Annotated in this window: 45 protein-coding genes and 2 tRNA genes (1 of these 47 only partly in view); 39 read left to right on the top strand and 8 right to left on the bottom strand. The window is 69.6% G+C overall.

The annotated features are described in order from the left end of the window. On the top strand, window positions 1-188 hold a 188-nt coding region (locus AAD496_RS11630), incomplete at its 5' end, for an AIM24 family protein (protein ID WP_349828924.1). A gap of 126 nt (window positions 189-314) precedes the next feature. Here the strand turns inward: AAD496_RS11630 and AAD496_RS11625 are convergent. Both AAD496_RS11625 and valS read right to left on the bottom strand, forming a co-directional pair. Next, window positions 315-989 carry an AIM24 family protein gene (locus tag AAD496_RS11625; RefSeq protein WP_349828923.1) on the bottom strand — a complete coding sequence of 225 codons (675 nt, stop codon included), beginning with the start codon at window positions 987-989 and terminating at the stop codon, window positions 315-317. A 91-nt stretch (window positions 990-1,080) separates the two neighbouring features. Next, window positions 1,081-3,750, bottom strand: a complete 2,670-nt coding sequence (gene valS / locus AAD496_RS11620; RefSeq protein ID WP_349828922.1) for a valine--tRNA ligase — start codon at window positions 3,748-3,750, stop codon at window positions 1,081-1,083. Window positions 3,751-3,935: 185 nt separating this feature from the next. On the opposite strand from valS, the gene AAD496_RS11615 reads away from it, so the two are divergent. The 11 genes from AAD496_RS11615 (at window position 3,936) to ndk (ending at window position 15,164) form a co-directional block, all read left to right on the top strand. Continuing rightward, a complete protein-coding gene (locus AAD496_RS11615) occupies window positions 3,936-5,105 on the top strand; it encodes an acyltransferase (protein ID WP_349828921.1) in 1,170 nt (389 codons plus the stop codon). 89 nt (window positions 5,106-5,194) lie between these two features. Beyond that, window positions 5,195-6,004: an SDR family oxidoreductase gene (locus AAD496_RS11610; protein ID WP_349828920.1), complete on the top strand. Its 810-nt coding sequence runs from the start codon at window positions 5,195-5,197 to the stop codon at window positions 6,002-6,004. Window positions 6,005-6,345: 341 nt separating this feature from the next. After that, on the top strand, window positions 6,346-6,699 hold the full coding sequence (locus AAD496_RS11605) for a hypothetical protein (protein ID WP_349828919.1): 354 nt from the start codon (window positions 6,346-6,348) through the stop codon (window positions 6,697-6,699). Between the two features lie 48 nt (window positions 6,700-6,747). Then, window positions 6,748-6,990: a FitA-like ribbon-helix-helix domain-containing protein gene (locus tag AAD496_RS11600; RefSeq protein WP_349828917.1), complete on the top strand. Its 243-nt coding sequence runs from the start codon at window positions 6,748-6,750 to the stop codon at window positions 6,988-6,990. After that, a complete protein-coding gene (locus AAD496_RS11595) occupies window positions 6,987-7,373 on the top strand; it encodes a type II toxin-antitoxin system VapC family toxin (RefSeq protein ID WP_349828916.1) in 387 nt (128 codons plus the stop codon). The genes AAD496_RS11600 and AAD496_RS11595 overlap by 4 nt, the downstream gene beginning before the upstream one ends. A gap of 43 nt (window positions 7,374-7,416) precedes the next feature. After that, window positions 7,417-8,619 (top strand): pyridoxal-phosphate dependent enzyme, encoded by a 1,203-nt coding sequence (locus AAD496_RS11590; protein ID WP_349828915.1) that lies wholly within the window; start codon window positions 7,417-7,419, stop codon window positions 8,617-8,619. Between the two features lie 156 nt (window positions 8,620-8,775). Then, a complete protein-coding gene (locus tag AAD496_RS11585) occupies window positions 8,776-9,126 on the top strand; it encodes a hypothetical protein (RefSeq protein WP_349828914.1) in 351 nt (116 codons plus the stop codon). Window positions 9,127-9,394: 268 nt separating this feature from the next. Further along, entirely contained in the window at window positions 9,395-12,703 is a 3,309-nt protein-coding gene (gene ileS / locus AAD496_RS11580) for an isoleucine--tRNA ligase (protein ID WP_349828913.1), read from the top strand. Beyond that, a complete protein-coding gene (locus tag AAD496_RS11575) occupies window positions 12,700-14,271 on the top strand; it encodes a bifunctional folylpolyglutamate synthase/dihydrofolate synthase (RefSeq protein WP_349828912.1) in 1,572 nt (523 codons plus the stop codon). The genes ileS and AAD496_RS11575 overlap by 4 nt, the downstream gene beginning before the upstream one ends. Beyond that, window positions 14,268-14,675 carry a DUF4233 domain-containing protein gene (locus AAD496_RS11570; protein ID WP_349828911.1) on the top strand — a complete coding sequence of 136 codons (408 nt, stop codon included), beginning with the start codon at window positions 14,268-14,270 and terminating at the stop codon, window positions 14,673-14,675. Before AAD496_RS11575 ends, AAD496_RS11570 begins: the two co-directional genes overlap by 4 nt. A gap of 69 nt (window positions 14,676-14,744) precedes the next feature. Further along, window positions 14,745-15,164, top strand: a complete 420-nt coding sequence (gene ndk, locus AAD496_RS11565; RefSeq protein ID WP_349828910.1) for a nucleoside-diphosphate kinase — start codon at window positions 14,745-14,747, stop codon at window positions 15,162-15,164. 116 nt (window positions 15,165-15,280) lie between these two features. Here ndk and AAD496_RS11560 read toward each other — a convergent pair whose 3' ends face one another. Further along, window positions 15,281-15,970: a vitamin K epoxide reductase family protein gene (locus AAD496_RS11560; protein WP_349828909.1), complete on the bottom strand. Its 690-nt coding sequence runs from the start codon at window positions 15,968-15,970 to the stop codon at window positions 15,281-15,283. 311 nt (window positions 15,971-16,281) lie between these two features. Here AAD496_RS11560 and AAD496_RS11555 point away from each other — a divergent pair, with 311 nt between their 5' ends. From AAD496_RS11555 to AAD496_RS11490, 14 genes are all read left to right on the top strand, one after another. After that, on the top strand, window positions 16,282-19,356 hold the full coding sequence (locus AAD496_RS11555; RefSeq protein WP_349828908.1) for an Rne/Rng family ribonuclease: 3,075 nt from the start codon (window positions 16,282-16,284) through the stop codon (window positions 19,354-19,356). 190 nt (window positions 19,357-19,546) lie between these two features. Further along, window positions 19,547-21,097, top strand: a complete 1,551-nt coding sequence (locus AAD496_RS11550; RefSeq protein ID WP_349828907.1) for an alanine/glycine:cation symporter family protein — start codon at window positions 19,547-19,549, stop codon at window positions 21,095-21,097. A 46-nt stretch (window positions 21,098-21,143) separates the two neighbouring features. Next, on the top strand, window positions 21,144-23,258 hold the full coding sequence (locus tag AAD496_RS11545; RefSeq protein WP_349828905.1) for a 4-alpha-glucanotransferase: 2,115 nt from the start codon (window positions 21,144-21,146) through the stop codon (window positions 23,256-23,258). Between the two features lie 93 nt (window positions 23,259-23,351). Beyond that, window positions 23,352-23,672: a chorismate mutase gene (locus tag AAD496_RS11540; protein ID WP_349828904.1), complete on the top strand. Its 321-nt coding sequence runs from the start codon at window positions 23,352-23,354 to the stop codon at window positions 23,670-23,672. 292 nt (window positions 23,673-23,964) lie between these two features. After that, window positions 23,965-24,273, top strand: a complete 309-nt coding sequence (gene rplU / locus AAD496_RS11535; protein ID WP_349828903.1) for a 50S ribosomal protein L21 — start codon at window positions 23,965-23,967, stop codon at window positions 24,271-24,273. A 49-nt stretch (window positions 24,274-24,322) separates the two neighbouring features. Next, entirely contained in the window at window positions 24,323-24,577 is a 255-nt protein-coding gene (gene rpmA / locus AAD496_RS11530; protein WP_349828902.1) for a 50S ribosomal protein L27, read from the top strand. Window positions 24,578-24,842: 265 nt separating this feature from the next. Beyond that, window positions 24,843-26,381 (top strand): GTPase ObgE, encoded by a 1,539-nt coding sequence (gene obgE, locus AAD496_RS11525; protein WP_349828900.1) that lies wholly within the window; start codon window positions 24,843-24,845, stop codon window positions 26,379-26,381. Then, complete coding sequence (gene proB, locus AAD496_RS11520; protein ID WP_349828899.1) at window positions 26,378-27,541, top strand: glutamate 5-kinase; 1,164 nt, start codon at window positions 26,378-26,380, stop codon at window positions 27,539-27,541. Before obgE ends, proB begins: the two co-directional genes overlap by 4 nt. An 84-nt stretch (window positions 27,542-27,625) precedes the next feature. Then, window positions 27,626-28,924 (top strand): glutamate-5-semialdehyde dehydrogenase, encoded by a 1,299-nt coding sequence (locus tag AAD496_RS11515; protein WP_349828898.1) that lies wholly within the window; start codon window positions 27,626-27,628, stop codon window positions 28,922-28,924. An 88-nt stretch (window positions 28,925-29,012) separates the two neighbouring features. After that, window positions 29,013-29,171 (top strand): hypothetical protein, encoded by a 159-nt coding sequence (locus AAD496_RS11510; RefSeq protein ID WP_349828897.1) that lies wholly within the window; start codon window positions 29,013-29,015, stop codon window positions 29,169-29,171. 62 nt (window positions 29,172-29,233) lie between these two features. Continuing rightward, window positions 29,234-29,830 (top strand): nicotinate-nucleotide adenylyltransferase, encoded by a 597-nt coding sequence (gene nadD / locus AAD496_RS11505; RefSeq protein ID WP_349828896.1) that lies wholly within the window; start codon window positions 29,234-29,236, stop codon window positions 29,828-29,830. 2 nt (window positions 29,831-29,832) lie between these two features. Continuing rightward, window positions 29,833-31,467, top strand: coding sequence for a hypothetical protein (locus tag AAD496_RS11500; RefSeq protein ID WP_349828895.1), 1,635 nt, complete (start codon window positions 29,833-29,835; stop codon window positions 31,465-31,467). A gap of 37 nt (window positions 31,468-31,504) precedes the next feature. Further along, window positions 31,505-31,903 (top strand): ribosome silencing factor, encoded by a 399-nt coding sequence (gene rsfS, locus AAD496_RS11495; protein ID WP_349828893.1) that lies wholly within the window; start codon window positions 31,505-31,507, stop codon window positions 31,901-31,903. After that, the gene (locus tag AAD496_RS11490) at window positions 31,903-32,523 is read left to right on the top strand and encodes a histidine phosphatase family protein (protein WP_349828892.1); all 621 of its coding nucleotides are present in this window, start codon (window positions 31,903-31,905) and stop codon (window positions 32,521-32,523) included. Before rsfS ends, AAD496_RS11490 begins: the two co-directional genes overlap by 1 nt. 132 nt (window positions 32,524-32,655) lie before the next feature. Here AAD496_RS11490 and AAD496_RS11485 read toward each other — a convergent pair whose 3' ends face one another. Continuing rightward, window positions 32,656-33,771 carry a glycosyltransferase family 4 protein gene (locus AAD496_RS11485; RefSeq protein ID WP_349828891.1) on the bottom strand — a complete coding sequence of 372 codons (1,116 nt, stop codon included), beginning with the start codon at window positions 33,769-33,771 and terminating at the stop codon, window positions 32,656-32,658. Window positions 33,772-34,095: 324 nt separating this feature from the next. Here AAD496_RS11485 and AAD496_RS11480 point away from each other — a divergent pair, with 324 nt between their 5' ends. The 6 genes from AAD496_RS11480 to AAD496_RS11455 are packed head-to-tail and all read left to right on the top strand — an operon-like array spanning window position 34,096 to window position 40,072. Further along, the gene (locus AAD496_RS11480; RefSeq protein WP_433913762.1) at window positions 34,096-37,170 is read left to right on the top strand and encodes a DUF4040 family protein; all 3,075 of its coding nucleotides are present in this window, start codon (window positions 34,096-34,098) and stop codon (window positions 37,168-37,170) included. Further along, on the top strand, window positions 37,167-37,499 hold the full coding sequence (locus AAD496_RS11475; RefSeq protein ID WP_349828889.1) for a sodium:proton antiporter: 333 nt from the start codon (window positions 37,167-37,169) through the stop codon (window positions 37,497-37,499). Before AAD496_RS11480 ends, AAD496_RS11475 begins: the two co-directional genes overlap by 4 nt. Further along, a complete protein-coding gene (locus AAD496_RS11470; protein WP_349828888.1) occupies window positions 37,496-39,022 on the top strand; it encodes a proton-conducting transporter transmembrane domain-containing protein in 1,527 nt (508 codons plus the stop codon). The genes AAD496_RS11475 and AAD496_RS11470 overlap by 4 nt, the downstream gene beginning before the upstream one ends. Next, window positions 39,019-39,435 carry a Na+/H+ antiporter subunit E gene (locus tag AAD496_RS11465; protein ID WP_349828886.1) on the top strand — a complete coding sequence of 139 codons (417 nt, stop codon included), beginning with the start codon at window positions 39,019-39,021 and terminating at the stop codon, window positions 39,433-39,435. Before AAD496_RS11470 ends, AAD496_RS11465 begins: the two co-directional genes overlap by 4 nt. Then, entirely contained in the window at window positions 39,432-39,692 is a 261-nt protein-coding gene (locus AAD496_RS11460) for a monovalent cation/H+ antiporter complex subunit F (protein WP_349828885.1), read from the top strand. The genes AAD496_RS11465 and AAD496_RS11460 overlap by 4 nt, the downstream gene beginning before the upstream one ends. Beyond that, entirely contained in the window at window positions 39,692-40,072 is a 381-nt protein-coding gene (locus tag AAD496_RS11455; RefSeq protein WP_349828884.1) for a cation:proton antiporter, read from the top strand. The genes AAD496_RS11460 and AAD496_RS11455 overlap by 1 nt, the downstream gene beginning before the upstream one ends. A gap of 193 nt (window positions 40,073-40,265) precedes the next feature. Here AAD496_RS11455 and AAD496_RS11450 read toward each other — a convergent pair whose 3' ends face one another. Further along, window positions 40,266-41,186 carry an alpha/beta fold hydrolase gene (locus tag AAD496_RS11450; RefSeq protein ID WP_349828883.1) on the bottom strand — a complete coding sequence of 307 codons (921 nt, stop codon included), beginning with the start codon at window positions 41,184-41,186 and terminating at the stop codon, window positions 40,266-40,268. 73 nt (window positions 41,187-41,259) lie between these two features. Here AAD496_RS11450 and cds1 point away from each other — a divergent pair, with 73 nt between their 5' ends. From cds1 to AAD496_RS11435, 3 genes are all read left to right on the top strand, one after another. Then, window positions 41,260-42,342 carry an L-cysteine desulfhydrase Cds1 gene (gene cds1 / locus AAD496_RS11445; protein ID WP_349828881.1) on the top strand — a complete coding sequence of 361 codons (1,083 nt, stop codon included), beginning with the start codon at window positions 41,260-41,262 and terminating at the stop codon, window positions 42,340-42,342. 123 nt (window positions 42,343-42,465) lie between these two features. Continuing rightward, window positions 42,466-42,538: transfer RNA gene (locus AAD496_RS11440), tRNA-Ala, on the top strand. Between the two features lie 192 nt (window positions 42,539-42,730). Further along, the gene (locus tag AAD496_RS11435) at window positions 42,731-44,095 is read left to right on the top strand and encodes an MFS transporter (protein ID WP_349828880.1); all 1,365 of its coding nucleotides are present in this window, start codon (window positions 42,731-42,733) and stop codon (window positions 44,093-44,095) included. A gap of 131 nt (window positions 44,096-44,226) precedes the next feature. Here the strand turns inward: AAD496_RS11435 and AAD496_RS11430 are convergent, their stop codons facing one another. Continuing rightward, window positions 44,227-45,468 (bottom strand): amidohydrolase, encoded by a 1,242-nt coding sequence (locus AAD496_RS11430; protein WP_349828878.1) that lies wholly within the window; start codon window positions 45,466-45,468, stop codon window positions 44,227-44,229. 132 nt (window positions 45,469-45,600) lie between these two features. Between AAD496_RS11430 and AAD496_RS11425 the strand changes: the two genes are divergently transcribed. From AAD496_RS11425 to AAD496_RS11415, 3 genes are all read left to right on the top strand, one after another. After that, window positions 45,601-47,907, top strand: a complete 2,307-nt coding sequence (locus AAD496_RS11425) for a hypothetical protein (RefSeq protein WP_349828877.1) — start codon at window positions 45,601-45,603, stop codon at window positions 47,905-47,907. A 28-nt stretch (window positions 47,908-47,935) separates the two neighbouring features. Next, complete coding sequence (locus AAD496_RS11420) at window positions 47,936-48,346, top strand: MmcQ/YjbR family DNA-binding protein (RefSeq protein WP_349828876.1); 411 nt, start codon at window positions 47,936-47,938, stop codon at window positions 48,344-48,346. 131 nt (window positions 48,347-48,477) lie between these two features. After that, a tRNA-Ala gene (locus tag AAD496_RS11415) sits at window positions 48,478-48,550 on the top strand. A gap of 81 nt (window positions 48,551-48,631) precedes the next feature. Here the strand turns inward: AAD496_RS11415 and AAD496_RS11410 are convergent. After that, window positions 48,632-49,012, bottom strand: coding sequence for a nucleoside triphosphate pyrophosphohydrolase family protein (locus AAD496_RS11410; RefSeq protein ID WP_349828875.1), 381 nt, complete (start codon window positions 49,010-49,012; stop codon window positions 48,632-48,634). A gap of 166 nt (window positions 49,013-49,178) precedes the next feature. Here AAD496_RS11410 and AAD496_RS11405 point away from each other — a divergent pair, with 166 nt between their 5' ends. Further along, on the top strand, window positions 49,179-49,772 hold the full coding sequence (locus AAD496_RS11405) for a DUF488 domain-containing protein (protein ID WP_349828874.1): 594 nt from the start codon (window positions 49,179-49,181) through the stop codon (window positions 49,770-49,772). 64 nt (window positions 49,773-49,836) lie between these two features. Here AAD496_RS11405 and AAD496_RS11400 read toward each other — a convergent pair whose 3' ends face one another. Beyond that, a protein-coding gene (locus AAD496_RS11400) for a flavin-containing monooxygenase (protein ID WP_349828873.1) crosses the window boundary here: on the bottom strand, window positions 49,837-50,207 show its end. Its footprint extends 1,231 nt past the window's final position; the window shows 371 of its 1,602 coding nt (coding positions 1,232-1,602); its start codon lies beyond the right edge, outside the window — the gene reads right to left on this strand; it ends in the stop codon at window positions 49,837-49,839.

Raw genomic sequence — 50,207 nt, 5'->3', positions numbered from 1 at the left:
ACTGCTCGCAGCAGCCGACCTTCGTCGATCCGCAGGCCGCCGTCTGTTGGTCGTCGTCCCTGGCCCCGCAGATCAAGACGGACATCAACCTCAACTCGTTCCTGGGCCGCGGCTCCGGCGAGGCGTTCCAGCTGGCCTTCCACGGCCCCGGTTTCGTCGTCGTCCAGCCGAGCGAGAACAGTTTCTGATTTCCGCCCCACCCGGGCGCACCCGGCTCCGCCCCGATATCGTTCACGACCCCCGATATGTGCCGACATTTCGGGGGTCGTGAACGATATCGGGGCGGAGCCGGGTGCGCCCGGGTGGGGCGGAAATCAGAAACTGTTCTCGCTCGGCTGGACGACGACGAAACCGGGGCCGTGGAAGGCCAGCTGGAACGCCTCGCCGGAGCCGCGGCCCAGGAACGAGTTGAGGTTGATGTCCGTCTTGATCTGCGGGGCCAGGGACGACGACCAACAGACGGCGGCCTGCGGATCGACGAAGGTCGGCTGCTGCGAGCAGTCGAGGACCATCGGCGACCCCTTGCAGTTGATGGCCGCGGTGCCCGCTCCGGCGAGCTCCATGTTGAACAGCCCGGAGCCGCTGGCGAGTGCGCCCATGCCGCCCTTGATCCGCTTGATGTCCCAGTTGAGGGTCGCGTCGAAGGCCAGCAGGTTCGAGGAGTTGACGCTCAGGGCGTCCTGCGGACCCTCCAGCTGCATCATGAAGATGTTCGAGGCGCCGCGGGCGAAGAACACCTCGCCGTGGCCCTCGGCGCGCATGAGGTTGTCGCCCTCACCGGTGGCCTGCTTCTTGAGGAACTGGCCGACCGACTTGGAACCCTGGTGGTCGAACTTCACGTCACCCTGGTAGGCGACCATGGCGCCCTTGGTGGCGAGCACCGGCGCGTTCGGGTGGACGATCGTGCGCAGCATCTTGTTCGACTGCAGGTTCCAGCGTTCCTGGGACTGCTGCTCGGCGTGGCGCTGGGCGAAGAGTTCGCTTCTCATCGTTCTCCTAGACGTGATCGAGGGGCCGCGGACGTCCGTCCTCCCCGTTCCCGGGGTGACGGAGCCCACGGCCCCTCAGTGTAGGTGCGGTTCAGGCCTCGGCCTGGACGAACTCGACGTCCGCGAGTGTCAGATCTGCACCTTCGGCCAGGGTCCAGCCCTCGACCCGGCCCGCCGCCCGGAGGTCACCCTCGGCAGCACGGACGGCGTCGAGCACGCCGGCCGGGGCGGTGAGCGTGGCCCGGGCGATCGGGGTCTTCTGGGAGACCTTCGCCTCGGTCTTGGCCCGGCGGACCTCGACGAGGACCTCCGCGACGGCAATGAGGACGTCGGCCGAGGTACCCGTGGCGTCGGCACCGGAGTCGGCGGGCGCCTCGGCGGCGGGGGCGTCTGCGCCGGGCCAGGCGGCCCGGTGGACGGAACCGGCCTGCCACCAGGACCAGACCTCCTCGGTGACGAAGGGCATGATCGGCGCGAAGAGGCGCAGCAGCACGTGGAGCGCGGTCGCGAGGGTGGCGTGCGCCGAGAGCTGACCGGCCTCACCGACCGATCCGTAGGAGCGGTCCTTGACGAGCTCGACGTAATCGTCGGTGAACGACCAGAAGAAGGTCTCGGCGGTGCGCAGGGCGTGGGCGTAGTCGTAGTCGGCCATGTACCGGTCGCACTCGGCGACGGTGGCGGCCAGCCGACCCAGCAGGGCGCGGTCGAGGTCGTGGGTGACGAGCTCGGTGCGGCCCACGAGGCCACCGTGGACACCCTGGTCGAGGGCGAACTTCGAGGCGTTGAGCAGCTTCATCGCCAGGCGGCGACCGATCTTCATCTGTGCGACGTCATAGGCGGTGTCCGCACCGAACCGGGCGGAGGCCGCCCAGTAGCGCACGGCATCAGGGCCGAAGCCGGGCTTGCCCTCGGCGAGGATGTCCGAGGGGACGACGACGTTGCCCTTCGACTTCGACATCTTCTTGCGGTCCGGGTCGAGGATCCACCCGGACAGCGCGGTGTTCGTCCACGGCACGGAGTCGTTGAGCGTGTGCGCCCGCACGACCGTCGAGAACAGCCAGGTGCGGATGATGTCGTGACCCTGCGGGCGCAGGTCGAACGGGAACACGCTGTCGAACAGTTCCGGATCGCGCTTCCAGCCGCCCACGATCTGCGGGGTGAGCGAGGAGGTCGCCCAGGTGTCGAACACGTCCGGCTCACCGGTGAAGCCACCGGGCTGATCGCGCTGGTCCTCGGTGAAGCCGGCGGGCGCCTCGGCCTGCGGGTCGACCGGCAGACTCGCGACGTCCGGCACGATCGGGTCGTCGTAGTCGGGGGTGCCGTCGGCGTCGAGCCGGTACCACAGGGGGATCGGCACGCCGAAGTAGCGCTGGCGGCTCACCAACCAGTCGCCGTTGAGGCCCTCGACCCAGTTGTCGTAGCGCGCGCGCATGAAGTCCGGGTACCAGGTGAGTTCGCCGCCGCGGGCGATGAGGGCGTCGCGCAGTTCGGCAGAACGGCCGCCGTTGCGGATGTACCACTGGCGGGAGGTGACGACCTCGAGCGGCTTGTCGCCCTTCTCGTAGAAGGGGACCGGGTGGGTGATCGGCTCCGGGTCGGCCACGAGGTCGCCGGAGGCCGCGAGGAGCTCGGCGATCTCCTTGCGGGCCGTGAAGGTCGTCTTCCCGGCGATCTTCGCGTAGTTGTCCGCGGCGTCGGCACGCGGGGAGTCGAGGATCCACTGCGGGGTCTCCCGCGACAGCCGGCCGTCGCGGGTGATGACGGCGCGGGTGGGCAGGTCGAGCTCACGCCACCAGGTGACGTCGGTGAGGTCGCCGAAGGTGCAGACCATGGCGATGCCGGTGCCCTTGTCGGACTTGGCCAGTCCGTGTGCCTTCACCTCGACGGAGACCCCGAACAGCGGCGAGACGACGGTGGTGCCGAACAGCGGCTGGTACCGCTCGTCGTCCGGGTGGGCCACGAGGGCCACGACGGCCGGGATGAGCTCGGGGCGCGAGGTGAGGATGACGACGGGCTCCGCCGAGGTGTCCGCGGTGCCGTCGGCGGCGGCCGGGTAGAAGGTCACCTTGTGGTAGGCGCCCTCCTTCTCCCGGTCCTCCAACTCGGCCTGGGCGACGGCGGTGCCGAAGGTGACGTCCCACATGGTCGGGGCGTCCTGCGAGTAGGCGTGGCCGCCGGCGAGGTCCTCGAGGAATGCCTGCTGGCTCACGGACCGCGAGGTGTCGTCGATCGTCCGGTAGGTGTACTGCCAGTCGACGGACAGTCCGACCGCGCGGAACAGGTCCTCGAAGACCTTCTCGTCGTCCACCGCCAGCTGCTCACACAGCTCGATGAAGTTCTTGCGCGAGACCTTGACGAAGTCGCGGGCGTTGCGCGGCGCCTTGGCCGGCGGCTGGAAGTCCGGGTCGTAGGGCAGCGAGGGCTCGCAGGTGACACCGAAGTAGTTCTGCACCCGGCGCTCGGTCGGCAGACCGTTGTCGTCCCACCCGAGCGGGTAGAAGACGTTCTTGCCGAGCATGCGCTGGTAGCGGGCGATGATGTCCGTCTGCGTGTAGGAGAAGACGTGACCCACGTGCAGGGAGCCCGAGGCGGTCGGCGGGGGCGTGTCGATCGAGTAGACGTCCTGGCGGGAGGTCTGCGCGTCGAAGGCGTAGACCCGGCTCTCACCCCACTTCGCGTCCCATTTGTCCTTGAGGCCCTCGAGGGCCGGCTTGTCCGGAAGGTGCACCGAGTCATGTGTGCGCGACGTGGGTTGTGTCATGAGGCCCGATTTTCCCACCTGCGGACCGGGGGACCAAACGCCGGGGTCCGCCGTCGACGGGGGAGCGGTGCGTCGTCGACAGGGCGCGTTCGGCCGTCGGCGTGGGCCTGCGCGGCAGGTGTGTAGCAGCCGGACCCGTCAACACTTCCCAGGTTTCGTTATGAGGTCGTGACATAGTGGCGTCCATGCCCCACAGGTCCCTGCGCGAACGGATCCCGTCCGACAACCCGCCACCCACCGCGACCGGCTGGATGAACCCGGCCCGGTCGGTCGCGATCATCGTCGTCGTCGCCATCCATGCGATCGCCGACACCGTCGAGACCCGCTTCACCGACTACGGGACCGTGGCGTGGTGGCTGGCCAACGGGATCGACTCGGCCAGCCGCTGGTGCGTGCCCGTGTTCCTCATGATCGCCGGCGCCCTCGCCCTCGATCCCCGGCGCGGTGTGAGTCCGGGGGAGTTCTGGGTCAAGCGCGTGTGGCGGATCGGTATCCCGCTCGTCTTCTGGACGGTCGTCTACGTCCTCTTCCGGCTCTACTACATGCACGGACGCGAGACCGACTGGAACCCGATCGCCGCGATCGCCGCCGGGTCGCCCTTCGTCCAGCTGTACTTCCTCTACGCGCTCGCCGGCCTCACGCTGCTCACCCCGTGGATGCGGCTGCTCGTCCTCCACGGCTCCCGGCGCCTGCAGTGGGGGACCGCGCTCATCCTCCTCGGGATCGGCGTCGTCGACCTCGTCCTCCAACGGGTCTTCGGCGTCGGTGAGCTCAACGCCGCCACCCGGTTCTTCCCGCTCATGGGCTACTACCTGCTCGGTTGGGTGATGCGCGACTGGGTCCTCACCCGGCGTCAGGTGGCGTGGGCGTGGTGTGTGTTCCTCGCCACCTGGCTCGTGTCGTTCCTGTGGGCCGGGGCGGGTGACCTGCTGGGGGTCGCGAAGCCCTGGAAGTACTCCTACGAGTACCTCTCCGTCTTCGTCGTGCCGCTCTCCCTGTCGGCCTACCTGCTCCTGCACTTCTACATGCGGGACCGGGCGCTCGTCGACGAGGCGCGTGCCGGCTCCGGTCGTCCACCCGTCCGGTGGTGGCCGGGCTGGCGCCTCATGCATCGCCTGTATCCCTATTCCTTCGGGGTGTTCCTGCTCCATCCGCTCCTGTTGTTCCCCGCCCGGAACCTCATCGGGGTACCCGCGGCCCCGGGCGAGGTCCTCCTCCACGGCCTCGTCCTGCCGCTCGTCTACACGGCGCTGTGCGCGCTCGTCACCTGGGGCGCGCTCCGGGTGCCGGTCGTCAAGGACGTGTTCGGGTCCGGCTCGCCGCCGGCGGAGATGATCGAACGCTCCCGCGGGTGAACGCCTCCCGCGGCGGGTGATCCACTCGTAGAGTGGGCGGCGAGACCTCGTCCATCGACGCCTCGTACACAGAACCCGGGAGGATCCCCATGAGCACCGTTCCCACGCAGCCCGTCGAAGGCTCCACGTCCGCCGCCGCCGAGGCGCCCACCACCCTCCGTGCCGTCGTCACCGGGGCGAGCTCCGGGATCGGTGCCGCCACCGTGCGGCGCCTGCGTGCCGAGGGCTGGGACGTCGTTGCCGTCGCCCGGCGGGAGGAGAAGCTCGCGGCACTCGCCGAGGAGACCGGCGCCAGCTACGTCGTCACCGACGTGACCGACGACGCCTCGGTTGCCGCGATGGTCGAGCAGGTGACCTCCGGCGGTCCCGTCCACGCGCTCGTGGCGAACGCCGGCGGTGCGATCGGCACCGATCCCGTGGCCGGGGCCGACGTCGACGGGTGGCGCGCGATGTACGAACTCAACGTGCTCGGTGCCCTGCGCTGCGTGAAGGGCCTGCTTCCCGCACTGGAGGAATCCGGCCGCGGTGACGTCCTCATCCTGTCCTCGACGGCCGGGCACGGAGTGTACGAGGGTGGAGGCGGGTACGTCGCCGCCAAGCACGGGACCCACGCGATCGCCGGGACCCTCCGCCTGGAACTCGCGGGGAAGCCGATCCGGGTCATCGAGATCGCTCCCGGCATGGTGCGGACCGACGAGTTCTCCCTCAATCGACTGGGTTCGCAGGAGAAGGCCGACAAGGTCTACGAGGGTGTGGAGAATCCCCTCACCGCGGAGGACTGCGCCGACGCGATCGTGTGGACGCTCACCCGGCCCCACCACTTCAACGTCGACCTCATGACGATCCGGCCGCTCGCCCAGGCCGCTCAGCACAAGGTGGCCCGCCACCAGGGCCTCTGAGGTCCCGGGGCGGCCGCTGAGCTATTCATGAGTAGATTATACCCGATTATAATATAGCTGGGCATAATGTTCTAGGGTCAGAACCTGTTGGTCTGCACGCTCCCGCGCTGTCGTGTGTCCGTGTGGGAGTCGGTCTCCTGTGGTGAGTCCCCTGTCCTGTTCGGGGTCGGATGAGACTGCGTTGTCCGCAGCCTTCTGGATGTCGTGTGACCAGGAAGAATGACCCTAAGTGCACGTCCCGGTAAGTATCGAACGCGAGATTTCCACAGCTGAGATCGTCCTCTTCCGTCATGTCGCCCAAAATCCACCATGGATGTATGGGAATCAGATATTACGCACGCATGTTCGAAAACTGGCACGAGAGGATCACTTTCGGTGACCCCCGTGCCTACATGGATGGAGACCTGCTCGGGGACGCCTGGGGGATCGTGTGGGAGAAGCAGGGCGTCGGGAATGCATCCTTCCGGCAACACAGTCCGGCCGCCGACTTCCTCTATCTCGAGAAGGCGTGGAGCCTGCTCCAGTCCTTGACTGCTCCGAACGCGGACGAGAGTGAGCCGCGCCCGGCGTTCCGGATGTTCGAAGGTCATGTCACCCACCTGCCCGACTGGTCGTGGGAGCCCTGGGTCAGGGCTCAGGAGTTCGTCCAGGGGCTCGTGCGAGACGGTCGGGGCATGGTCCACCTGATCGGATGACCGGTGATGGGGATACCGTCAGCGCTGAATCAGCGCTACTCTCGGGACATGGCGACTGTGCAGGTCAGGAACCTCTCTGAATCGGCCTATGCGACCTTCCGTCGCAGGGCCGAGGAATCCGGGCGCTCGTTGCAGGAATACCTCCGGGTCTTCCTGGAGGAGCAGGCGACGCAGGAGACCACCGACGAGGCGATCCGTCGTGTTCGGGACCTCCGGCGACAGGCGCCACCTCGGCGTCGCATCACGCGGGAGGAGATCGTGGCGATCCAACGTGAGGTGCGAGGCGGGTGATCGTCGTCGACACCTCCGTACTGATCGAACTCCTGGGTGATGATGAACCGTCCGGGATCGAGGGGAGGATCGTGGGTCACCGTCTCGTCGCTCCTGAGCTCGTCGATCTGGAGTTCCTCCATGTCGTCCGGCGGATGGTCCTGTCCGGCGCCTTGTCGACCGGACACGGTTCGCAATGGATCGACACGTTCTGTGGACTGCCCCTCCAGCGCTTCCCCCACGGAGTGCTCATCCCGCGCATCTGGCAGTTGAGGGACAACGTCACGCCGCACGACGCTGCATACGTCGCACTGGCGGAAGTGCTCGACGTGCCCCTCCTCACCGGTGATGCCCGCCTCGCTGCTGCGCCAGGAGTCCGGTGCAGGATCGATCTACTCGAATGAGGGCGTTCCGACATCGGGTCCCGGGGCGGGGCACAATGGTCCGGTGAGTACTCGGGACGTGAGCGCCTCGGCGGCGCAGGGTGGAACACAGGTACGGACCGGTGCGGGAGGGGACGGTGACCGTCCCTTCGTCGTGAACGACCGGGACCGCGACTGGCGGATCGACGTGCCGGTGGGCCCGGCTCGGGAGTTCCACCGCTCGATGCCCGGCTACGCCCCGACGCCTCTGCACCGGGTGCCGGCGCTCGCCGACCGGTGGGGAGTGGCACGCGTGCTCATCAAGGACGAGTCGGACCGTCTGGGCCTGCCCGCCTTCAAGATCCTGGGCGCCAGCTGGGCCACGGCCCACGTCCTCGCCGCCCACGCCGGTACGCCCGTCCCGTCGACCTTCGAAGCGCTCCGGGACCTGGCCGCGACGTTGCGGGGCGAGGGGGCGTCGACCCTCGTCACGGCGACCGACGGCAACCACGGTCGGGCTCTCGCCCGGATGGCCCACTTGCTCGGGCTGCGGTCCCGGGTGTACCTGGCCGGTGACCTCCCGGTGGGCGTCGCCGAGGCGATCGCGGGCGAGGGTGCCGAGGTGATCGACACCGGAGCCGTCTACGACGAGGCGGTCCGGGCGGCCGCGGACTCCTGCACCTCGGACACCGACCTGTTGGTCCAGGACATGTCCTGGGAGGGGTACCGCGAACCGCCGGCGCGGATCGTCGAGGGGTACTCGACGCTCTTCGCGGAGTGCGAGGACCAGATGGTCCGGGTGCCCTTCGTGGCCGACGGGGGTTCCGCTCTCGGTGGCCGTGATCTCGTCGTCGTGCCTGCCGGCGTGGGCTGTCTACTCCAGGCCGGTCTGCAGCACCTGCGGGCGGCCGAGCGGGCGGGTCTCCCGCGGGTGCTCGCGGTCGAGCCGGTCGCGGCGGCCTGCGTGACCGCCTCGGTCGCGACGGGGGAGTCGGTGACGGTCGTGACCGACGTCCCGACGGCGATGGCGGGCCTCAACTGCGGGACGGTCGCCGGGGACGCACTCCCCGTCATCCTCGCCGGTCTCGACGCCGGAGTGGGGGTCACGGACGCTGAGGCCGCCGCGGCCGCTGCGACCCTGCGGGCGGCCGGTGTGCCCGCGGGGCCCTGTGGGGCCGCGACGGCCGCCGGTGTCGAGGCGGTCCTGGCTCGCCCGGACGGGCGGGAGGTGCTCGGACTCGGGCCGGACTCGACGGTGGTCCTCGTGAGCACCGAGGCCCCGTGGTGACGCATCGCCAGGGTCGCTGACCGTCCGACACGTGGTGTCCCGGGTCGCGACGGTCGGCTTCCGTGTCATGCTCCGGTCATTTGGGCGGTCGAGGCGATCACGAATGGACAATATATACATGGTCTCGCCCCGGTCCGGGCGCCGCACAGTGCTCGGGTGGAGAACGAGAGCACCGTCGAGCGGGTCCTGGCACTCGCGATCAGTGACGTGCTCAAGGACCGTCGCGGCGACACGACCTTCACGCAGGCGGAGGTCGCCGCGGCCGCCGGGATGGCCAAGAACCCGTACCAGAACCTCGAGTCGGGGCTGAGCAATCGCTCCGCGCGCTCCCCGGCCAACCCGGGCATCCAGACCCTCTTCCGGATCAGCCAGGCTCTGCACATGCCCTTCAAGGACCTCCTCGTGCAGATCGCCGACCGGTATGACTACCACGAGGCCAGGCGCCTCGACGGGCACCGGCGTCCGGGGCCGGAGGGCCTGTCCGAACCGACCTCCCGCCCGGTGTAGAATCGCCTGTGCTGCGATCCGGCCATCACCGGGGAGCTTCCGGAAGAACGGGTGTCGTCCCCGCGCACCGCGATCGTGCGTGATCGTGGGGGAGGGTCACCTCAGTAGAACCGGACGGGTGGGCCCGTCACAGCCTCGATGAGCGGTCCGTGTCGACCGGGGCCCGTGCCCCGTCCGGCCACGGATAAGCGAGGTGGTACCGCGGCCGGTCGCACACGCGTCGGGTCGTCCTCGCAGTCCAGTTGCTTCAGGAACTCCAAGGGCGCTCATGACTGACCAGATCTATCCCAAGCAGAAGACCTCTGCCTTCGGCCTCACCGCCTCCCCCTCCTTCCCGGCCATGGAGAAGGACGTGCTCGCCTACTGGGAGGCCGACGGTACCTTCCAGGCCTCCATCGACCAGCGTGACGCGGGCGCGCACGGCGAGAACGAGTTCGTCTTCAACGACGGGCCTCCCTTCGCCAACGGCCTGCCGCACTACGGCCACCTGCTCACCGGCTACGTCAAGGACGTCGTCCCCCGCTATCAGACGATGCTCGGCAACAAGGTCGAGCGCCGTTTCGGGTGGGACACCCACGGGCTGCCCGCCGAGCTCGAGGCCGAGCGGCAGCTGGGCATCACGGACAAGTCGGAGATCTCCGACATGGGCATCGCTCAGTTCAACGCCGCCTGCCGCGCGAGCGTGCTCAAGTACACCGACGAGTGGCAGGAGTACGTGACCCGGCAGGGCCGCTGGGTCGACTTCGAGAACGACTACAAGACCCTCAACCCCTCCTTCATGGAGTCGGTCGTGTGGGCCTTCAAGCAGCTGTGGGACAAGGGTCTGGTCTACAAGGGCTACCGCGTCCTGCCCTACTGCTGGAAGGACCAGACTCCGCTGTCCAACCACGAACTGCGCATGGACGACGACGTCTACAAGATGCGCCAGGACCCGGCGGTGACGATCGGGTACAAGTTGCGGCCGAACGAGGTCACGGGGGAGAACGCCTGGGCCCTCATCTGGACGACGACGCCGTGGACCGTGCCGTCCAACCAGGCGATGGCCGTCCACCCCGAGGTCGACTACGTCCTCGTGAAGCCGCGGGCCGGCGCCGAGGAGGGCGCGAAGCCGGTCCCGGCGGAGTTCGCGGACAAGACCTTCGTCCTGGCCAGGGCCCGGGTGGCCGCGCACGCCCGAGAGCTCGGATCCGACCCCGAGGTGCTCGCCGAGTTCCGTGGAGAGCAGCTCCTGGGCCTGTCCTACGAGCCGCCCTTCGGCTACTTCGAGGGTGCCCAGGACGAGTACGGCGAGGCGATGCACACCATCCTCGCCGCCGACTTCGTCACGACCGAGGACGGTACGGGTGTCGTCCACCAGGCCCCGGCCTTCGGTGAGGAGGACAAGAACCTCACCGACACCTACGGCATCCACGCGGTGCGTCCGGTCGACGACTCCGGCTGTTTCGAGCACCCCGTGACCGACTACGCCGGGCAGCACATCTTCGACGCGAACAAGCAGATCATCAAGGACCTGCGCAACCACACCGGTCCGATGGAGGGCCGGTCGGCGCTCCTGCTGCGTCACGAGTCCTACGAGCACTCCTACCCGCACTGCTGGCGGTGCCGGAACCCGCTCATCTACCGGGCCGTCGACTCCTGGTTCGTCTCCGTCACGACGTTCAAGGACCGGATGGTCGAACTCAACGAGGACATCACCTGGATCCCGGGCAACGTCAAGTACGGCCAGTTCGGCAAGTGGGTGGAGAACGCCCGCGACTGGTCGATCTCCCGGAACCGCTTCTGGGGTACGCCGATCCCGGTCTGGGAGTCCGACGACCCGCAGTACCCGCGCACCGACGTCTACGGCTCCCTGGAGGAGATCGAACGGGACTTCGGCACGCTGCCGAAGAACGAGGACGGCGAGACGGACCTGCACCGGCCGTGGATCGATGAGCTCACCCGTCCCAATCCGGACGACCCGACGGGTCGGTCGGTCATGCGCCGGGTGTCGGAGATCCTCGACGTGTGGTTCGACTCCGGTTCCATGCCCTACGGCCAGGTCCACTACCCGTTCGAGCGTCAGGAGTGGTTCAACGACCACTTCCCGGCGGACTTCATCGTCGAGTACATCGGTCAGACCCGTGGTTGGTTCTACACCCAGCACATCCTCGCGAGTGCGATCTTCGACAAGCCGTCCTTCACGAACGTGATCTCCCATGGCATCGTGCTCGGCTCCGACGGGCAGAAGATGTCCAAGAGCCTGCGCAACTACCCGGACGTCAACGAGGTCTTCGACCGCGACGGCTCCGACGCCATGCGCTGGTTCCTCATGTCGAGCCCGATCCTGCGCGGCGGCAATCTCGTCACCACCGAGCAGGGCATCCGTGACGGCGTCCGCCAGGTGATCCTGCCCCTGTGGAACGCCTGGCACTTCTTCGCCACGTACTCGAACAACGCCGACTCCGCCACCGGTGCGGGTACCGGCTACGAGGCGGGGGAGAGGTACGAGTCGAGCCAGGTGCTCGACCGGTACCTGCTGGCCAAGACCCACGACCTCATCGTGGACTTCAAGGCCGCGATGGACGCCTACGACATCTGGGGCGCCTGCGAGGTCCTGCGGGCCCACCTCGACATGTTCACCAACTGGTACGTGCGCCGTTCGCGCCGCCGGTTCTGGGAGGGAACGGTCGAGACCCACGAGACCTTCGACGTCTTCCGCACCTGCTTCGAGGCGTTCCTCCGGGTGGCCGCCCCGCTGCTGCCCTTCACGACCGAGGAGATCTACCGCGGTCTCACCGGAGAGCGCTCGGTGCACCTGCAGGACTACCCCGAGCCCGACGTGTTCCCCTCCGACCACGACCTCGTGGCCGCGATGGACCGCACGCGTGAGGTCTGCTCGACCGGGTCCAGCCTGCGCAAGGCCAACAAGCTGCGCGTGCGCCTGCCGCTCACCGGCCTCACCGTCGCCACCGACACCGCTCTCGGTGAGGACTTCACCGCGATCATCGCCGAGGAGCTCAACGTGCGGGGCGTCGACGTCATGCCCGTCGAGGCGGCCCGGGACGCCGGGTTCGTGCTCGAGCAGAAGCTCACGGTCAACGCCCGTGCCGCCGGTCCCCGCCTGGGCAAGGACGTGCAGTTCGCCATCAAGGGCTCGAAGTCCGGCGACTGGTCCGTCACCGACGGCGTCGTCACCTCCGGTGGCATCGAACTGCAGGAGGGCGAGTACACGCTCGAGGACGTCGCCGAGGCCGGTGACTCCGGAGCCGTGCTCGCGGCCATGGACGCCGGGTTCGTCGCCCTCGACGTGACCGTCACCCCCGAGCTCGAGGCCGAGGGCTTGGCCCGCGACACCGTCCGGGCCGTCCAGAACGCACGCAAGCAGCTCGACCTCGACGTCGCCGACCGCATCACCGTGACCGTCTCCGGTCCCGCGGCGGTCCTCGCGGCGGTACGCACGCACGCCGACCTCGTGGCCGGGGAGACCCTCGCGACCGAGGTGGTGGCGAGCGAGGAGGACCTCGACTCCGCGGACGCGGACGTCTTCGACGCCACCGAGGTCGGCGCGGGCACGCTCGTGAAGGTCGTGCGGGCATGAGTGCCGGCGACCCCACCGACGGCACATGGGCCGCGGACCCGCGGGGCGCCTCGGGCGCGGACCCGCTCGACCTGTTCGGGGACCTGTCCCCGCTCGTCCCGGACGACCCGGACGCCGCGCTGGTGGCCGACGCCGAGGATTCCGACCCGCAGGAGGACGCCCCGCTGCCGGCCGACCCGCGGGGGACCGCGGACCTGGCCCGGGTGTACGCCGCGCTGCTCGCACGTGCGGGGGAGACCCTCGTGGAGAAGCGTCTCGACGCCACACTGCGGGCCTGTGAACTGCTCGGCGACGTCCACCGGGCGGCCCCGGTCGTCACGGTGACCGGGACGAACGGCAAGACGTCGACGGCCCGGATGGTCGACGCCCTGCTCACGGCGCACGGCCTGCGGGTCGGGCGGTTCACGAGCCCGCACCTGCACCGGGTGACGGAGCGGATCGCGCTCGACGGCGCCGAGGTGTCCGAGCGGACCTTCGTGCGCGTGTACGACGAGATCGCCCCGGTCCTCGAGGTCGTCGACCGGCAGCTCGCGGACGAGGACCGGGCGCCGCTCACCTTCTTCGAGGCGCTCACCGTCCTCGCCTTCGCCGTCTTCGCCGACGCCCCCGTCGACGTGTACGTCGTCGAGGTGGGTATGGGCGGCGAATGGGACTCGACGAACGTCGCCGACGCCCAGGTCTGCGGTTTCACCCCCGTCGGGTACGACCACCAGGCCTTCCTCGGGGACACGCTCACCGAGATCGCCGCGACGAAGGCAGGGATCCTCGACCGCACCCAGGACGACACCCCGGCGCCGCGACCACTCGCCGTCATCGGTGTCCAGGAGCCCGAGGCGCAGGAGGAACTCGACGCCCAGTGCGCGCGTCGCGGCGTGCGGTCCTTCACCGCCGGCCGCGAGTTCGGGGTGCTCGAACGCTCCCGCGCGGTCGACGGCCAGCTCGTCACGGTCCGTGGCCTGCTCGGCGACTACCCCGACCTGTTCCTGCCGCTCCACGGCGCGCACCAGGCCGACAACCTCGCCCAGGCGCTCGCTCTCGTCGAGTCCTTCCTGGCGGACGAGGACCGCATGCTCGCCCGGGAGGAACCGCTCGACGCCGAGGTGCTGGGTCAGGCCCTGGAGACCATCACCTCCCCGGGCCGGGCGGAGATCCTGCGCAGCGAACCGACGGTGCTCGTCGACGGCGCACACAACCCGGCAGGGGCCGCGGTGCTCGCCGACACCCTCGCCGAGGCCTTCGAGTTCCGTCAGGTCGTCGCCGTCGTCGCGATGTTCGCGGACAAGGACCCCCACGGGGTGTTCGAGCACGTCCACCGGTTCGCGGACCGGGTGGTCGTCACCCAGACGGTGAGCCCGCGGGCCATGTCCGTCGAGGACCTCGCGGACGCCGCGACGGACTGGTGGGACCGCGACGACGTGGTGCAGGCACCGGACATGAACGAGGCACTCATGGGTGCGATCGACATCGCCCTGGAGGACGGCGATCCGGGATACGGGATCGTCGTGACCGGGTCTGTGACGACCGTCGCCGAGGCCCGCACGCTGCTGGGGAAGAAGGGGACCGCATGAGCACCTCGCCCACCGGCACCCCGGTGGCACCGACCCCGCCGCGGTCCAAGGTCCGCATGCTCGGCGCGACGATCCTCGTCTGTGAGGTCCTCGTCATGTACTGCGCCGCGCTCACCGGATACGGCCTGGAACCGGTACCGGTCGCCTGGTTGATCGGGGGAGCGGCGGTCATCACCGCGGTCATCGTCGCGGCGGCGGCGACCCTCCCGCGGTACCGCGGCGAGAACCGGATCGGCATCGCGCTCGGGTGGACCGCCCAGGTGCTCATCCTCGCCTGCGGTCTCGTCATGGTCCCGATGTTCTTCGTCGGTGCCCTCTTCGGCGTCCTGTGGGCCGTCGCGATCTACTGGGGCCGCCGGATGGACCGGGAGCTCACCGAACGCGAGGCGGCCGCCGGCGCCTGATCCGCCACCCGATAGGATCGCCTGCGGACAACCTCTTCCCATGTACTCGACACCGAAGGAGAACCCACGGTGACCGAACAGACCCTCATCCTGGTCAAGCCCGACGGCGTGAAGCGCGGCCTCATCGGCAACGTCCTCGCCCGTATCGAGGGCAAGGGCTACACGATCGAGAAGCTCGAACTGCGCACCGCCGACCGCGCGACGCTGGCCGCCCACTACGCCGAGCACGAGGGCAAGCCCTTCTACGAGCCGCTCGTCGAGTTCATGTCCTCCGGACCCGTGGCCGTGATCGTCGCCTCCGGCGTCGAGGTGATCAAGGGGTTCCGGTCGCTCGCCGGCGCCACCGACCCGACCGTCGCCGCCCCCGGCACCATCCGTGGTGACCTGGGCCGCGACTGGGGCACGAAGGTACAGCAGAACATCGTGCACGGTTCCGACTCCCCGGAGTCGACCGCCCGCGAGATAGCCATCTGGTTCCCGGAGAACTGAGCGCCCCGGAGAATTGAGCCGATCGAGAAGGCACATGTCGGCGGATCCTGCAGCAGGATCCGCCGACATGTGCCTTCTCGATTCCCGGCCGGTGCCGGTGCGGTCTGGGCAGCCGCTCAGACCAGGCTGAGGAAGTAGGTGCTGAAGCCGACGAAGACGCAGGCGGCGATGACGAGCAGCCAGAGGACGGCGAACCACGGGGCCTGGCGGGCGAAGGACCGGACCCAGTCGTTGGCGGCCACGCCCGCCCCGAAATTGCCGTGCAGGGCGTTGTACGCGGTGACGAGGCAGAAGGAGGGGATCGTCACGAGCCACACGACCATGCACCACGGGCAGCCGATGCCGATGACGAACACGGACTGGACGAACAGATACATGACGAGGGCGACGCCCCCGACGAGGCCGATGTTCAGCCCCACCATCACCCATCCGGGGATCGGGGTCCGGGAGATGAGCAGGACGCCGAGCAGCAGCGGGAAGACGAAGGCCGCCACCCCGATGAACTGGTTGGGGAACCCGAAGATCTGCGACTGCGGGAACTCCATGACACCCGAGCAGCTGATGAACGGGTTGAGGTCGCACGAGAGGGTGTGCCCGGGGTCCTCGAGCTTCTTCACCTTCTCGACGGACAGGTCGAAGGCGGCGAGGAACCCGAGAGCGGAGGCGACAACGAGGAAGATCCCGAGCCCGCGGTCGTGGCCGAACCACGGCGGGCGGGCACCGGACCCGGAGCCGACCGGATCGGCGTCGGCGTCGGGGTCCGGGGTGTGAGGGGTGGAGGCGGTGGCGTCGATGGCAGAATTCACCCCTCCAGGATGCACCACGTGCCTGCACGGGAGCGCCATGGTGCTGTGACATAATCACAGTGGCGACCGGTACACACACCGACCGGCCGTCCGCTTCCACCTCGTGGGGCCTCACGGACGCACACAGGTCCGACGCCCGGCAGGTAGTACGAAGACGAAGCGGCACGACGATCACGGGCCACCGCGCGCACCGCGCGAGCCCGCCGAGCCGTGCACATGCAGACTTCTTACGGTCCGCTGACGCGGACCTTGTCAGCTCCGTACCCGGACGACCCGGTGTGACCTCCGGGCACGGAACGAGGAGCCATCCGATGACGGAGAACACCGACAACACCCGGGGCACCGGGGACGCCACCGACCCCACACAGGGGATCCTGGCCGACCTGGAGAACCTGCGGTCCACCCACCCGGCGGAGTCCGGGGCCACGACCGGCGAGGATCCACGGGACCCCGACGTCCTCCTCACCCTCGAGGAGATCGCCCGCGCAGCCGAGTCCCGACGGACCCCCGAGGAGGCCGCAGCCGAGGCGCGCGCCGCCGCGGACGAGGACACCGACGACACCGAGGACGCCACCGAGGCGCCCGCTGACGAGGACGGGTCCGCGGAGGAGGACACGTGGGCCGGGCCGGCGTCCGGCGGTCCCTCCGTGGCCAACCCCTTCTCGTTCGGTGGCGTGTTCTCGGCCGCGCCCGAGCCGGTCGACTTCCGGCCGGCGGCCCCGCCGGCCGGTGGTGGTCTGCTGTTCCAGGCACCCGAACCGGAGCTCGGCCGTCCTGTCGACCCCGAGTGGTCGGAGGAGGACGAGGACGAGGAGGACACGGTCGAGGACCGGTCCACGGACGGCCGCGACCGCGACGACCGCGAGTCGTCCGAGGGTCGTGGCTCCGGGACCTCCGACCAGGACGACGAGCAGGACTCCGAGGACGGCCAGCCCCGCCGGCGGCGTCGCGGTGGTCGTGGGCGCCGGTCCAAGTCGCGCGGCGGTGACCAGGACTCCGGATCCGATCAGTCGGCCGCGAACGCGGACTCCTCCCGGAAGGACTCCGGGTCGAAGGACTCCGGCACGAAGAACGACTCGCCGAAGAACGACTCCGCGAAGAACGACTCCGCGAAGTCCGGGGGCTCCGCGGACGAGGCGTCGAAGGACGGCGGCTCGCGGGACTCCGGTTCCGAGGGCGACTCCCGGGGCGCCTCGGCGAAGGACGCGGGCTCGTCCTCCTCCGAGGAGGACTCCGGCGAGGACCGCGGGTCCTCCCGCAGCCGCCGGCGGCGCCGGTCCCGGGACCGTGGCAATCGCGGGTCGTCCGCGGGCGCCGAGACGACGAGCACCGACGACGTGGTCGGCGTCAAGGGTTCGACCCGGATGGAGGCCAAGCGTCAGCGCCGCCGGGAGGGGCGTGAGGCGGGCCGCCGCCGTCCGGTCATCACCGAGGCGGAGTTCCTGGCCCGGCGCGAGTCCGTCGAGCGGAAGATGGTCATCCGCGAGCAGTCCGGACGTGTGCAGCTCGTCGTGATGGAGGACGGCATCGCCGTCGAACACTACCTCTCCGAGCGCAAGGCGCAGGCCTCGCTCATCGGTAACGTGTACCTGGGTAAGGTGCAGAACGTGCTGCCGAGCATGGAGGCCGCCTTCATCGACATCGGCAAGGGCCGCAACGCCGTGCTCTACGCCGGTGAGGTCAACTGGGACGCCCTGGGCATGGCGGGCAAGCCGCGGCGCATCGAGCAGGCCCTCAAGGCCGGCGACTCGGTGCTCGTGCAGGTGACGAAGGACCCGATCGGGCACAAGGGCGCCCGCCTCACCAGCCAGATCTCCCTGCCGGGCCGCTTCCTCGTGTACGTCCCCGGCAACTCCATGACGGGCATCTCCCGCAAGCTGCCGGAGAACGAACGCCAGCGCCTCAAGAAGGTGCTCAAGGAGCTCGTGGGCCCGCAGGCCGGCGTCATCGTGCGCACCGCAGCCGAAGGCGTCTCCGAGACCGAGCTCGGCCGTGACGTCGAGCTGCTCACCAAGCGGTGGGCCGCGATCGAGAAGAAGTCGACCTCGACCAAGGTGCTGGCACCGCAGCTGCTGTACTCGGAGCCGGACATGACCGTCCGGATCGTCCGGGACGTGTTCAACGAGGACTTCTCCGAGCTCGTCATCGACGGCTCCGCGGTGTGGGACACCGTCCACGAGTACATTGAGGCAGTCGCCCCGGACCTCCTGGAGCGGGTGCACCGCTACGAGGGTGACGAGGACGTCTTCGAACACCACCGGATCGCCGAACAGATCGAGAAGGCCCTCGACCGCAAGGTCAACCTGCCCTCGGGTGGCTCCCTCGTCATCGACCGGACCGAGGCGATGACGGTCGTCGACGTCAACACCGGGAAGTTCACCGGCTCGGGCGGCAACCTCGAGGAGACGGTGACGAAGAACAACCTGGAGGCGGCCGAGGAGGTCATCCGTCAGCTGCGCCTGCGCGACATCGGCGGCATCATCGTCATCGACTTCATCGACATGGTCCTGGAGTCGAACCGCGATCTCGTGGTCCGTCGTCTCGTCGAGTGCCTGGGCCGGGACCGCACCCGGCACCAGGTCGCCGAGGTCACCTCGCTCGGCCTCGTCCAGATGACCCGCAAGCGGATCGGCACGGGGCTGGCGGAGTCCCTCGTGGCCGCCGGTGAGGACCTGTCGGGTCAGGGCCTGCTGCTGCCCGGTTCGGAGGGCGACGTCAAGGAGGAGGCCGGATCGTCGGCGACCGGCGGTCGGGGCTCCTCGAAGCGGAAGTCGCGCCAGGAGCGGGACCAGGAGCGCAAGGACAAGCGCCGGGGCAAGAAGTCCGGTGACGAGGCGGACGGGGCCACGACGCCGCAGGAGGACCCGGAGGAGGCCAAGCGCGCCGAGCAGGCACGGGCCGCGGTGGCCGCGCTCGCGACTGCCGCCAAGAAGGCCCACCACGACGACGAGGCGCTCTCCACCGCGGGTACCGGCGCCTCGGGTGCCCAGGAGGCCGCGGCCGCGGAAGGTGCGGGGGAGTCCGCACCCGAGGAGGCGGCACCGAAGAAGTCCCGGCGCTCGCGCAAGCGATCCGCGAAGAGGGCCGGCGGCGAGAAGGAGAACACCGCGCAGAAGAGCACCGCGAAGCAGAGCACACCGAAGGCCTCGGAGCAGGCTCCCCAGGAGTCTGCTGCGGCCCCGGCCGAGCCGAGCGGCCCCCAGCCGCTCATGATCGGTCTGGACGCTCCCACGCGCGTCCAGGAGGCCCCGGCGACCCCCGCACCGGCCGCCACGGCCCCGGAGCCGGAGACCGCGCCGGACGAGAAGTCCGCACCGAAGAAGGCTCCTGCGAAGAAGAAGGCCGAGAAGCCGGCGCTGCCGGTCCTCATGATCGGGATGGAGTGACCCGCGGGTTCTCCGCACCGTTCTGATCCTGCACCGTCCTGACGAGGGGCTCGACCGATTCCGGTCGGGCCCCTTGGCATTCACGGAAAGTTTCGGTCTTGTGTCCCAAGGTCAAGATATGGTTTCGACTTCCCCGGGAACCTACTGTGGGTTTGGTCCCACTATGTGATCTAAGGCATGATTTCGCCCCATGACAACATTGAATGTGAATGACGTCACCACACTGGCGTCCGGCGCAGCCTTCGAAGAGGCCGTGAACAACGGTCTCGAAGGTCCTGTGTCGATCTTCGAGAGCATCATCTTCTTCTCCGTCCTCGGTGTCCCTATCGTCCTCGTCGTCCTCGTGGCGAGCGCGGTGATCTTCACCCTCTACTTCGGCTTCATCCAGTTCCGCGGCTTCGGTGTCGCGATCGAGGTCGTGCGCGGCAAGTTCTCCAAGCCGTCCGACCCGGGTGAGGTCACCCACTTCCAGGCCCTCACCTCCGCCGTCTCCGCGACCGTCGGTCTCGGCAACATCGCCGGTGTCGGTATCGCGATGGCCATGGGCGGTCCCGGTGCCGCCTTCTGGATGGTCGTGTGCGGCCTGCTCGGCATGTGCACCAAGTTCGTCGAGTGCACGCTCGGTGTCATGTACCGCGAGATCGACGAGGAGGGTGTCGTCCACGGCGGCCCGTTCAAGTACCTGCCGGTCGCCTTCCGGAAGGTCGGTGTCCTCGGCAAGATCCTCACCGGTATCTTCGCCGTCGCGATCCTCGTCTTCGGTGTCGCCGGTGGCGGCATGTTCCAGGCCAACCAGGCCATCACCCAGATCAAGAACGTCACCGGTGGCGACGCCGGCTTCCTCGGCAACACCTGGATGGCGTTCGGCTTCGGCGTCCTGCTGGCCGTTCTCGTGGGTGTCGTCATCATCGGTGGCATCAAGTCGATCGGTCGCGTCACGGACAAGCTCGTCCCGGCCATGGCGATCCTCTACGTGTTCTCCTGCCTCGTCGTCATTCTCGGCAACGCCGGTCAGATCATCCCGGCCATCGGTACGATCTTCGCCGGTGCCTTCACTCCGCAGGCCGGACTCGGTGGCCTCATCGGTGTCCTCATCGTCGGCTTCCAGCGTGCGGCCTTCTCGAACGAGGCCGGCATCGGTTCCGCACCGATCGCCCACTCGACCGTGAAGACCCGTCGTCCGGTCTCCGAGGGCTTCGTCGCCATGCTCGAGCCCTTCCTCGACACCGTGGTCGTCTGCCTCATGACGGCGCTCTCGATCATCATCGCCAGCGCGCCCTCCTACGTGGAGGCCGTCGAGACTACCGCCTCCGGCGGCGAGCTCGGCGCCAACATCACGGGTGTCACGCTCACCTCGGACGCCTTCGGCACGATCACCGGTTGGTGGCCGATCCTGCTCACCGTCGCCGTCGTGCTCTTCGCCTTCTCGACGCTCATCACCTGGGCGTACTACGGTCAGAAGGCATGGCACTCGCTGTTCGGCAAGACGAAGGTGGGCGATGCGATCTACAAGCTGATCCTGCTCGCCTTCATCATCATCGGCTCGATCGCGACCCTCTCCTCGGTCGTCCGCCTTGCCGACTCCGCGCTGTTCCTCTGCGTGTTCATCAACGTCCTCGGCCTCTTCATCCTCATGCCGAAGGTCAAGCAGGCGATGCGCGAGTACCTGGCCGACCGCAAGTCGGGCAAGCTCTACGAACTGGGCGAGGAGGACGACGCCCAGCAGACCACCACGGTCTGATCCATTCCCTCCACCCGACACCGCCGCGGGCGCGTAGTCTGGGGTCATGCACGACGTGACCGACCCCACACTGCGCGCCCGCGGTGCGTCCGCACCCGAGTCCTCCGTCCGTAACCGGGCCGTCGAGCGAGGCGTGGCCCCCTCCTACGTCTCCGCAACGGGGGAGACGGAAGAGGTCCCGTCGGACGTCCTCGCCGCCGTGCTCGACGCCTTGGGCCCCTCCGACCACGCGGACCGTGTGGTCCCTCCCTTTCTCGCGGGGTTCGCGGGCGATCCGGTCCTCGTCCCACTCGCCCGGAGCGAGGACGCGACGGGCCTCCCGGAGGTCTCGCTCGTCCTCGAGGACGGGACCCCGGGGCCCGTGCCCGCCTCGACGAGGGTGCACGACGGGACGGTCCTCGTCTTCGGTACCGACCTGCCGGTCGGCTACCACCGTCTCGTCGTCACCCGGACCCAACCGGTGGGAGCCGGTGCCCGGGTGGCCGTCGAGGAGTCCACCCTGCTCGTCGCCCCGGCACGTGCGCCCGAAGTGCCGGTCGCGGACTCGGAGTCCCTGTGGGGGATCACCGTGCAGCTGTACTCCGTGCGGTCCTCCCGGTCCTGGGGGGTCGGCGATCTCGGGGACCTCGCCGAGCTCATGGCGCTCGGTGCGGCCCGCGGTGCGGATTTCGTGCTCATCAACCCGATCCATGCGCAGGCGCCCGTCCCGCCGGTCGAGAACTCCCCGTACCTGCCCTCGAGCCGGATGGCGATCGATCCGGTGTACATCGCCGTCGAGGAGTCGGTGGAGTTCGCCCACGCGGATCCCCGGCTGCGGGCCCGGGCCGCGGCGATCCGCGAGGACTGGGCGGCCCGCGCCCGGGCCGGTGAGCCGATCGACCGGGACGCGGTGCTGAACGACAAGCTCGAGATCCTCACCCGCCTCTTCGGGGTGTGGACCGGGTGGGCCCGCTCCGGCCGGTTCGTCGCCCACCGGGACGGACTGCCGGAGGGCACCCGGGCCTGGGCGGAGCACAACGCCCGGGTGGTGCGGGAGACCGGAGTCACGGCGGTCGGGACCGCAGCGGATGCCGCGGTGCTCGCCGACCCCGACTTCTGGTGCTGGACGCAGTTCGTCCTCGCCGAACAGCTCGACACCGTCCGACGCACCGGAGAGGACCTCGGCATGCGGTTGGGACTCGTCACCGACCTCGCGGTCGGGGTGGCGGGGGACGGTGCCGACGCGCACACGCTCGCGCCGTACCAGGCCCGGGGCATGTCCGTCGGGGCGCCCGCGGACTTCTACAACCAGCTGGGGCAGGACTGGGCACAGCCGCCCTGGCACCCGGAGCGCCTGGCCGCCGCCGGGTACCGCCCGCTGCGGGATCTGTTCCGGACGGCCTTCACCGGCGCCGGGGGTATCCGGATCGACCACGTCATGTGGCTCTTCCGCCTGTGGTGGGTACCGGCGGGCAACGCGGCGAAGGACGGCGCCTACGTCTCCTACGACTCGCGCGCCATGCTCGCGGTGCTCCTCACGGAGGCCGCACGGGCCGGGGTCGTCGTCATCGGCGAGGACCTGGGCACCGTGGCGCCCGGGGTCCGGGAGGCCCTGGAGGCCCGCGGGGTCCTCGGGACCTCGGTGCTGTGGTTCGAACGCCGGGAGGACGGGACGCTCACCGAGCCCGCGGACCACCGCCGGACGTCCCTGGCCACGGTCGACACCCACGACATGCAACCGACGACCGGGTACGTCGACCTCGAGGACGTCGACCTCTCCGCGCGTCTCGGCCAGCTCGTCACGGAGGTCACGGACTTCCGGGAATCGGAGCGGGCCGACCGACAGGCGGCGCTCGATGCCCTCCGTCCGGCCGGGATCGGCATGCCCCCGGACGTGGAGGTCGGTGCGGTGTCCGACCCCATGGCCGTCGACCTCGCACTCCACCGGTACCTCGGGCGGTCCCGGGCGGTACTCGTCGGGGTGGCGCTCACGGACGTCGTGGGGGAGCGGCGGGCGCAGAACAAACCGGGGACCTCGACGGAGTACCCGAACTGGACGGTGCCCCTGGCCGACCTCGACGGGCGGCCCGTGCTCCTCGACGACCTCGCCGACGCCTCGACGCCGGCCGGCCGGGCCCTCGACCGGTTCGCCGCCGCCGTGTCCGGCACGGAGCCGGTGTAACCTGCTACCGCACATCCACCCGGGTGGGCGCACCTCCACCCGGGCGGGCAGCGGAGAACCCGCCCATCACCGAGCCGACGGAAGACCCCTCCCATGACCGACATCCCCGCGGAACTCGCACGCCTGCGGTCCAGCATCGACAACGTCGACGCGGCCCTCGTCCACATCCTCGCCGAGCGGTTCAAGCTCACCGAACGCGTCGGACGGCTCAAGGCCGAACACGCGCTGCCTGCCGCCGACCCGGGACGCGAGGAGCGCCAGGTCGCACGACTGCGGGGTCTGGCCGAGGAGTCGCACCTCGATCCCGAGTTCGCCGAGAAGTTCCTCGCCTTCATCGTCGCCGAGGTGATCCGGCACCACGAGCGGATCGCGGAGGAGACGACGGGTGGGGCCACAGGGGACCCGGCGTCCTGAGACGGCGCCGGCGGTCCCGACTGCGGGGCGCCTCGGCCGCGGGTGGGAGCGTGTCCACGGTCACGCGGCCGGGAGTGTCGATCCCTTTGACCGGTCGCCGCGCCTGCGTATATGATGGACGGTCGGTGCGCCCCGCACGTGACGACCTCACGGTCGGCCGCGGGTGGCGGGTGCACCGAACGGCTGATCCTCCCTCCGAATGGGTCTCTCACCAAGAGAGGGTCGCCGTCGCTCACGCAGTTCCCCGTCAGCCGGGGTGCACGCGCAGTCACGAACGAGAAGAGGTACGCACATGGTCTACGCCATCGTCCGCGCCGGAGGACACCAGGAAAAGGTCTCCGTCGGCGACATCATCACCGTCAACCGCATCAAGGCAGCTGCCGGCGACACCGTCGAGCTCCCCGTCGTGCTGCACGTGGACGGCGACGCCGTCACCCACGCCGCTGACGCCCTTGCCGGCATGAAGGTCTCCGCAGAGGTCGTCGACGAGCTCCGCGGCCCCAAGATCGTCATCCAGAAGTACAAGAACAAGACGGGTTACAAGAAGCGTCAGGGCCACCGCCAGGACCTCACCCGCCTGAAGATCACCGGCATCAACTGACTTCCTGGTCCGCCCGGACCACCCCTCATTTTCCGCAGGAGGAACTGACATGGCACACAAGAAGGGTGCGAGCTCGACTCGCAACGGTCGTGATTCCAACGCCAAGCGCCTGGGCGTCAAGCGCTTCGGCGGCCAGCTCGTGAACGCGGGCGAGATCCTCGTCCGCCAGCGCGGCACCCACTTCCACCCCGGCAAGAACGTCGGACGTGGCGGCGACGACACCCTCTTCGCGCTGTCCGCCGGCAGCGTGGAGTTCGGTCACCGCAAGGGCCGTAAGGTCGTCGACATCGTCGAAGCGGCCTGACACCGGTCCGTACCACACCACCCCGGTACCCCTGAGCACCGGGTGTGGCACCCACGTGTGGGGTGAGCCCTTGGGGCTCACCCCATTCGTGCTATCGGGGCCCGGACTTCTCCCCGGCACCCGCGGCGTCCGCACAGGCCGCGCGGTGTCGGAACGTCCGGATCCCGGTACCGCAACCCCCATCGATCCACGGGCTCGGTCCTCCTGTGGGACGTCCGGCGCGTAGACTGTCCCCGGGCGACACCGAGCGGAAGGAAACTCCTCCTTGGCAACAGAATTCATCGACCGCGTCGTCCTCCACGTGTCCGCCGGGGACGGCGGCGACGGCTGTGTGTCCATCCGCCGGGAGAAGTTCAAGCCCCTGGCCGGACCCGACGGCGCCAACGGGGGCGACGGCGGCAGCGTGATCCTGCGCGTCGACGACCAGATCACCACCCTGCTGCCCTATCAGCGCAGCCCCCATCGCCGCGCCGACGCCGGCGGGATCGGCAAGGGCGACCTGCGCCACGGCCTGCGTGGCGAGGACCTCGTCCTGCCCGTGCCCGACGGCACCGTCGTGAAGACGACCGACGGTGAGGTGCTCGCCGATCTCGTGGGAGTCGGCACCGAGTTCGTCGCGGCCGAGGGCGGTCGGGGTGGCCTCGGCAACGCCGCCCTGTCCGGTCCCAAGCGGAAGGCCCCCGGCTTCGCCCTCCTCGGCACCCCGGGGGAGACCCGGGACCTCGTCCTCGAGGTCAAGACGATCGCCGACATCGCCTTCGTCGGTTTCCCCTCGGCGGGCAAGTCGAGCCTCATCGCCGCGCTGTCGGCGGCCCGGCCCAAGATCGCCGACTACCCTTTCACCACGCTCGTGCCCAATCTCGGTGTCGTCGAGGCCGGCGGGACCCGCTACACCGTGGCGGACGTCCCCGGCCTCATCCCCGGCGCCTCGGAGGGCAAGGGCCTGGGACTGGAGTTCCTGCGGCACGTCGAGCGGTGCGCGGCCCTCGTGCACGTGATCGACACCGCGACGTGGGACACGACCCGCGACCCCGTGAGCGACCTGCGGATCATCGAGGAGGAGCTCGCCTCCTACGCGGTCGACGTCGTCGACGCCGTCGGGGACCTGCCTCCGCTCACCGAGCGTCCCAAGCTCGTGGCGCTCAACAAGATCGACGACCCCGACGGCAAGGAACTCGCCGCGATGGTGCGTCCGGAGCTGGAGGAGGCGGGCTACCGCGTCTTCGAGATCTCCGCGGTCTCCCACGCCGGCCTGCGCGAACTGTCCTTCGCGATGGCCGAGCTGGTCGAGTCCGAGCGCGCCCGCCGGGAGGCCGCCCCGGAGCAGCCGCAGCGGATCGTGCTGCGGCCGCAGGCGGTCGACGCGACCCCGTTCCGGATCGTCAAGGAGGACTCGCCGGAGGGCGAGATCTACCGGATCGTCGGCGAGAAGCCGGAACGCTGGGTCGTGCAGACGGATTTCAACAACGACGAGGCGGTCGGCTACCTGGGCGACCGACTCGAGCGACTGGGCGTCGAGGAGGCACTCTTCAAGGCGGGTGCCACCCCCGGTGTTACGGTCGTGATCGGTCCCGGCGAGGACGGAGTGCTCTTCGACTGGGACCCGACCATGGTCGGCGGCGCGGAGCTCCTGGGCTCCCGCGGCACGGACCTGCGACTGGAGGACACCGGCCGTGCGACCCGCAAGGAGCGCAAGGCCGCCTTCCACGACCGGATGGACGCGAAGGCGGCCGCCCGTGCCGAGCTCGAGGCCGAACGGTTGGCCGCACAGCAGTCGACGTCCCCTACCGAGAGGAACCAATGACTTCGTCCGATTCCCCCGCCGTACCCGCCCTCAAGCGGGCACGGTCCACCGTCGCCGATGCACGACGAGTGGTGGTGAAGATCGGATCGTCCTCCCTCACGACCGTCGAGGGAGGTCTCGACAAGGAGAATCTCGTCCGCCTGGCGGACGCGCTCGCCCGGCACCGTGCCGCGGGCCACGAGGTCATCCTCGTGTCCTCCGGGGCGGTCGCGGCCGGTCTGGACCCCATGGGCCTTGCCGAGCGGCCGGGTGACCTGGCGACCAAGCAGGCCGCCGCCGCCGTCGGCCAGGGTCTCGTCATGGCCGCCTACTGGGACGCCATGCGGGTGCACGACGTGGTGCCCGCCCAGGTGCTGCTCACCGCCGACGACCTCAACCGTCGCACCCACTACCGCAACGCCCAGCGAGCGATCGAGCGTCTGCTCTCGCTCGACATGTTCCCGATCGTCAACGAGAACGACGCCGTCGCCACGAGTGAGATCCGCTTCGGCGACAACGACCGGCTGGCGGCGCTCGTCGCCCACCTCACGCACGCCGACGCCCTCGTGCTCCTCTCGGACGTGCCCGCGCTCTACACGGCACCTCCCGGTACTCCCGGCGCCCAGGTCGTCGACTTCGTCGAGAACCGGGAGGCCCTGGAGGATTACGGCATCGGCGGGACCGGCGCGGCCGGCACCGGGACCGGTGGCATGGAGACCAAGGTCCAGGCCGCCACGATGGCCGCGGACTCCGGCATCCCGACGGTGCTCACCTCGGCGGCCAACGTCGAGGCGGCCCTCGACGGCGACGAGATCGGTACCTACTTCGGTGTCACCCACAAGCGCCGCTCCAAGCGGGTGCTGTGGATCGGCCACCTGGCCAAGCCGGTCGGCACCATCCGAGTCGACGCCGGCGCGGTCAAGGCACTCTCGCGCCGCGGCACCTCGCTGCTCGCGGTCGGTGTCACCGGCATCGAGGGCGACTTCGACGCCGGTGACCCCGTCGACATCGTGGGACCGCAGGGCGAACAGTTCGCCCGTGGTCTCGTCAACTTCTCCGCCGACGAACTCCCGAGCATGTTCGGTCTCACGACCGAGGAACTCGAGGAGAAGTTCGGGGAGGATTTCGTCAAGGAAGTCGTCCATCGCAACGACCTCATGCTCACGGACGCGGTGTTCTGATCCGTCCCCGGTGGGCCGTGCAGGCCCGCCGTCGACGATCGACAGGAATCACCCGCGCACCGCGCAGGAAGGCAAGGAACGATCATGACCGCCACGACCACCACTCCCGCAGTCTCCGCCGACGTCCACGAGGGCGTCACCGCCGTCGTCACGGCCGCGAAGACCGCCTCGACCGGCATCGCGGCCGCCTCGGCGGCGCTGAAGAACGAGGCCCTCGAGGCCATCGCCACCGCACTCGAGGCGAACATCGCGCAGATCATCGCCGCCAACGGTGAGGACATCAGCCGGGCCCGCGACAACGGCACCGCCGAGGGGCTCATCGACCGCCTCACCCTCACCGAGGACCGCATCCGGGCGATCGCCGGTGCCGTCCGGGAGATCATCGGACTGCCCGACCCCGTCGGCGACATCGTGCTGGGCAAGACGCTGCCCAACGGTATCCGGCTCCAGCAGGAGCGTGTGCCCATGGGTGTGGTCGGCGCCATCTACGAGGCCCGCCCCAACGTCACCATCGACATCGCGTGCCTGGCGCTGAAGAGCGGCAACGCCGTGGTGCTGCGCGGCGGCAGCGCGGCGAAGTCCTCGAACACGCTCCTCATCGGCCTGCTCCGCGAGGCCGTCACCTCTGTCGGTCTGCCGGCGGACATCGTCGCCGGGATCGACGAGTTCGGCCGCGAGGGCACGAAGGTGCTCATGGCCGCTCGCGACCACGTCGACATCCTCATCCCGCGCGGTGGCGCCGACCTCATCCAGACGGTCGTGCACGAGTCGATCGTGCCGGTCATCGAGACCGGTGTGGGCAACGTGCACATGTACATCGACGCCTCGGCGCCGCTGGAGATGGCCACCGAGCTCGCTGTGAACTCGAAGACGCACCGCGTGAGCGTGTGCAACGCCCTGGAGACCCTGCTCGTCCACGAGGACGCGGCACCGACCGTCCTCCCGGCGATCCTGGAGCGCCTGCGCGACAAGGACGTGCTCGCCCATGCGGGGGAGGACGTCACGCGCTACGCGCCGAAGGACATGCAGGTGGCCGAGATCGCCGAGGCCGACTTCTCCACGGAGTACCTGGCCCTCGAACTCGCCGTGAAGATCGTGCGCGATCTCGACGAGGCGATCGACCACATCCGCACCTACTCCTCGGGTCACACCGAGGTGATCGTCACGAACGACCTGTCCCGCGCGGACCGGTTCGTGCAGTCGATCGACGCGGCGGCGGTGGGCGTGAACGTCTCCACCCGGTTCACCGACGGCGGCGAGTACGGCCTCGGGGCGGAGGTCGGCATCTCCACCCAGAAGCTGCACGCCCGCGGACCGATGGGTCTCCCGGCGCTCACCACGACCAAGTGGATCATGCGTGGCGACGGTCAGATCCGTCCCTGAGGCCACGTAGACTGAACCCCGTACCGACAACGAACGACCACGTCGGGGCCCATACCGGGCCGTCGACGACCAGTGAACGGAGAACCGCGTGAAGATCACGACGCTCATGGCACAGGCGGAGGAGCACCACATCGTGAATGAGCTCCCGATGGCGCCCATCTGGTACGGCCTCATGGCCTTCGCCATCCTGCTCATGCTCATGTTCGTGACCATGTCGTGGAAGGGCATCGGACACCGTCACCAGTGACGGTCCGCCGGTGGTCGGGGCACGGTGTCCACCCGTGCCGCGACCACCGGCACCTCCCACACATGAGTTTCGTAACCCGCCGGGTCGGTGTCATGGGCGGCACCTTCGACCCCATCCACAACGGCCACCTTGTCGCCGCCAGTGAGGTGGCGGCCAAGTTCGCGCTCGACGAGGTGGTCTTCGTCCCCACCGGACGTCCCTACCACAAGGTGGGCCGGGCCGTGAGCGATCCGGAGCACCGGTACCTCATGACGGTCGTCGCGACCGCCTCGAACCCGCGGTTCACCGTCTCTCGGGTCGACGTCGACCGCCCGGGGGAGACCTACACGGTGGACACCCTGCGGGACCTGCGGGAACTGTACGGTGAGGACACGGAACTCTTCTTCATCACGGGTGCGGACGCACTCACGCAGATCATCGACTGGAAGAACGTCGAGGAGATGTTCTCCATGGCCCACTTCGTGGGGGTGACACGACCCGGGCACGACATGACGGTCGACGGTCTCCCGACGGAGAACGTCAGCCTGCTGCAGATCCCGGCGCTCGCGATCTCCTCCACGGACTGCCGGACCCGGGTGCAGGACGGTCTCCCCGTCTGGTACCTGGTCCCGGACGGTGTGGTGCAGTACATCGCCAAACACGAGTTGTACAGGAAGTGAGCATGGCTGAGCAGCAGTTCATGACACGCAAGGAACGGCGCGAGGCAGAGCGTCGGGCCCGGGAGGCCGCGGAGGCCCGCGCGGCCGGGACCGGGGCCTCCGGGGCCAACCAGGACCCCTCCTCCGGCCCTGCTGCGGGGTCCACAGACACTTCCACCTCTGCGCCCGCGGCCCCGACCACGCCCGAGGCGCCCGCCACTGCGGACGCCCCTGCAGGTCCGGACACGGCTGCCACGCAGGGTGCTCCGGCCGCCGACGAAGCCACCACCGCGTCGAGCGCCGCCGGCGGTCCCGATGCCCCCTCTGCGAACGCGACCGGTCCGGTCCCGACCCAGGAGCCCCCGGCCGAGGAGCTCCCGCACTTCTCCTCGCGTGCCGAGCGGCGGCGCTACATGCGGAAGCACGGACTGCTGCCCGCCCCGGTCGACGTCGACCCCGCGACCGGCGAACAACTCATCGTGCCCGAGGCCCAGGACCTCGGTCCGGCCCCGACTCCGCCGAGGGGGCCGCAGTCCTCGGCTTCCGAGTCGGCCAAGTCCGCCGAATCGGCCAAGTCCGCCGAGTCGGCCAAGTCCACTGCGCCGTCGAAGACCTCCACGTCGTCCAAGACCACCGAGCCGTCGACGACCGCGGCACCCGGTGGGAAGAAGGCCGGTGCGAAGTCCGAGGGCCCCCGGAAGGAGAAGGGCACGGCGAAGTCCGGTCCGGCCGCCGCGCAGCCCGCCGAGAGCACGGCGCCGGCGAAACCCGCGTCCGGTCCGACCACGACCGGGACGGACGCTCCGCAGGCCGCACCGGCGAAGGGCCGGCCCGCGAAGGCCGCGCCCACCACGAGCGAACCCACCGAGGCCGAGCCCGCGAAGTCGGCCACCGACACCGCGAAGTCGGGCTCCGGGGCCGCCCCCGGAGCTCCCACGCATGTTCCGGCACGTCCGGCGGCGAAGCCCGGGCAGGGCGCCTCGACGGCGGGTGCTCCGAGCGCCCCGACCACCGGCGTCGGTGCACGGTCGAAGGACGCGAAGGCGGCCCCAGCGAAGGCGGCTCCCGCGAAGCCGGACACCACGGCGAAGGTCGACGCCTCCACGAAGCCGGAGGGTACTGCGCAGGCCGACTCGCCGGCGCAGGCCGGGGAGAAGAAGCAGGGAGCGGGCAAGAAGCCCGGCAAACCCGGCACGCAGAATATCGACAGCGGCCAGAAGCCCGACACCGGTCAGAAGGCCGCCGGGAAGAAGCCTGAGCCTCCCACGGCGGGGACCGACCCGACACCGCCCACCCAGCTGACCCCGACCGTCGACCCGACGGACTTCACCGCGCGTCGGCAGGCGGCCACGAGCGAGGACTCCGGTCCGAAGACCGCGCCGGCCCGCCGTGCCCCCGTCGTCGTGCCGCCCCGGACCGACGGCATCACGGTCGTCGACAAGGACACCGGACGGCAGGCTCCGGTCGGTGGGACGAAGGAGTTCGGCGACGAGGTCGCGGACGCCCCGAACCCGCCGGTGCCGGCCCGGGACGTCACGCAGCAGGACGGGGACATCCTCGTCGGTGACTCGCCCTCGACCCTGCCCTACGTCCTGCTGGGTGGCACCGCACTCGTCGCGGTGGTGCTCATCATCATCGCGCTCGTCCTCATCTTCTGATCCACCCCACCCCCGAATTCCTCCCGGAAGGACGCCTGTGACGGCAACCGAAGAAACCCTCGCCCTCGCCCGGTCCGCGGCCCTGGCCGCCTCGGACCTGCAGGGCACCGAGATCGTCGGCCTCGACGTGAGCGACCAGCTCTACGTCACGGAGGTCTTCGTCGTCGCCTCGGCGAGCAACGAACGTCAGGTGAATGCGATCGTCGGCGAGGTCGAGGAGAAGCTGTTCCTCGAACACGAGGTGAAGCCGGTGCGCCGCGAAGGTCGTGGTGGGGGACGGTGGGTCCTCCTCGACTTCGGTGACCTCGTGGTCCACGTCTTCCACCAGGAGGACCGCGAGTTCTACCAGCTCGAGTCCCTGTGGAAGGACTGCCCGGTCGTCGACCTGAAGCTCCCGGCGGAACCGGGCGAGGCCGCCGGGACCGGGGAGGTCTGATGGTCGCCCAGCTCGTCCTGTGGCGCCACGGCCAGACGGACTACAACAAGGCCGGCCGCTTCCAGGGGCAGGTCGACGTCCCGCTCAACGCCACCGGCCGTGCCCAGGCGGCGGCCACGGCCCCCGTCGTCGCGGCCTTCGGCATCGACTCCATCCACTCCTCGGACCTCACCCGGGCGCGCACCACCGCCCAGGCACTCGCGGACGTCACCGGCCTGCCGGTGCACGAGAACCCACACCTGCGCGAGCTGAGCGTCGGTGACTGGGAGGACCTCACGCGGGAGGAGGTCGGCGCCCGCTGGCCCGACCAACTGGAGGCGTGGAACACCGGCCAGGACGTCCGTCCTCCCGGCGGCGAGAGCCGCACCGAGTCGACGGCCCGTGTCGTCGCCGCGATCCGGGAGATCGTCGCCGACGCCGGCGAGGACGAGACGGTCGCCGTCGTCGCCCACGGGGCCGTCCTCCGCGGTGCCGCCGAGGCGCTCCTGGGCCTGGGCACCGACGACACCGGACACCTGGGCGTCATGACCAACTGCGGATACGGCGTCCTCACGCCCCGCCGCGGCACCTGGGTGTTGCGTCATTGGTCCGCCGGCGAAGACCCCGGCGCCGTCGCCTGAGACACGATACGGGCACCTCGCCTGCGTTCTCGTCGCTCGAAGTACCAAACCCCCGTACGTCTTCGCTCCTCCGCCTTGTACCCCCGCCTCCACACTCAGGAAACCTGAGCAGTGGGGCGGGGGTCCGGCGTTTCAGGGGTGCCCGGCGCTGCGCTTCGCGTGGATCTCGCGGGCCACGTCGACGAGTGCCGCGGCCGAGGCGTCCCAGGAGAACCGCCCGGCCGTGTCCGGGGCGCGCCCGGCCCTCTCCACCCAGGTGGTCGGGTCCTCCAGGGTCCGCACCGCCCGGGCGACGTCCCGCGGATCGTGGGGGTCGAAGAACTCCGCCGTGCCCTCGGCGAGCTCCCGGAAGATCGGCAGATCGGAGACGGCCACGGGGAGTCCACGGGCGAGCGCCTCGACGACGGGCAGTCCGAACCCCTCGTCGAGCGAGGCCGTGACGAGCGCGGTCGCCGAATCGAGCAGCCGGTGGTACTTCGTGTCGGACACCCCGTGGTGGAAGACGACCCGCGCGTGGTCGGGCACGAGCGCCCGGAGGTCCCTCTCCCGTTCCGGTGCGATCCGACTCGCCAGGTGCAGCGTGTATCCCGGGAGGTGCTCGAGGGCCCGGATCACCGCCTCGACGTTCTTGTAGGGCAGGAAGGCACCCATGTACACGAGGGAACGGGCGTCGTGGCCGGACGGGCGCCTCGGGAGCGGGTCGACCGGACGGGCGGCGTTCGTGACGACGTAAACGTCGCGGCGGGTGAGCCGGTGGGTGCGGATCAGGTCGCGGGTGGTCTCCGAGACGGCGACGACGGCGTCGGCCCGGTCGAGCAGCAGGCGCTGCGGCCAGTAGGCGCGGTGGTACAGACGCCAGGCGCCGCGGACGAGGGCCGGGAGGTCGGCCGGGGGGCGTGGGTGCGCGTAGTAGATGAGGTCGTGGAGCGTGAGGATCAGCCCGTAGTCCCGGCCGGCGGACCCCATCACCTGCATCGTCGAGAAGACGACATCGGGGCAGTGGCGGTTGAGGGTACGCGCGACGAAGGGCTCGCGGACCGAGACCGGATCGTTCGCGTACACGTGGTCGACGGCGGGCAGCATGTCCAGCTGTGCGGGATCGTGGACGATCGCAGTGACCTCGACATCGGGGTCCGGGCCGTGCGCCGCGGTCCGGGCGAGCAGCGCACGCAGCAGTTCCGCGCCGTATCGTGAGATGCCGTCGTGGTGTGTGGTCCGCGTGAACCGGGCGTCGAAGAAGAGCTTCACACCACCAGCCTAGGGCCCGGGGAGCGGCACCCCGCGCGGCTGTGACGGAGGTCGCATCCGCCGCCCGCACGGGCGCATGTAATAGGTCGTTCGGGACGTTCACCAGATTTTCACGGTTGGTTCCCGGTCGGTAAGATCCGGGGGCATGATGTCCCGCCGCCGTGATCGGATGCCCCAGTCCACCCGCACGGGAGAACCGACGGTTCCACCGGACGAGATGCCCTACCGGTCGGATCCGGGCGAGGGCGCGGTGGACGGTGCCGTCCGGGGTGACGTGCACCGTGGTGCATCCGGTGGACGCGGTGGGGAGGTGGCCCCGTGACGATTCCCCTGACCCTGGCCGTCCTCGGCCTCCTCGTCGTCCTCACCCCGGTGCTCGTGCGGGTGATGGACCGTCACGCGGGCTGGGTGCTCGGTGCCGGGTACCTGGTCGCCACCGCGCTGTTCTGGCCGGCGGTCGACGGTGTCCTCCACGGCCATCCGGTCTCCTCGACCGTGAGCTGGTTGCCCAGTCTCGGCGTGGACCTCGCCTTCGTCGCCGACGGGATCGGCGTCGTGTTCACGCTCATCGCGCTGATCATCGGTGCCTTCGTCCTGTTCTACTCGACGGCCTACCTGGCGCACGGCGGTTCGATGAGCTTCTACTGGCTCATCACCACCTTCACGTTCGCGATGGTCGGTCTGGTCCTCACCGACGATCTGTTCGTCCTCTTCCTGTGCTGGGAACTCACCTCGCTCGCCTCCTTCGCGCTCATCGCGCGGTCGGGCTCCGAGGGCGAGGCCCCGTCCTTCCGCACGATGCTCATGACCTTCATCGGCGGCCTGTTCCTGCTCGTCGCGATCGGCCTCATCGTCGCGCTCACCGGTACCACCGGTGTCCGGGAGGCCTTCGCGTCGGATGCCTGGGCGGCGAACCCCGGTCTCACGACCGTCATCGCCGTGCTCGTCGCCCTCGCCGCGATGTCGAAGTCCGCACAGTTCCCCTTCCACTCCTGGCTGCCGGACGCCATGGCCGCCGCGACCCCGGTGAGCGCCTACCTGCACGCCGCGGCCGTCGTGAAGGCCGGTATCTTCCTGCTCATCCGGTTCAGCCCCGTCTTCCACGACGTGGCCGCCTGGAACGGTCTGCTCATCGTCGCCGGGCTCCTCACCTGTGCACTCGGCGGATGGTTCGCACTCAACCAGCACGACCTCAAGAAGCTCATGGCCTACTCGACGGTGAGCCAGCTCGGCCTCATCGTCGCGACGATCGGCGTCGGGACCGAACTCGCCCTGGCAGCCGCACTCCTGCACGTCATCGCGCACGCCCTGTTCAAGTCGGGCCTGTTCATGATGATCGGCGTCGTCGACCATATCGCCCACACGCGCGACTTCCGCCGTTTCCCGGCCCTCATGCGCGTGGCACCCCTGCCGTTCGTCGTGACGATCGTCGGCACCGCCTCGATGGCGGGCATCCCGCCGCTGCTGGGCTTCGCCTCGAAGGAGACGGTGCTCATGGCGCTCGGCGAGGCGCCCGGCCCGGCCTGGACGGGACCGCTGGCGCTCGTCGCCGGTGCGGCAGCCTCCGTCCTCACCTTCGCGTACTGCGCCAAGATCGTCTTCGGCACCTTCGTCGACGGTCCGGATCCGCGGTCGCCCGAGGGCGCCGGTGAGGGCCTGGGCCACACGGACAAGGTGATGTTCACCTTCTCCGCTCTGCCGATCCTCGCCTCGGTCCCGCTCGCCTTCCTCCTCTACGATCTCGAGCACCTCGTCGTGCCGGGCGTGAAGGCGGCGCTGCCGGGCACCGACCCTCACCCGCACTTCATGCTGTGGCACGGTTTCACCGTCGAGCTGCTCGCGAGCGCGTGCATCATCGCCGTCGGGATCGTCATCATCCTGCTGCGCAGGCAGGCCTGGGAGTTCTTCGTCCGCGCGACCCTGCCCTTCGACGGTGCCGACGTGATCAACGCGGTGACCCGGGGACTCGAACGCATCGGTGGGCTGCTGGCCCGTGCGGTCCAGCCCGTCCGGGCGGCTCCCCACCTCGTCATGATGCTCGGCCTGTTCGCCGTCGTGCTCCTCGGTGGCGTCGCGTCGATCCTCGCCGGACCGGGGCTGCCGGCCCAGCAGGCCGACCTGTCGCGGCCCATCGATCTCGTGCTGCTCGTGCTCATCACCTTCGCGGTGCTCGCCACCTGCTTCAACCGGTCGCGCATGGGGGCCACGGTCGCCCTGTCGGCGGTCGGCATCCTCGTGACGGTGCAGATCATCGCACTCGGCGCCCCCGACGTGACGCTCACGCAGCTGCTCGTCGAGGCGATGTCGATCATCGTCATCATGCTCGTCTCTCAGAAACTGCCGCGGACCTTCTGGCGGTATCCGCGCGGCAAGCAGCTGGGACGCGGGATCTTCGCGGTCCTCGTGGGCCTGGCGGCCGGCGCCGGCGCCTGGGCGCTCACCGGTCGACGCGAGCGGTCCGAGGTCGCGATGTACTACCTCGAGGAGACCTACGAGGTGACCGGAGGTCACAACATCGTCAACGTCATCCTCGTCGAGTTCCGTGCGCTCGACACCCTCGGTGAGCTCACCGTGCTCGGGATGGCCGGCATCGCGATCGTCGCGATCCTGTCCTCGATCCGCGACCGGTTCATCGACCCACCCGCCGGCGAGATCCCGGACGTCCCGCGCAAGCCCTGGGTGGTCCTGCGTCCCGCGGGGTCGACGGCGCACCGGGCGGCCTTCACCGCCTGGGCGAACATGATCCCCATGCAGCTGACGGTCCGACTGCTCGCGCCGATCCTGGCGATCACCTCGGTGCTCGTGTTCTGGCGCGGCCACAACGAGCCCGGCGGTGGCTTCATCGCCGCCCTCATCGCCTCCTCGGTCATCGGTCTGCTCTACATGTCGACCTCGACCGACCGTCCGGTGGGTCCGGCCCGCCTGCCGGTCCTCCTCATCGGTGGCGGCGTCCTCGTCGCCGTGGCTTCCGGGTTCCTGGGACTCGTGGCCGCCGGTTCCTTCCTCGAGCCGCTGCACGGCTACGTGGGCGACATCTACGTGTCGACCTCGATGATCTTCGACGTCGGTGTCTACATGGCCGTCATCGGCATGATCCTCGCCTCGTTCAACCTGCTGGGCACCTCGGACAACGCGTTCACCCCGGCGGGGACGGACGTCCTGCTGGAGGGCACCATCTATCGCGACGTCGAGGAGACCCGCAGCCACGACGGCCACCACGAACTCACCCGTGAACGTGTCGACGAGATGGTCCACGGCGAGCTCACCGGACCTCTCGACGCGACCCGTGGGGAACGACCCACGGAGGAAGTACGAGCCACTGTGAAGACCCGTGCCCGGTGGGGCCGTCAATCCCGCCACCTGTACTCCGGAGTCGAGCCGAAGGAGCGCGGCGAATGATCCTCTCGATCACCATCGCCGTCCTCACGGCCGGCGGTGTCTACCTCATGCTGCAGCGCTCGATGGTGCGGACCGTCTTCGGTCTCACGCTCCTGTCGCACGCGGCGAACTTCACCCTCCTGGCCGCCGGGGTCGGCGCCTGGCGGGGTGAACCCATCGACGGACGGACGGCCGTGGACCTCGCGGCGGACCCGCTGCCCCAGGCCTTCGTCCTCACCGCGATCGTCATCTCGCTGGCGGTGACGATCTTCATGCTCGCCCTCGCGGTGCTCGGCCACGACGACGACCAGTACAGGACTCCGGAGACGGGGGAGGGACACGAACAGTGAACGACGCACTCCTCCTTCTCCTCCCGGGCGTCCCGCTGGCGGCCAGTGGCCTCAGCGCGCTCGTCCACCAGCGGTGGCTCGACCGCACGCTCCTGCTCCTCGTCCCGATGTTCGTCGGACTGGCAGGCGTGTGGCTGCTGGTGACGCACCGGACCGAACCGGTCATCGGCCACGCCGTCGGCGGCTTCGTCGACGGGATCGCGATCGCCTTCGCCTCGGACACGCTCTCGGCGCTCATGCTCGTCGTGTGTTCGTTCGCGGCACTCGTGTGCGCGTGGTTCCTCATGGTCACCGGAGAGGACCAGTACCGGTTCGTCCCGGCCCTCGTGCTCATGATGCTCGCCGGTGTCTACGGGTCGATCCTCACCGCGGACCTCTTCAACCTCTTCGTGTTCGTCGAGGTCATGGTCCTCCCGTCCTATGCACTCATCGCGGTGACGGGTACCTGGCGCCGCCTGGGTGTCGGCCGGATGTTCGTGATCGTCAACCTCACGACCTCGACGATCCTGCTCATCGGCGTCGGCTACGTCTACGCCACCCTCGGGACCGTGAACATCGCGGTGCTCGCACAGATGCGCACCGACGGTCTGCTCGGACCCGACGGCGCACTGGCCCTCGGCGTTGTCCTCACGGCCTTCCTCGTGAAGGCAGGTGCCGCCCCGGTGCACGGTTGGCTGGTCCGCAGCTACCCGTTCACCTCGGCGGGCATGATGGCGACCTTCTCCGGTCTGCTCACGAAGGTCGGTCTCTACGCCTTCTACCGCACCTACGTGACGATCTTTGGCGACGAGGCGCCCTTCACCTCGGTCCTCCTCGTGATCGTCGTCGTCACGATCCTCGTCGCCGCGCTCAGTTGCTTCGGCGAGGCGCGGGTGCGCAACGTGCTCGCCCTGCAGATGACCTCCGGCGTGGGGCACATCCTCATCGGTGTCGTCCTCGTCTCCGCGGCCGCGCTCCAGGCGGGCATCTTCTACATGCTCCACCACATCCTCACGATGGCCGGTCTGCTGCTCACCATCGGAGCGGTCGAACAGGTGTACGGCACCGGCTCCTACCGCAAGCTCTCGGGTCTGGTGGCGCGCGAAAAATGGGCGGCGGTCCTCATGGTCCTCGGCTTGTTCTCCCTCGTCGGGCTGCCCCCGACCTCCGGTCTGTGGGGCAAGATCGGCCTCATGACCGCGGCCTCGGCCACCGGCGGCCTCGTCGGCTGGACGGTCCTCGGTGTCGTCGTGATCGGCTCGATCATCACCCTGCTGGCCCTCCAACGGCTGTGGTCGAACACCTTCTGGGGTGCACCGATGAAGACCTACCACCCGGACTCCGCGGTGATGGGGCGCCAGCCGGCCACGACACTGCCGGACGACGTCCGGGTCCCGGTGCGCCTGCTGCTGCCCGGCACCGTGATGATCGGGCTGTCGGTCGGCCTGTTCCTGTGGGCCGAACCGCTCATGGCGCTGTCCGGTGACGCGGCGACCTCCCTGCTCGATTCCGCTCCCTACATCGAGGCGGTGCTCGGCTCATGATCAACCCGTTCCGACTCATCGGTTACTGCGCGTGGATCGGCAAGGAGATCGTCTCCGGTACCGGCGACATCGTGCGGAACCTGTTCCGCTCCGGCGACTACGGACACCCGATGATCGTCGAGCTGCCGCTGCGCTGCGAGACGGATCTCGAGGCGACGGTGTTCGCCTCGTCGATCACGATCACCCCGGGCACGCTCGTCGTCGCGATGGCCGCCGGTGACGCCACCGGCCGTCGCCCGGCCCTGTTCGTCCACTCGATGTTCGCCGACACCGAGCAGGAGGCCCTCGACGGCCTCATGGACATGGAGGACCGCCTGTTGCGGATGTTCCGCGGGCACGCCCCGGACCGGTTGCCCGCGGCGCTCGGTGCCGGGCCCGGTCACGATTCGACGGAAGGACGTGAGGACCGATGACGATCATCCTGTGGATCGGCGTGGGCCTGTGCGCGGCGGCCGTGGTGCTCGGCCTCGTGCGGGTGCTCACTGCCAAGGACAACGGCACGCGGGCGATCGTCGGTGACCTCGTGTACTTCTGTGCCGTGGCCGTCATCGCGATCATGGCCGTGTTCGCGGACATGACGATCGCGCTCGACGTCATCTTCCTGGCCTCCCTGTTGGGCATCCTGTCCACGGTGGCCCTGTCCCGTATCCAGACGAGGGGGCACCGCTGATGGAGACCTGGATCCTCCTGGCGAACATCGTCACCGCTCTCGGAGTCCTGTCCGGTGGACTCGTCATGCTCGCCTGTGCCGTGGCGATGTTCCGCGCGCCCGACGCACTGTCCCGGATCAACGTGTTCTCGCCGGCCACCGGGCTCGGCATGCCGCTCGTGGTCGTCGGGGTGTACGCGCACACCTTCGTCACCGACGGGTTCGGCCTGACCCGCCTGGTGATGGCCGTCGTCGCGGTACTGTCGCTCATCATCGTGTCCTCGGTGGCGACGAACGTGCTCTCGCGCTCGGTGTACGTCTCCGGCGCGCCCGTGTGGCGGGGCACGAAGCCCAACCGTCTGGCGGAGCCCCGGTACCCGGAGGACGACGCCGGGCTGTGACTCCTGCCGCCCGAACCCCGGCACCCCACCGCTGTGACGTCCGCCGCACCGGGGTCACGGCGTCCGTCGCTGATCACGTGTTTCGACACACGTGATGAGCGACGGACGCCGTGATTTCATGTCCGGATCGTCGCCCGGGAACTCCCTCGTCCTCGAATCGTCACCGCGTCGTCACCGCGTCGTCACCGCGTCGTCAGCGTGGCCGGTCGAACCGGCGGAAGAACTCGTCGAGGACCGTGGCCGTCTGGAGCGGCCGTTCGTAGTGGAGCAGGTGGCCCACCCCGTCGAGGACCTGGTGGGTCACCTCCGTGCCCGCGGGGAGAGCGGCGACGAAGGCCGCCGTCGCCTCGGGGGTGGCGATCGTGTCCCGGGCCCCGTTCACCACGAGCACCGGACGGTGCAGACGTGCGGCCATTTCCGTCGTCGTGTGCGACACCGAGGTACGGAAGGCCTGCGCGAGGGACTCCCGGTCCGCATAGGTCGAGAAGTACCGGGCGTGCTGGTCGTGGATGTAGCGCCGCAGCATGCGGTCGCCGGTCGTCGCCATCACCTCGCTCATGACCCGCACGATCAAGGGGTGACGCAGCACGGCGTCGCCCAGACGTTCGGGCAGCCGCGCGGAGACGCGGTAGTAGGCGACCGCCGCGCGTGTCCACACCTTCGAGGGACCCTCGAGCGCCGGGGCGGTGATGGGGTTGAGGAGCGCGATCGGGTCCCCGAGTCCGTCCTCCTGTAATCGCGCGGCCCGGTGGGCGACGAGGATCGATCCGAAGGAGTGCCCGGCGACGAAGGGGCGGCGTCCCGTGACGGACTCGATCCTCGCGACCACCCCGTCGAGCCACTCCACGTAGGTTTCCAGGTCCATTTCCCGGCCGCCCGGCGGGGGAGTCGCCCCGAAACCCGGGAGATCCGGCACCCACACTTCGCGGTCGCGGACGTCCCGGGCGATGAGGTCCATGCCGTGGTGGTCCCCCCGGAAACCGTGCACGAGGAGGAGGGGTCGGGACGCCTCGACCGCGGCCTGCACGGGGTACCGCCACGTGGCGGTGGGCACCGGGGTGCCGTCGGGCAGGTGGACGGCGAGGTCGGCGCGGGTGGGGGTGCGGGGGTTCACATCGGTGCAGCCTAGTCGGCGACCGGGGGAGCGCGCTGGGTGGATCACCGCCGTGTTCACTAGGGTGGTGGGCATGTCCGAACGCCGCCGCTGGGTGAACGAAGCCGTCCGACTGCTCGACGCCGACGCCAACCGGAGCGCCGACACGCACCTGCACGTGTTCCCGCTGCCCGCCGAGTGGGGGATCGACCTGTACCTCAAGGACGAATCGGTGCACCCGACCGGATCGCTCAAGCATCGGCTTGCCCGGTCCCTCATCCTGTACGGCCTGGTGAACGGGCACATCGGACCGGATACGGTGCTCGTCGAGGCCTCCAGCGGGTCGACGGCGGTGAGCGAGGCGTACTTCGCTCGGATGCTCGGCCTCGACTTCGTCACGGTGGTGCCGCGGTCGACGAGCCGGGAGAAGATCGAACTCATCGAGTTCTACGGTGGCCGCTGTCATTTCGTCGACAGTCCGACCGACATGTACCCGGAGGCCGAACGGCTGGCGCGGGAGTCCGGTGGGCACTATCTCGACCAGTTCACCGACGCCGAGCGGGCGACGGACTGGCGGGGGAACAACAACATCGCCGAGAGCGTCTTCGCACAGATGCGCCTGGAACGGCACCCCGAGCCGAGGTGGATCGTCGTGGGGGCGGGGACCGGGGGCACCTCGGCGACCTTCGGCCGGTATGTCCGGTACCACCGGCACGACACCCGGATCGCCGTCGTGGACCCCGAGAACTCGGCCTTCCACGAGGGATGGCGCACCGGCGACCGGACCCACGCGACGGGCCGGTCGAGCCGGATCGAGGGGATCGGCCGGCCGCGGATGGAGCCCTCCTTCGTGCCCGGCGTCGTCGACCGGATGTACCCGGTGCCCGATGCCGAGTCGATCGCCGCGATCCGCCTCCTGCGCGAACACACACAGCACTGGGTCGGCGGGTCGACGGGCACCAATCTGGGCGGTGCGTTCCGGGTGATCGCCGAGATGCGTGCCCGCGGTGAGACGGGCTCCGTCGTCACTCTCGTGTGCGACGGGGGTGCCCGGTACGCGCACACGTACTACTCCGATCAGTGGGTCGCGGAGCAGGGCCTCGACCTCGCGCCGCACCGGGAGCGCCTGGAGCGGTTCCTGGCAACCGGGGAGTGGACCGAGGAGGGTGCGCAGTAGATGGGGTGAGTGACGTCACCTGCGGGAACATCCTCCTCGATTTGCTCAGGTCCGGGTGGTCGGTCTAGAGTTGGGTCTCGTTCCCACGGGAACGGCGCTCCTGACGGGGCGACAACCACATACGGGGGTATGGCGCAGTTGGTAGCGCGTCTCCATGGCATGGAGAAGGTCAGGGGTTCGAATCCCCTTACCTCCACCGGATTCCTGTGACAGAGCAGGATGGAAGGCCCGGAACTCATCGCGAGTTCCGGGCCTCCGTCGTTCCCGGGTGCCCTCCCGGGCACGGCGCTCGGACGCGGTCATCGTCCCGAGATGTGGGATGCATCACTCGCCGACTCGGTTTCCGGGAGACAATGCCCGGTGCACTCTCACCGAAGGAGATCCCCACATGCACGTCACCCCAGGTGTCGCCGCGGCCGATGTCGCCGAGGCGGATGTCGACCACCCGTCCACGCCCCCGGGCCAGATGCGGAAGATCGCTGCCGCCAGTGCGTTCGGCACCGGCATCGAGCTCTACGACTTCCTCATCTTCGGTCTCGCGGCCGGCCTGGTCTTCCCGGCCCTCTTCTTCCCGGAGTCCGACCCCCTCGTCGGCGTGCTCCTGTCGTTCATGGCCTTCGGCGCCGGTTTCGTGTCCCGTCCGCTCGGTGGGATCGTGTTCGGCCACTTCGGTGACCGGTTCTCCCGGAAGACGATGCTCGTCATCTCTCTTGTCGCCACCGGGGTGTGCACCGTCGCGATCGGTTTGCTGCCCACCTACGGCACCGTCGGACTCCTCGCTCCCGTGCTCCTCGTGACCCTGCGCGTCCTGCAGGGATTCTTCATGGGCGGCGAGCAGTCGGGTGCCTTCATCATGGTGACCGAGCACGCGCCTCGCGGTCGGAAGGCCTTCTTCGGTGCGTTCGTCACCGCAGGTTCTCCGATCGGCAGCATCCTGGGGATCGGCGTGTTCAACATCGTCGCCGTGACGACGGGGGAGGCGTTCACCGAGTGGGGATGGCGGATCCCCTTCCTGATCTCGGCGGTCCTCGTCGTCATCGGGATCTACATCCGCCTCGACGTCGACGAGAGCCCGGTGTTCCGGAAGATGGCCGCGGCCGCCGGGGCCGCCCCGAAGCTGCCGCTGGCACGGGTCTTCTCCACGGCACTGCCCCTCCTACTCGGCGGTGTGCTCGTGAATCTCGGTTTCAACCTCTTCATCTTCATCGTCAACTCCTTCAGCACCTCCTACGGCACGCAGCAGTTGGGCATGGACCGGAACGACATCCTGCTCTCCGGCCTGTGGGGATCCGCGGGAATGCTCGTGGCCGTCTTCGTCGCCGGTGCGCTCGCCGACCGTTTCGGCATCGTCCGGGTCATGCTCGCCGGTGCGGCCTTCCAGGCGCTCTGGGCATTCCCGTACTTCTGGCTGTTCGACACCGGTGCGGTCCCGGCCCTGTACGTCGCCGTGATCGTGGCCTACATCGGCCTGAGCTTCGTGTTCGGACCCATGGCCGCCTACTACGTGACCCTGTTCAGGCCGGAGATCCGGTACTCCGGAGTGGCACTGTCGTACAACCTCGGCGCCGTGCTCGGCGGTGGACTCTCCCCGACGATCGCCACCGCTCTGCTCGGTCGGTTCGACGGGAGCACCGCGATCTCCCTCTACGTCGCGATCGGCGGGGTCCTCTCCGCGCTCGGCCTGCTCGTCACCGCCCGCCAGGTCCGCCGTTCCGCGGTCGCGACGAACACGCGGGTCCCGGCCGCGGCCTGACCCACGTGGCCGTCGCCTGATTCGACAGTGCGAGGAATGGCGTCCCGCCGTGAGTGCCGGGACGCCATTCCTGGCACAGTCGATCAGCCGTGGAGCCCCCACGAGGCTCAGGCCTTGCTCTCTCGTCGTGCTCACACGAGGGTCTCGCCGTCCTGCGCGACGATCCGGCCTCCGGAGACCACGAGAGACCGTTCCGGGGCGCGGACCACCGAGTCCTGGGTGTTCCGGGCGTCGACGAGGACGAGATCCGCGCGGGCGCCCACCACGAGATCATGGACGTCCCGCGACACCGCCCAGGCGCCGCCCGAGGTCGCGATCCGTGCACACCGGACGAGGGTGTCGTCGTCCCGGGCGCCCGTCATCCGGGCCAACTGGGTGCTCTGCTGGAGCAGGTCGCCGGTCCCGTAGGGCGTCCACAGGTCCCGGACGCCGTCGGTCCCGAGACCCACGGGAATCCCGGCGGCCGTGAGTGCGGAGAGAGGTGGTGCGGGCCTGCCGAACGCGGCCACGGTGGTCAACGAGATGCCGACCTCCGCCATCCCCTCGAGGAGACCGGCGCGACGGGAGTCGGGCAGATCGCCGAGGGCGAAGCCGTGGGCGACGTTCACCTTCCCCTGCAGCCCGGTGCGGCGGGTCCGGTCGATCATGAGTTCGACCTGGAAGGCACCGAGTTCCCCACCGTCGTGGAGATGAATGTCGACCCCGATCCCGTGGCGTTCGGCGATCCCGAAGACCAGGTCGATCTGCCCGACGGGGTCCCGGTCGATCGAGGCCGGGTCGAGTCCGCCGATGTGATGGGCACCGGCCGTGGCGGCCCGATCGAGAAGGTCCGCGACACCGGGCCGGCGGAGGACCCCGTCCTGGGGGAAGGCGACGATCTCGACCTCGACGGCACCGTCGAGGTCGGCGACCGCTTCCTGGACGACCTCCATGCCCTGCAGGCCGATACCCGTGTCGACGTCGACATGGGACCGGATGGCGGTGGTCCCGGTGGCGAGCATCTGCCGCAGGAGAGCGCGGGTGGGTGCGGGCCCCGGGATCCCGAGGGCGCCGCGTCGTTCACGTTCGTGTGCGATCCGACCGGGGACGCCCGGGCCACCTCCGTAGGGGACCCAGTCCTCGCCCCACCAGGACTTGTCGACATGGGCGTGCGCGTTGACGAATCCGGGTAGTGCCACGGCTCCGGCCCCGTCGACGACCCGCGTCGTCGAGATGTCGGTGGGGTCCTGTGTGCCTGTCCGGGGGACGAGGTCGGTGATCGTCCCGGCGGTGACGTGGAGGTCGACGGGAGGGCCGCCCCAGGGGCGGATGTCCTGCACGACGAGGTCGGGGGAGACGGACGAGGGGCGGGTGGTCACGGGGATGGCGTTCACGGGGACTCTCGATCATGGGGGACGGACGGGTGTGTCATCGAATCTACTCCCGGTCCGTGACCCGGCCCACACCATCGGGGTCCCGGACCGCGGGGCCGGGGCTTTCCCGGCCGTTCCCGCTACCATCGGGCCATGCCCCTCCACCGGTCCGGCATCTGCCGCTCGTTCCTGCTGATCAGCCTGTTCGCCCTGCTGATCACGGTGTTCGGACCCGCGGTGACGGCCCGGGCGGCACTCCCGACGACGGCCGGGACCTCCTCCACGTCCGTCGCCGCCTCGACTCCTGCCGCGACCGCGGCAGCCGCGACCTCCGCCGCCGAGGCACCCGCCCCCGACCCGACCCCCACCGTCCTCCTCGGGGTCAGCGGGCTCACCTTCGAGGACCTCGACCCCCACTTCACACCCCACCTGTACGACCTCGCGCGGACCGGAGCGATCGCGACGGTGACCCCACGCAGTGTGCGGACGACCAGTTGCCCGGTCGACGGCTGGCTGGCGGTGAACTCCGGTCGACGTGCCGCCGACGAGGTGCTCCCGGAGTGCCGTGAACCCGCCTCGCCCCTCGCCACGGAAAGGGAAGGTGACGGCACGGTCGGACCGGAAGGACAGGGCGCCTCGGGAGCGGATCTCCCGGTGCCCGACTGGGACGTCTACGCCGACCGTGCGGAGGAGGACAACTACGCCCCGCACCTGGGCCTGCTCGCCGAGGGGTACCCGGAGATCGTGGCGATCGGGCCGGGCGCGGCGATCGCGACGGCAGACGCCGAGGGCGAGGTGGGCGACTACGCGGCCCCGGCCGGGGATGCCGAGGATTTCGGCCGGCAGGTGGCCGGGGCCCTCGACCGGTCGGACCTCGTCGTCGTCGATCTCGGCAACGCCGAGGAGTACGGCTACTCCCTGCGGGCCCTCGATGCGCGGGTGGGCGCGGTGCGGGGCGCGCTCACCGCGCGCCACACGGCAGGTTCGGACGCGGCGAACCTGCTCGTCACCTCGCTGTCCGACGGCCGGACGGACGACACGCGGATGCAGTTCGCCGCGGCGACGGGCCCGGACTTCCCCCGGGGGATCCTGTCGGCGAACTCGACCAAGCAGCCCGGGCTCGTCCAGACGACGGACGTCCTGCCGACCCTGCTCGCCGCCGTCGACGTGCTCGGCACCAAGGTCGACGCGAACCTCGCAGGTGCCCCGATCCACACCGTCGAACCCGGGTGGGGTGGCGTGGCCGGGAGTGCGACCGCCACGGGAGAGGACCGGATCCGATTCATGCTCGACCGGCAGGTCGCCGTCGCCACGCAGGAGGCGGTCTCCGCCTGGTTCTTCCCCGTCTTCGCGATCGGTCTGCTGGGACTCGTGGTCGTCGCGCTCGCCGTGGGGCGTCGGGCCTTCGGCCGGGTCAGGAACCCGCTGGCCGTCGGCGGGGCCTTCTTCGCGGCGGTGCCCGTGTCGACCTATCTCGTCAACACCGTGCCGTGGGAACGCTCGACGAGTCCCGACGTGGCGATGCTCGGCGGGGTCGCCGGCTGGGCCCTCGTCATCACCCTCGTGGCGCTCCTGGGACCGTGGAAGCGCCACCCGCTCGGGCCCCTCGTCGTCCTCACCGCGACGACGGTCGGTGTCCTCGTCGTCGACATCCTCGCCGGGTCGCCCCTGCAGATGTCGACCCTCATGGGCGAGCCCCTCCTCATCGCCGCGCGGTTCTACGGGCTCGGGAACTCGGGGCTCGCGCTCTACTGCACGGCCCTGCTCGTCGGACTCGGGGCCGTCTGCACGTGGATCCGGACGCGCTGGGCCCGGATCGCCGTCGTCGCGATCGCCGTCCTCGCCTCCTGCATCGTGCTGGCGACCCCCGGGCTCGGCACCAAGTTCGGGTCGGTCCCCACCCTCCTCATCGGCTCGGCCGTGCTCGTCTTCGCCGTCGCGGGGGTCCGGATGACCTTCGGCCGGGTGATCTCCGCGATCGGCGCCGCAGGCGGGGTCATGCTCCTCGTTCTCTTCGCCGACTGGCTGCGCCCGGCCAACCACCGCACGCACTTCGGCCGGTTCTTCGACTCGATCGTCACCGGCGAGGCCTGGCCCGTCCTGGTGCGCAAGATCGACATGAACATCGGGATCCTCACCCAGAGCTGGATGACGCTGCTGCTGCCTCTCGTCCTCGCCGCCGTCTTCTGGGTCCTCCTCGACCCCGCCCGGTTCCGCCTGCCGGCGCTGCCGGACCTCCACCGCCGCTTCCCGTTCGTCCGCTCGGCGCTCGCTTCGCTCGTCGTTCTCCTCACTGTCGGGACGGTCATCAACGACTCCGGAGTCGTCGTCCCGGCCGTCGGTGTCCTCTTCCTCGCCCCCGTCCACGCCCACCTGGTCGGCCACGGCGCCAAGACGCTCCCGAGGTGCCCCGCCCCCGCCGACACCGACCGCGGTGCCGCGGCCGCGGCTTCCCGGTAGGGGGAGTGCTTTCCGGTAGCCTGCGGGCATGGACGCACGCCTGCTTCTCGACACCGCGCGCACGATCGGGCTCGAATTCCCTGGGTCCGTGGTCGACCACCCCTTCGGTGAGGACGTCCCCGTCCTACGGGTGCGCGACAAGATCTTCGCGCTCCTCTTCGTCGACGTGCACGGCCGACCCGGGGTGAATCTCAAGGTCGAACCACAGGACGGTGAGGCCGTGAAGTCCATGTACCCGGAAGTCGAACCCGGCTACCACATGAACAAGAAGCATTGGGTGTCCGTGTACCCGGGGGAGACGGTGACCGAGTCCGTCCTCCGTGATCTCGTCCTCGAGTCGTACTGCCTGGTCGTCGCGGGACTGCCGAAGAAGGACCGGCCGGTGGACCCGGCGACCTTCGGCCGGGCAACGGAATGGGAGAAGGAGCCGGGGGAGTGACGACGTGGACCGGGTGTCGACCGGCGACGTGGCGAGGGTCACACGGATCCGATTTGTGTGGTCATGTCCGGGCTGACTACTATGGTCTTCGTTCCCGCGGCGAGAACCCGCTGAGAACGACAAACATATACGGGGGTATGGCGCAGTTGGTAGCGCGTCTCCATGGCATGGAGAAGGTCAGGGGTTCGAATCCCCTTACCTCCACGGACGATCAGCCGCGGGCCCGGAACTCATCACGAGTTCCGGGCCCTGCGGCGTTTCCTGTATCGCGGGAGTGCCGGGTGCTCAGGAGCCCGTGGACCCTGACGTGGACTCCGGGTCCGTTCGCGCGATGGTGCCCTGGAGCGCGGTTCGGATGCGGGACATCGTCCGCGCGAACGCCTCGTCCATGTCGATGTCCAAGCGGTCGGCCAGGACGAACGTCCACCACATGGACTCCGCGAGCTTGTGTTCCAGTTCGGCGCGGACGTCCCCGTCGATCTCCCAGGTGCCGTCGTGCGCGAGGATGAGTCGACCGATGAGTCCGACGTCGTTCGCGAACCCCATCTGGAGTTCGTGGAGGGACCAGGTTTTCCCGTTGAAGCGCTCTTCGAGGATCTCGTAGAGGGCACGGACCGCGAGGGCTTCCTCACGGGCAGCGGACAGGTTCGAGAAGGGCTCGGACACGAGTTCTCCTTCGGTGGGGCGGGGTGCGGCGGCCACTGTATGCCATCGGTTCCGGCCTCCGGCTTTCCGGCACCTGGTCACCCGGGGTGTCCGTACACTCGGTGAGGAGAGTCACACGAGCGTGCGACACGGTCGAGGTCGGCCGGGACAGCGGGGGAAGAGGACCATGGACGAGGACGGAACGGGACGCAGGCGGGTGGACCCCCGCGGTGGGACGATCCGGATCGCACGGGTGTACGAGACCCCACGGGCCTCCGACGGGTACCGGGTTCTCGTCGACCGCCTGTGGCCGCGCGGGGTGAGCAAGGAGAAAGCCGCGCTCGACGACTGGGCACAGGACGTGGCCCCGAGTCCGGAGCTGAGGACGTGGTGGGACCACGACCCGGAGCGGATCGACGCCTTCACCGAGCGGTACCGGGCGGAGCTCGCGGGGAATCCCGCGGTCGATCGTCTCCTGGAACTGTGGGAGACCGGCGAGGACCTCACCCTCCTGTACGCGGCACGGGATCCCCACGTGAACCACGCCCGGATCCTCCGCGATCACCTGGTGGAACTCGCCACCGCGCGTGCCGCCTTCCGCGCCCACCCCGCCGGAGGCGCGCATCCCTCCGGTGGGCGGGCCCACGGCCCGGTGCCCATCGACGAACCGATCGGCGAACCCGTCTGCCTGCTCGACCGGGTCTGCCCCGACTGCGGCGCCCTGAAACCGGACGGGTCCGCGGACTGCCCTCGCTGTGGGGCGTCCGCGGACCCGTCCTGAGTTCCGCCGTCCACCGGCGGCCGGCGGGTCCCGCACCGGAGTCCGGTGCGGGACCCGACTCATCTCACGCGAACTCGAACCCCTTCCAGTCCGCGGCCATCACATCGGTGCACACCTCGCGGAACACACCGACGCCTCCCACGTAGGGCAGGACGATGCGGGGTTTGCCGGGCACGTTCGTCCCGGAGTACCAGCTGTCGGCCTTGCGGAACAGCGACATCGACTCGACCTCGCGGCAGTGCGCCATCCACGCCTCCTGGGCCGCGCGCGAGGTGCCGATCCGTCCGGCACCCGCCTCCCGAGCCGTGTCGAGAGCCGCGAGGATCATCTCGACGTGCTGCTCGATCGACACCATCATGTTGCTCAGGACGGAGGGGCTCTGCGGGCCGGTGACGAGGAACAGGTTGGGGTATCCGGCGATCTGGAGGCCGAGGT

This window comes from Brevibacterium litoralis (assembly GCF_040212315.1).
Classification (GTDB): domain Bacteria; phylum Actinomycetota; class Actinomycetes; order Actinomycetales; family Brevibacteriaceae; genus Brevibacterium; species Brevibacterium litoralis.
The sequence above is the reverse complement of the archived record's forward strand: the minus strand, read 5'-3'. Positions and strand labels throughout refer to the sequence as shown.

Bases quoted from the DNA above. Each gene is read 5' to 3' on its own strand.
- AAD496_RS11625 (WP_349828923.1), bottom strand. From the start codon at position 989: ATGAGAAGCGAACTCTTCGCCCAGCGCCACGCCGAGCAGCAGTCCCAG.
- valS (WP_349828922.1), bottom strand. From the start codon at position 3,750: ATGACACAACCCACGTCGCGCACACATGACTCGGTGCACCTTCCGGAC.
- AAD496_RS11615 (WP_349828921.1), top strand. From the start codon at position 3,936: ATGCCCCACAGGTCCCTGCGCGAACGGATCCCGTCCGACAACCCGCCA.
- AAD496_RS11610 (WP_349828920.1), top strand. From the start codon at position 5,195: ATGAGCACCGTTCCCACGCAGCCCGTCGAAGGCTCCACGTCCGCCGCC.
- AAD496_RS11605 (WP_349828919.1), top strand. From the start codon at position 6,346: ATGTTCGAAAACTGGCACGAGAGGATCACTTTCGGTGACCCCCGTGCC.
- AAD496_RS11600 (WP_349828917.1), top strand. From the start codon at position 6,748: ATGGCGACTGTGCAGGTCAGGAACCTCTCTGAATCGGCCTATGCGACC.
- ileS (WP_349828913.1), top strand. From the start codon at position 9,395: ATGACTGACCAGATCTATCCCAAGCAGAAGACCTCTGCCTTCGGCCTC.
- AAD496_RS11575 (WP_349828912.1), top strand. From the start codon at position 12,700: ATGAGTGCCGGCGACCCCACCGACGGCACATGGGCCGCGGACCCGCGG.
- AAD496_RS11570 (WP_349828911.1), top strand. From the start codon at position 14,268: ATGAGCACCTCGCCCACCGGCACCCCGGTGGCACCGACCCCGCCGCGG.
- AAD496_RS11555 (WP_349828908.1), top strand. From the start codon at position 16,282: ATGACGGAGAACACCGACAACACCCGGGGCACCGGGGACGCCACCGAC.
- AAD496_RS11550 (WP_349828907.1), top strand. From the start codon at position 19,547: ATGACAACATTGAATGTGAATGACGTCACCACACTGGCGTCCGGCGCA.
- AAD496_RS11545 (WP_349828905.1), top strand. From the start codon at position 21,144: ATGCACGACGTGACCGACCCCACACTGCGCGCCCGCGGTGCGTCCGCA.
- AAD496_RS11540 (WP_349828904.1), top strand. From the start codon at position 23,352: ATGACCGACATCCCCGCGGAACTCGCACGCCTGCGGTCCAGCATCGAC.
- rplU (WP_349828903.1), top strand. From the start codon at position 23,965: ATGGTCTACGCCATCGTCCGCGCCGGAGGACACCAGGAAAAGGTCTCC.
- rpmA (WP_349828902.1), top strand. From the start codon at position 24,323: ATGGCACACAAGAAGGGTGCGAGCTCGACTCGCAACGGTCGTGATTCC.
- proB (WP_349828899.1), top strand. From the start codon at position 26,378: ATGACTTCGTCCGATTCCCCCGCCGTACCCGCCCTCAAGCGGGCACGG.
- AAD496_RS11515 (WP_349828898.1), top strand. From the start codon at position 27,626: ATGACCGCCACGACCACCACTCCCGCAGTCTCCGCCGACGTCCACGAG.
- nadD (WP_349828896.1), top strand. From the start codon at position 29,234: ATGAGTTTCGTAACCCGCCGGGTCGGTGTCATGGGCGGCACCTTCGAC.
- AAD496_RS11500 (WP_349828895.1), top strand. From the start codon at position 29,833: ATGGCTGAGCAGCAGTTCATGACACGCAAGGAACGGCGCGAGGCAGAG.
- AAD496_RS11490 (WP_349828892.1), top strand. From the start codon at position 31,903: ATGGTCGCCCAGCTCGTCCTGTGGCGCCACGGCCAGACGGACTACAAC.
- AAD496_RS11475 (WP_349828889.1), top strand. From the start codon at position 37,167: ATGATCCTCTCGATCACCATCGCCGTCCTCACGGCCGGCGGTGTCTAC.
- AAD496_RS11465 (WP_349828886.1), top strand. From the start codon at position 39,019: ATGATCAACCCGTTCCGACTCATCGGTTACTGCGCGTGGATCGGCAAG.
- AAD496_RS11460 (WP_349828885.1), top strand. From the start codon at position 39,432: ATGACGATCATCCTGTGGATCGGCGTGGGCCTGTGCGCGGCGGCCGTG.
- AAD496_RS11455 (WP_349828884.1), top strand. From the start codon at position 39,692: ATGGAGACCTGGATCCTCCTGGCGAACATCGTCACCGCTCTCGGAGTC.
- cds1 (WP_349828881.1), top strand. From the start codon at position 41,260: ATGTCCGAACGCCGCCGCTGGGTGAACGAAGCCGTCCGACTGCTCGAC.
- AAD496_RS11435 (WP_349828880.1), top strand. From the start codon at position 42,731: ATGCACGTCACCCCAGGTGTCGCCGCGGCCGATGTCGCCGAGGCGGAT.
- AAD496_RS11425 (WP_349828877.1), top strand. From the start codon at position 45,601: ATGCCCCTCCACCGGTCCGGCATCTGCCGCTCGTTCCTGCTGATCAGC.
- AAD496_RS11420 (WP_349828876.1), top strand. From the start codon at position 47,936: ATGGACGCACGCCTGCTTCTCGACACCGCGCGCACGATCGGGCTCGAA.
- AAD496_RS11405 (WP_349828874.1), top strand. From the start codon at position 49,179: ATGGACGAGGACGGAACGGGACGCAGGCGGGTGGACCCCCGCGGTGGG.